At 39.4% G+C, this 48,673-nt stretch carries 43 protein-coding genes and 1 pseudogene (1 of these 44 running past the window's edge); 21 read left to right on the top strand and 23 right to left on the bottom strand.

The genetic code is table 11. The features are described 5' to 3' along the window. The first annotated feature begins 326 nt into the window (after positions 1 to 326). Positions 327 to 635, top strand: a complete 309-nt coding sequence (locus CWB60_RS11035) for a hypothetical protein (RefSeq protein WP_004587588.1) — start codon at positions 327 to 329, stop codon at positions 633 to 635. Positions 636 to 1,144: 509 nt separating this feature from the next. On the opposite strand, the gene CWB60_RS11030 is transcribed toward CWB60_RS11035, so the two are convergent. From CWB60_RS11030 to CWB60_RS10975, 11 genes are all read right to left on the bottom strand, one after another. Continuing rightward, positions 1,145 to 3,034, bottom strand: a complete 1,890-nt coding sequence (locus tag CWB60_RS11030; RefSeq protein ID WP_138577752.1) for an ATP-binding protein — start codon at positions 3,032 to 3,034, stop codon at positions 1,145 to 1,147. Further along, complete coding sequence (locus CWB60_RS11025; protein ID WP_138577754.1) at positions 3,031 to 3,546, bottom strand: ABC-three component system middle component 5; 516 nt, start codon at positions 3,544 to 3,546, stop codon at positions 3,031 to 3,033. The genes CWB60_RS11030 and CWB60_RS11025 overlap by 4 nt, the downstream gene beginning before the upstream one ends. After that, positions 3,540 to 4,079 carry an ABC-three component system protein gene (locus CWB60_RS11020; RefSeq protein ID WP_138577756.1) on the bottom strand — a complete coding sequence of 180 codons (540 nt, stop codon included), beginning with the start codon at positions 4,077 to 4,079 and terminating at the stop codon, positions 3,540 to 3,542. Before CWB60_RS11020 ends, CWB60_RS11025 begins: the two co-directional genes overlap by 7 nt. A 2-nt stretch (positions 4,080 to 4,081) precedes the next feature. Next, positions 4,082 to 4,366, bottom strand: a complete 285-nt coding sequence (locus tag CWB60_RS11015) for a hypothetical protein (RefSeq protein WP_138577758.1) — start codon at positions 4,364 to 4,366, stop codon at positions 4,082 to 4,084. A 674-nt stretch (positions 4,367 to 5,040) separates the two neighbouring features. Then, positions 5,041 to 5,775: a hypothetical protein gene (locus CWB60_RS11005; protein ID WP_138577762.1), complete on the bottom strand. Its 735-nt coding sequence runs from the start codon at positions 5,773 to 5,775 to the stop codon at positions 5,041 to 5,043. After that, positions 5,772 to 6,605 carry a hypothetical protein gene (locus CWB60_RS11000; RefSeq protein ID WP_138577764.1) on the bottom strand — a complete coding sequence of 278 codons (834 nt, stop codon included), beginning with the start codon at positions 6,603 to 6,605 and terminating at the stop codon, positions 5,772 to 5,774. The genes CWB60_RS11005 and CWB60_RS11000 overlap by 4 nt, the downstream gene beginning before the upstream one ends. 20 nt (positions 6,606 to 6,625) lie before the next feature. Further along, positions 6,626 to 7,987, bottom strand: a complete 1,362-nt coding sequence (locus tag CWB60_RS10995) for a TnsD family Tn7-like transposition protein (protein ID WP_138577766.1) — start codon at positions 7,985 to 7,987, stop codon at positions 6,626 to 6,628. Positions 7,988 to 7,992: 5 nt separating this feature from the next. Next, the gene (locus CWB60_RS10990; RefSeq protein ID WP_138577768.1) at positions 7,993 to 8,997 is read right to left on the bottom strand and encodes a hypothetical protein; all 1,005 of its coding nucleotides are present in this window, start codon (positions 8,995 to 8,997) and stop codon (positions 7,993 to 7,995) included. Beyond that, positions 8,994 to 10,286 (bottom strand): AAA family ATPase, encoded by a 1,293-nt coding sequence (locus CWB60_RS10985; RefSeq protein WP_138577770.1) that lies wholly within the window; start codon positions 10,284 to 10,286, stop codon positions 8,994 to 8,996. Before CWB60_RS10985 ends, CWB60_RS10990 begins: the two co-directional genes overlap by 4 nt. Then, complete coding sequence (locus tag CWB60_RS10980) at positions 10,287 to 12,467, bottom strand: TnsB C-terminal domain-containing protein (RefSeq protein WP_138577772.1); 2,181 nt, start codon at positions 12,465 to 12,467, stop codon at positions 10,287 to 10,289. After that, positions 12,458 to 13,372 (bottom strand): TnsA endonuclease N-terminal domain-containing protein, encoded by a 915-nt coding sequence (locus tag CWB60_RS10975; protein ID WP_138577774.1) that lies wholly within the window; start codon positions 13,370 to 13,372, stop codon positions 12,458 to 12,460. Before CWB60_RS10975 ends, CWB60_RS10980 begins: the two co-directional genes overlap by 10 nt. A 249-nt stretch (positions 13,373 to 13,621) precedes the next feature. Between CWB60_RS10975 and CWB60_RS10970 the strand changes: the two genes are divergently transcribed. The 8 genes and pseudogenes from CWB60_RS10970 to CWB60_RS10935 all read left to right on the top strand — a co-directional run bounded on the left by CWB60_RS10970 (position 13,622) and on the right by CWB60_RS10935 (position 22,198). Further along, a complete protein-coding gene (locus CWB60_RS10970) occupies positions 13,622 to 13,858 on the top strand; it encodes a hypothetical protein (RefSeq protein ID WP_138577776.1) in 237 nt (78 codons plus the stop codon). Further along, a complete protein-coding gene (locus tag CWB60_RS10965; protein WP_138577778.1) occupies positions 13,855 to 14,349 on the top strand; it encodes a hypothetical protein in 495 nt (164 codons plus the stop codon). Before CWB60_RS10970 ends, CWB60_RS10965 begins: the two co-directional genes overlap by 4 nt. A gap of 141 nt (positions 14,350 to 14,490) precedes the next feature. After that, positions 14,491 to 14,688, top strand: coding sequence for a winged helix-turn-helix domain-containing protein (locus CWB60_RS10960; RefSeq protein WP_249318398.1), 198 nt, complete (start codon positions 14,491 to 14,493; stop codon positions 14,686 to 14,688). A 94-nt stretch (positions 14,689 to 14,782) separates the two neighbouring features. Continuing rightward, positions 14,783 to 14,956: pseudogene (locus CWB60_RS10955) on the top strand (helix-turn-helix domain-containing protein). A gap of 8 nt (positions 14,957 to 14,964) precedes the next feature. After that, entirely contained in the window at positions 14,965 to 18,081 is a 3,117-nt protein-coding gene (locus tag CWB60_RS10950) for a type I restriction endonuclease subunit R (RefSeq protein WP_138577780.1), read from the top strand. Positions 18,082 to 18,114: 33 nt separating this feature from the next. After that, positions 18,115 to 19,749, top strand: coding sequence for an HsdM family class I SAM-dependent methyltransferase (locus CWB60_RS10945; protein ID WP_138577782.1), 1,635 nt, complete (start codon positions 18,115 to 18,117; stop codon positions 19,747 to 19,749). Beyond that, positions 19,742 to 21,004 (top strand): restriction endonuclease subunit S, encoded by a 1,263-nt coding sequence (locus tag CWB60_RS10940; RefSeq protein ID WP_138577784.1) that lies wholly within the window; start codon positions 19,742 to 19,744, stop codon positions 21,002 to 21,004. Before CWB60_RS10945 ends, CWB60_RS10940 begins: the two co-directional genes overlap by 8 nt. 261 nt (positions 21,005 to 21,265) lie before the next feature. After that, on the top strand, positions 21,266 to 22,198 hold the full coding sequence (locus CWB60_RS10935; RefSeq protein WP_138577786.1) for a hypothetical protein: 933 nt from the start codon (positions 21,266 to 21,268) through the stop codon (positions 22,196 to 22,198). A gap of 356 nt (positions 22,199 to 22,554) precedes the next feature. Here the strand turns inward: CWB60_RS10935 and gcvP are convergent, their stop codons facing one another. The 4 genes from gcvP to CWB60_RS10915 form a co-directional block, all read right to left on the bottom strand. Next, complete coding sequence (gene gcvP, locus CWB60_RS10930) at positions 22,555 to 25,446, bottom strand: aminomethyl-transferring glycine dehydrogenase (RefSeq protein WP_138577788.1); 2,892 nt, start codon at positions 25,444 to 25,446, stop codon at positions 22,555 to 22,557. 154 nt (positions 25,447 to 25,600) lie between these two features. Beyond that, positions 25,601 to 25,990 carry a glycine cleavage system protein GcvH gene (gene gcvH, locus CWB60_RS10925; protein ID WP_138577790.1) on the bottom strand — a complete coding sequence of 130 codons (390 nt, stop codon included), beginning with the start codon at positions 25,988 to 25,990 and terminating at the stop codon, positions 25,601 to 25,603. A 72-nt stretch (positions 25,991 to 26,062) separates the two neighbouring features. Then, on the bottom strand, positions 26,063 to 27,145 hold the full coding sequence (gene gcvT / locus CWB60_RS10920; protein WP_004587593.1) for a glycine cleavage system aminomethyltransferase GcvT: 1,083 nt from the start codon (positions 27,143 to 27,145) through the stop codon (positions 26,063 to 26,065). A 98-nt stretch (positions 27,146 to 27,243) separates the two neighbouring features. Further along, positions 27,244 to 27,843, bottom strand: coding sequence for a hypothetical protein (locus CWB60_RS10915; protein ID WP_138577792.1), 600 nt, complete (start codon positions 27,841 to 27,843; stop codon positions 27,244 to 27,246). A gap of 126 nt (positions 27,844 to 27,969) precedes the next feature. Between CWB60_RS10915 and CWB60_RS10910 the strand changes: the two genes are divergently transcribed. Together CWB60_RS10910 and CWB60_RS10905 are read left to right on the top strand one after the other, a co-directional pair. Continuing rightward, positions 27,970 to 28,815: a LysR family transcriptional regulator gene (locus CWB60_RS10910; protein WP_138577794.1), complete on the top strand. Its 846-nt coding sequence runs from the start codon at positions 27,970 to 27,972 to the stop codon at positions 28,813 to 28,815. Between the two features lie 203 nt (positions 28,816 to 29,018). Then, positions 29,019 to 31,175, top strand: a complete 2,157-nt coding sequence (locus CWB60_RS10905) for a TonB-dependent receptor family protein (protein WP_138577796.1) — start codon at positions 29,019 to 29,021, stop codon at positions 31,173 to 31,175. Positions 31,176 to 31,378: 203 nt separating this feature from the next. Here CWB60_RS10905 and rlmB read toward each other — a convergent pair whose 3' ends face one another. From rlmB to CWB60_RS20740, 5 genes are all read right to left on the bottom strand, one after another. Next, positions 31,379 to 32,122 (bottom strand): 23S rRNA (guanosine(2251)-2'-O)-methyltransferase RlmB, encoded by a 744-nt coding sequence (gene rlmB / locus CWB60_RS10900; protein ID WP_138577798.1) that lies wholly within the window; start codon positions 32,120 to 32,122, stop codon positions 31,379 to 31,381. After that, positions 32,119 to 34,620 carry a ribonuclease R gene (rnr, locus tag CWB60_RS10895; protein ID WP_138577800.1) on the bottom strand — a complete coding sequence of 834 codons (2,502 nt, stop codon included), beginning with the start codon at positions 34,618 to 34,620 and terminating at the stop codon, positions 32,119 to 32,121. Before rnr ends, rlmB begins: the two co-directional genes overlap by 4 nt. Positions 34,621 to 34,766: 146 nt before the next feature. Then, a complete protein-coding gene (locus CWB60_RS10890; RefSeq protein ID WP_004587598.1) occupies positions 34,767 to 35,381 on the bottom strand; it encodes a response regulator transcription factor in 615 nt (204 codons plus the stop codon). A gap of 2 nt (positions 35,382 to 35,383) precedes the next feature. Continuing rightward, on the bottom strand, positions 35,384 to 36,481 hold the full coding sequence (locus CWB60_RS10885) for a sensor histidine kinase (protein ID WP_138577802.1): 1,098 nt from the start codon (positions 36,479 to 36,481) through the stop codon (positions 35,384 to 35,386). After that, positions 36,478 to 36,648 carry a hypothetical protein gene (locus CWB60_RS20740; RefSeq protein ID WP_171036142.1) on the bottom strand — a complete coding sequence of 57 codons (171 nt, stop codon included), beginning with the start codon at positions 36,646 to 36,648 and terminating at the stop codon, positions 36,478 to 36,480. Before CWB60_RS20740 ends, CWB60_RS10885 begins: the two co-directional genes overlap by 4 nt. Positions 36,649 to 36,806: 158 nt before the next feature. On the opposite strand from CWB60_RS20740, the gene CWB60_RS10880 reads away from it, so the two are divergent. From CWB60_RS10880 to queG, 4 genes are all read left to right on the top strand, one after another. Continuing rightward, positions 36,807 to 37,673, top strand: coding sequence for a DMT family transporter (locus tag CWB60_RS10880; protein WP_024033283.1), 867 nt, complete (start codon positions 36,807 to 36,809; stop codon positions 37,671 to 37,673). Beyond that, positions 37,670 to 38,371, top strand: coding sequence for a glycerophosphodiester phosphodiesterase (locus CWB60_RS10875; RefSeq protein ID WP_138577804.1), 702 nt, complete (start codon positions 37,670 to 37,672; stop codon positions 38,369 to 38,371). The genes CWB60_RS10880 and CWB60_RS10875 overlap by 4 nt, the downstream gene beginning before the upstream one ends. A gap of 360 nt (positions 38,372 to 38,731) precedes the next feature. After that, a complete protein-coding gene (locus CWB60_RS10870) occupies positions 38,732 to 39,949 on the top strand; it encodes a methyl-accepting chemotaxis protein (RefSeq protein WP_138577806.1) in 1,218 nt (405 codons plus the stop codon). A gap of 117 nt (positions 39,950 to 40,066) precedes the next feature. Continuing rightward, positions 40,067 to 41,200: a tRNA epoxyqueuosine(34) reductase QueG gene (gene queG / locus CWB60_RS10865; RefSeq protein WP_138577808.1), complete on the top strand. Its 1,134-nt coding sequence runs from the start codon at positions 40,067 to 40,069 to the stop codon at positions 41,198 to 41,200. Between the two features lie 32 nt (positions 41,201 to 41,232). On the opposite strand, the gene CWB60_RS10860 is transcribed toward queG, so the two are convergent. The 3 genes from CWB60_RS10860 to CWB60_RS10850 form a co-directional block, all read right to left on the bottom strand. Next, on the bottom strand, positions 41,233 to 42,360 hold the full coding sequence (locus CWB60_RS10860; protein ID WP_138577810.1) for a response regulator: 1,128 nt from the start codon (positions 42,358 to 42,360) through the stop codon (positions 41,233 to 41,235). A gap of 49 nt (positions 42,361 to 42,409) precedes the next feature. Then, a complete protein-coding gene (locus tag CWB60_RS10855) occupies positions 42,410 to 44,401 on the bottom strand; it encodes a hybrid sensor histidine kinase/response regulator (RefSeq protein WP_138577812.1) in 1,992 nt (663 codons plus the stop codon). Between the two features lie 110 nt (positions 44,402 to 44,511). Further along, positions 44,512 to 45,003 (bottom strand): GNAT family N-acetyltransferase, encoded by a 492-nt coding sequence (locus CWB60_RS10850; protein WP_138577814.1) that lies wholly within the window; start codon positions 45,001 to 45,003, stop codon positions 44,512 to 44,514. Between the two features lie 82 nt (positions 45,004 to 45,085). On the opposite strand from CWB60_RS10850, the gene CWB60_RS10845 reads away from it, so the two are divergent. The 6 genes from CWB60_RS10845 to CWB60_RS10820 all read left to right on the top strand — a co-directional run. After that, complete coding sequence (locus CWB60_RS10845) at positions 45,086 to 45,658, top strand: glutathione peroxidase (protein WP_004589433.1); 573 nt, start codon at positions 45,086 to 45,088, stop codon at positions 45,656 to 45,658. Positions 45,659 to 45,737: 79 nt separating this feature from the next. Then, the gene (locus tag CWB60_RS10840; RefSeq protein WP_004589432.1) at positions 45,738 to 46,019 is read left to right on the top strand and encodes a peptidylprolyl isomerase; all 282 of its coding nucleotides are present in this window, start codon (positions 45,738 to 45,740) and stop codon (positions 46,017 to 46,019) included. A gap of 55 nt (positions 46,020 to 46,074) precedes the next feature. After that, positions 46,075 to 46,653 (top strand): glutathione S-transferase family protein, encoded by a 579-nt coding sequence (locus CWB60_RS10835; RefSeq protein WP_054982326.1) that lies wholly within the window; start codon positions 46,075 to 46,077, stop codon positions 46,651 to 46,653. Between the two features lie 17 nt (positions 46,654 to 46,670). Then, positions 46,671 to 47,021, top strand: a complete 351-nt coding sequence (locus CWB60_RS10830; protein WP_004589430.1) for a DUF2750 domain-containing protein — start codon at positions 46,671 to 46,673, stop codon at positions 47,019 to 47,021. 153 nt (positions 47,022 to 47,174) lie between these two features. After that, positions 47,175 to 47,855 (top strand): site-specific integrase, encoded by a 681-nt coding sequence (locus CWB60_RS10825; protein ID WP_138577816.1) that lies wholly within the window; start codon positions 47,175 to 47,177, stop codon positions 47,853 to 47,855. 148 nt (positions 47,856 to 48,003) lie between these two features. Beyond that, a protein-coding gene (locus tag CWB60_RS10820) for a M1 family metallopeptidase (protein WP_138577818.1) crosses the window boundary here: on the top strand, positions 48,004 to 48,673 show its 5' end (the start). Its footprint extends 1,904 nt past the window's final position; 670 of the gene's 2,574 nt are visible here — the first part of the coding sequence; it begins with the start codon at positions 48,004 to 48,006; the stop codon falls past the right edge of the window.

The raw sequence follows: 48,673 nt of genomic DNA, 5'->3' as shown, positions 1-48,673 counted from the left end.
CTTTTAGCTTTTAGCTTTTAGCTGAATAGTGTCGCTTTTATTTTAGGTGTGGGAATAGTAATTTAGGTACGTTTTCCTGCTTAAAAAACTAAAACAAACTCCCTCTACATGTAAAACCAAATAGTGCCCGCTTTCGGCCAACGCGCTAGCAAGCTAAGCGCCTACAATAAATAACATTGTATTTAACTTTAGCTGTGGCTATTACATTGGCTGGGTGTTGGGTTTCGCTTCGCTCAAACCAACCTACGGTTGTTGCATAGCTACAAGCTTGCGTATAATGCCCGCACTCTGGCTGTATCTATTAGCCGCTAATTTGGATTTTAATAATGAAAAAACTCTCTGCAGTGCAAGTAAAACAACAAGCACTTGTGCTTAACGTTGCCGATAAACTAGAAGCACAAGGGCGCGAAGAAATCCCTGGCATGTTGCAGTGCTGGTTTGATGTGGAATATCACTTATTTCCAAGTTCACTACTGCTTTGTTTTCAGTTTGAAAACGAACAAGCTTTAGCAGCCGCAGAGCCTGATTTATTAAAGTGGCAAAAGCGCTTAAGCGCCGCAATGCTTAAAAAAGGCGTGATTTTAAAAGATATGCGTAAACATTTAGTGTTTACTTTAAAAGGCCCTGATGATTAGGAAGGTTTTAAGTTAGCTAAGGGCTAGCGTTGCCGCAAGCTTGTTAAAACACAACAAAAAGCCAAAATTACAGCCTTTTATCATGCTATAGAAATAATAAACCCCTCGCAGGGCGCTGAGCTTACGGGTAGCGGGAGGGGTGTTGTTACGCGTAACTATAGAGCTTAAAAGTATAATTTCAAGATATTTATAGTTTGGGCTGGTATTAGCACTAAACGATGACTGAGGCGAAAGCCAAGAGGTGCATATTGATACCAATCAACGTGATTACTACTTGGTATTTTCGAATAAAGAGTTCAAGAAAACACAGCTGCCTGCTTGACCGGAACTTTCTAATGGGTGACCCCTTTGGTTTCAGAGTCTTATTTTGAATTGCTGCGTAACGGTTTCAGTCCACAGCAGTTATCTCAATTGAACTTCTCTCTAAAGAATTATTTGCATTAAACTAAAACAGATTTTGTTATCTATTAAGCCACAAGATACAATCGCAAACGAATACTTCAAAATGTTTAAAAGTCTAATGTGTGAGTCCCTTTTGGATAATACGGGCCAACACACATTGCAGTCCCTTCTAGCTCATCTGCAATCATAGAAGTTGTGTAAATCAATTGATATTCATCATGAATAGTGTCACACACGTTAACCATCTGACGTTGGAAATTTTGACTTCTTTCTTCTCGCATCCCTTTATCTTCAATATTATCCATAAGGATCAAATTGGGAATTCGAGCGTATTTATCATCAGCAGCATGAGCAAATATAGAAAATCGAATACTATTTTTCATAACAACCATTGAACTCGCTGAGAATTTACTGCGACCATTAACAAACATTTTATCTTTAGCAAAATCAAAAACGACTTCTTCAGGTGCAGAGAATGATGGCTCGTAACCCCCGTCTAGCTTGAGTAAATTCTTAGCTTTGCTTTCAATCGAGCTATATACTTCAACATATCTACGCTCTTGCAGTAAAGCCACTTCCTCCAACTTTGCTTTTATGTTGCTGATTCGAGTTATTGCATTAGCTTTTCGTTCTTTAAGCGTGTCTACTTTTTCTACCTGCTCTCGCTTATCTTCCAGTGATAATATTTGACTCCTACAGAAGCCAATTTCTGATGCTATCTCAATCAGCACGGCTTCTTTGTCATCTGTAGAAGTATTTATTTCTTTTAACTCATTTTTTGCGCTTGCTAACTGATAGCGAACCTTAGGAATGACAGCTGTAATTTTCAAAACATCACTTTCAAACGCCTCAATGATTTTTTTACTTTCTTTAATTTGAAAATTAATTTCATTAAGAAGCTGGGAGTATGCAAAATCTTTGTCTTCTGAAGGCTTTGATTTTTTGCACAAACAGCAACTATCTGTATCATTTTCTTCAATCGGCTCTAAACAAGACGGACAATAAGCAAAATTAACACCACCAATAACGGCAGAAGTTAATTGCGACTCAGATAATGCGGCTTTTCTTTCTTCGAGCGAAATTAAGAACAATTTTGTCTCTTTTATTTCCGTTTCTAGTTCATTTTTTTCAGCCTCAAATGAGGCTAACTGACGGGAGTTATTGTCGATTGCCGCTACTAATTCTTTTACTCTAATTTTTACCTCTTCAGAAGCATCTTCAGCTGTGACAGACTTAGCTTCCAGCCTTCTTTGCTCTAGGTTTTCTATTTCTTTACTAATTTCAGCAATATCATTATTAAGCGTTTGAACATTAATTAAAGATTCATCATGACCAAACATTCTATAAATAGCGTTTAGCTCAGCATTTACTTTTTCAAATTCTCTGTTGGCTTCAATAAGCTCTTGTCTTAGGTTATAGGCTTCCAAATCATCAATGCCCAATAAATATTCACCGATAGCTCTTCTAAAGGTAACATTGTCAAACTTTTGCTCTTCTTTAAGAAGTTTTGTGGTAGAGGACAATTGATCAACATATAACAACCTAAGAATTTGATGCATTGTTAAATTCTTATCTTCATCAGTCTTGTGGCGAGGCAAATTCAATAATTCGAAAATTTGCTGAGAAAAGCTATGTGTATCACTGTTGCGCCTCATTGGAAACTTTTTCCAACCCTCGATTGCTTCCAAGGCATTTTGCATTGCACTGTCAAAGCAAAACACTTTCTCTTGACCTGTTGGCGTTACATTTCGCTTAAAGGTAATAACATGACCATTCAATAAAACTTCAGTGGCAACCCAATCACAGAGTTGTTGCTCTTCAGTCCATTCCGTTATTTCTGCTCCTAGACCATAGTTAAGTAAATCCATAATAGTAGATTTACCTGTACCATTCTCTCCTCGAATGATGTTCACGCCTACATGAAACTTTTGATCATATAAAAACTTGCCTGCACCAAATACTGCAAACCGGGTTACAAATAATTTAGAACGGCTCATTTTGGCTCCACATCATATTTAAATTCCATTAACCCTGTACGGGCTTTAATCCCTGACTTACCTACAAATTTAGCTTTAGGAAATTCATTTATTATTACAGAAAACCACTCTTCATTAACTAAACGTGCAGCTTTAAATGACTTTTGCATTTGTATTGGTAATAGAGTTTCACTTCTCTTAAGCAGGCCTTTTTCAAACGACTCCTTACATAAAAAGCTTTTAGCTAATAAGTTTTGAAATGCGATAGTTTGTAGGATTTCTAACTCATGCATTATCCGCTTTGTATTTTTTAGAGACTCAAATGGCTCCTGAATGTCAGCAAATTTCTTACGATGTTTATTTATTGGCGTAGGTAATGGTTTGATAAGTTTTAATAAATATGGAAAAACCGTATAAAAATCCATCAGGCGATAAATATCAATACTCAAGGAGCTATGTTCTGTATTTTCTAGAATCAATAGTACACGATAAACACAGTGGTTGATGTCTTGTGCTGGGTGGTACATTAACATGGCTTATTCCATACCAAGTGACACTTACCTGTAAGATAATACATCATGCCACTGACAAGCTCCATTGTCGCCAGTGTATCGTAACGTACAACTGCTTTATGAACTGGTTCAATTAACTCTTCTTGGATCACCTTGTCAATTGTTGTTTTTGAAGTATCAATATCAATTAGAGGCTTTATTTTATGGTGCCAAACAGTGCTAATTGTTGAAAGAATTTGTACATAAACCTGCTGTTCAGCCAATGACATTTGCTGTTTAGCCACTCGCCTCTCAAAGCGATTTTTTAACAATGTCGCTCGATCTAATAAATCATCCCTTTGACCATTTCTAAGCTTATTTTCTAAACCAATAATTTCACGTGTAGGATGATTCGTAACATAATCAGTCAGCTCTTCAATAAGATCGACTAACTTCTCATCTTCACCAAGATCTTTTTTTATTTGCTCAATGGCTTGCTCTAAAGATGTAAGCGGAACAAATATGTTATCCCCTTTGTGTTCAGAGCCTTTGTAATTTACTTCTATTTGACTCATGGCTAAAAGTTATTATTTCCTTTATGAGTTGAGTCTTTATAACTAACAGAAATATTCTTTTCACCAGAGCTAGGATTCTTCTGCAGCTCTTTAGGTTTTAATATTGCTAGAATCAGCGCAATTGCTAAAACCGACATCAACAATACTATGACATAAAATACTTTTTCGGACCCCAGCAAAGAAAGGACAGAGTCACTAAAAAAGTTGAGCATAAAAAGACTAAACAAATAGCCTATTACACCTACAGCCCCTGTTACTGAAATGATTTTGATCCAAGCTTTATCCATGCTAAACATTTGCCTTTTTTATTGTATAAAAACAATAACACGGTTTTGACCATTTTTCCTGTTATTTAACATATAGTTCTGTCACTTAAATAATAGAGTGACCCTGTTTTGGTTTAGTCCAAAAAAATACTATAAATTTTCATAAAAAAGGTGAGCACTAGGCTCACCTTTTTTATTCTTTATGAGTCACAAACTATATTCGACTCACAAACTACTAAAATAAAGTCACAGACTTTATTAGAGAACGACAACTGTTGTTCATGATAAATAAGTTTGCGAATACCCCCTCCATTTTCATTGGGCTGGCGAGCAGCAAAAAAATTAATAAGTTTGCGAAAAAGTACCTTTATTTCCCATTTAAGGAACAATTATCTAGTGTGGCAATTAGGAATGCAAACCTTGCACCCATCCACATTAGGATAAATATTCTTTGCTTTTTGTACTGCCGAAGAGCATGTGCTGTGCATACCTAGCTCTGCTTTATTTGATGGCATAAAGTTACAGCCATTTTTATGCACTTCATGTTCACCAGTAGGCTGCGAGTTATTGTTTACATAATATAGATCCATCTTAAATATCCTTAATTTTAATATATAAAAAGTCACTTCAAATAAGCTTATTTGAAAGTGTAGAACTTAAATCAAAAATATCTAGTATGCTTTTTAGGTATGAATTTATTGAGGAGGTAAATACTTTTTTATAAAAGAGAGGTGTTTAATATCTAGATAAAACTCATAGCCGCTTAGATAAAGGCTACGTTTTATGTGTACAGCATTATTGGTTAACTCAATGTCTTGGTAAATTATTAATTCAAGAAGCTTCTTAGAGATGTAATCAAACCTGGAGCCTAAACCAAATAAGGCTGCTCCATAATGAATAGCAGCCGCAATGTCATCTGACGTCGCTATATCGGGTTTTACTGACCAGCCAGCAAAACTATATTCTTTAAGTCGAGATTGCATCACTTCGTTAATCTTACATGCTGCACTAGCTGGCGTAGCTGTGGATTCCCCTAAAGGGATATAGAGCCATTTGGTTCCCGTACGATAGGCTTTCAGCCCCAAATTTAAAGCTATCTGTCTAGTTGAAATCGTGTGTATTACATGGGTTTTATCTCGTACTCGCTGCGTGAATTCATAAGTATAGGGAACGGAGGATTGGTAATTTAAAGTCAATTCAAATGCAGTATCAGCCCCTTTGTAAATAACAAAAATCTCTCCCCACCATGTTATCGTAATGGTGTACTTCATTGATTTAAGCTCTTTAAACAGTCCATACAAAAAAGGGGCTATCCATATCCAGTCTTCGGTACTTATATCAACCCCATTTTTTGGTGAGCGATGGTAATCAAATATAACTCGGCGCTTTTTGGCTTGTTTTAGCTTTGAAATCAAGGACTGAATATTCATCCCTCTTTCCTAATATCAATGCTAATTGATTGATCGCGTTTACCCACTTTACCTGCCTTAGTAATACCCACACCACTAAATGTAATTACTTTATTATGATAACTACAATGCTCGAAACGTAAGCTGACTTTATTCCCTGTCTCAGCACTAATATGTGTTAACCAATCACCGTAATCGATACCAAACAAACGCTTTACTAACCGCCTTAGAAGTTGCTCTATATAAAGCTCCAGCTTTTCCAGCCTTGCTTCTAAATGGTTAATCTCCTCGTTGATACTTAACAAAGTGGAATCACAACCGGCGGATAAACTATTTATACAACTATTATCCAGTGCGTGTATTGAGTTCCCTACTTCGTCTAAACGCCAAATTAAATTAGATAATTCTTCTAGTTCAACTTCTTTTACTTCAAGCTCTTTGACCATAGATAAAGCCAACGTATAGCGCCCTTTATCTAGCTCGACCTTTTTAAGAGTACAACCGTCTATTAAAATATCAGTTGTAGCTATATAAGGAGTGGTAAAGTAAGGCTCTTTATTAGGTGGCACTAACCCCGAAAAAGCAATCGTGTAGGGGGTCACATGTAAGTACGATACTGTATTGTGCCCATACCTTTTTGTAAGTTCAAATAACCAATTAATACCCGTTACTTTTAATACCACTTCTTCTAGCTCATTGCTTGAAAGTACCTGCCGCGCGCGTTCGATTTGAGCCATTAAATCATCGCTATATTCAATTAAACATAAACTAGGCGTTGTTAGTCGATGATGCATATAGAGGCTACTTTTATTAAGCTCGCTAACTTGAATACAAATGATTTGATGGCTCATCAATCTCACACCTCTATTAATTATTTTGAACGATAGGATGCTGGCGGTAGGTGCAGATATAGCCATTGGGTATCGTATTTATAAAGCCACATATAACAAGCTGGGTACATAGCTTTAATTTCGGCACGTGTAGAAAAGGAGTGCTTTGTAAGGGCTGAACGCATCTCAATACGATACTTGTCTCTTTTACCCAGTGCCCTTAAGTATTGTCGCCACTCTGAAAGCTGATAATGCTCACCACATATTTTCTCAACAGAGCTAACAGATACTTGCTCTTCGCGTGCTATTGCATCTCTAGCATCACCTTTTACTAAACGCGTCAAAATACGCTTTTCTATATCAGCTGAAATAAATTGCGTCCGTTTTAAATAAGCTATATTTTCTTGTTTAGCTAGCTTAATCACATAACCTATGGAGCAGCTGACACGCCTAGCTATTTCAGTAAAATTTAATTCACCTTCTTGTAGTAATAATAGACACTGTTTCTCACGTTTTTTATCTTTATCTATTGGTTTCAATAACTGTAAATGCTCTTGCGCCGCTATGTCAGGCAGTTGTTCCAAGGCAAAGCGAAATAATATAAGTTTAAGCGGATGACATGCATAGTAAGGCTTGCGAATAAGATTTCTTACTACGTGTTCAGTAAAAACATCGTTATTAAACAGGCACACAGTTATGTTTGATATAACTGCTATTAAACGTTGCATACTGATACTGTCATTACCCATAAACCCTTTTTGTCTAATCAGGGCATTCAAATTACTTTTGTCCAATAACAAATCATTACGCTTCTGACTTTTAGCCGACTCATTAACTTCCAACACATAAGTAGTGAAAAACCGCTGTAAATCACTCGCTGGCGCATCAGAAGATGATATTGCTTGCGGAGGCAAGCTGTATACTCTTGATGAAGGCGAAGTGTCGACAAGTAACGTATTGTGTATATGGCAACTTTGTATGCCTGTGAACTGGTGCGACAGGTGCCAATAAGCAACGCCATACTTATCTTTATCAGCTTCAATGCACGATAAACAGTATTTATCCTTGCTCAATGCTTTCAGACCCGATTGGGAGATTTTAGCGTAATTGCCTAATCGATAAGATGGACCAGTGAGCATAACGTCTTTAAGCTTTTTAGGCTCATTACCCCCTAAAGAAAATAAGGGGTAGTAAGTATGATCATTAAGTAATAGTTCTACTGGGAATTTCGTTTGCGCAGAAAAATACGCTAAGTGGGTGGCTAGCTTTTGGTCTAAACTTAGCCCATATTGTTCAAACCAAAGCAAGCTCGCTGAACGATGATTATAGCTACCCGAGTAAACTCTGAGCCGTGCTAAAAATGAATATATTGTCTCATCAGGTAGCAACGGCAGTATATTCATTAGCTTTAACTCAGTAGCCCATCACAGTTAAGTGAATATTTTTTAAAATGCTCAGTGCGATAGCTAGCTATATTTTCACCCGTATATTCTTCAGCAAATTTAATTAAAAGCAAAAATATCATGGGGTGCGTCTGCTTCACTTTTGGAAATAAAACATGTTGAATTTTAAAGTTGGCAGATTTCTCAATTTCAGCACTATAACGCTTAGTAGGCTCCAATTTGTTAAATGATTCTCTTAGAAATAAACCCCATTGGTTAATTAACCTAGATGAAAACACAACGCCCCTTGACGTATATTTTGCCTCAAATAGTTCATATAAAGTTTCGCGAACTGAGGCAACCCATGCCCTAGTGTTTGGTAAGGGCTGAGTTAATAAATATTTAGATTGCTTATCCAACCAAACATGTAAGGGAGTTATAATTACCCTAGGTAATTTACACGCATTATTAGAAGATATAATGGGATTATCGATTAAGGTTTTTTTATGCTCCCATACGGCATGTTCTAAAACTGACGAATGCTTTGAGCAAGTGTAAATTGTTGGTATTTGATGCTCACTATACCAGTAAGCCAAGCCTATTGATTTTCTATCATCTTCAGCGCACATTCTACAAAACTTAAGAGGTTTAAATACTTTTAAAAACTGCTCACCTTCAAATAGATTATTACTTGCCTTATGACCATTTATAATCGCTGCATTGTAAAGGTTTAGCTCACCGGGTTTGATAAAGCCTTGCCAATAATTAGCACTAAAATGATCAATTAATACCGCACGGTTTATAGGCCCGTTGTTATTTTCAATACTTGTTGGCACCAATATCTTTATGCAAGGGATAATGGAGCGTGGATAGATATTATCGGGTATTGTTGAAGCCCTTATATCGGATATAAGCATTTCTTTAGGTAAGCTAAAATGCTTTCCTAAATAGCGTAATCTCATTATATACGCGGGAAAATATTCATTAGCTTGAATTGGAAAGAAGTTGATGAAATGTTCGAGGTCGCTCACTTTGAAACCCCACTATCAAACGAATTAATGTCAATCATCCCATCTACTTTTGATAATTTTTCAAGCAATAGATTTTGTTTATTGACAGCTTTTTTTTCTAGTGGTTTAGAGCTCTGTTTATTTTTTTCATTTTTGCTGTCATCTGCATAATAATTTCTTTCTCCATGAAAAAATGTTTCAACATCCATTTTTATAGTATCCATTGCGTAATCTAATAACTCACTGCTTATGTTTTTGTCATTATTTTCAGAAGACAAAACCAATGCTTTTTCAGCAAGCTTGAGTAATATCGACATGTTTCCACGACAAAAAACCAATACTTTATTTATTTGTGCTTTCGTTATTTTTTCTTCTGACTCTGGGAAAATATAGTTGCTGAAAAGAACTGTAATTACTTCAACGATAGTACCTTTATCTATTGTCATGCAGCTGTAATTTTTACTCATAAACTGCTCATAACGACGTTGAGTAGCCTTACTATCAACAATAGCATCTCTCAAAATCGGCGTTCCAATTAATAGAACAGGAACATTGAATTCATTGTATATTTCTTGTAGAAAGCTGGCATTAATACCATCTTTATCAGTTCTTCTTCCTGAACTAAACCATTGGCTCTCATCAATAACCAATATTCCTACTGAGTACTGTAGAAAAACAGAAGTAACCTCTTTTAAATAGTGATCAACTGATTTATATTTTGTTGATTCACTATAGATCGAGCCTGATAAACGATGAACTTCTTTTAGTATACTTCTTAAAGTCGCTTTTTTAGATGATGTACTACATGTTACTTTTACCCATACAATTTGTTTTAACGGCGTTTTTGTTGCTGTCTCTTGATGATTATGCTCAATTACTTGTGGGATAGTATTTAGAACTCTCTCAACCGTCATCGTTTTACCATATCCTGCTGGGCCACATAAATAACCACCAGATGAAGATGATTTGCTTAATTGATTGGAAGAAAATAACTTCTCATTTATTTGTTTAAAATACGCTTCATCGTTAATATTTTTTGCCAAATAGCCTGTTGATATTGCATTTTTTAATGAACAATAGACTTCCCAAGTTTCATCGTCCGGTAAGAAAAAAAACTTATCCATAAATCTTTTTTTAAGAGCTATAACTTCATATGCATCTTTACCTTTTATAGCTTTAAGAACATCTGCTTTTTTAAGTAAAACTTTACTCTGAAGCATAAAATCTTCTTTATTAGCAATAAGGTTGAGTGCTTTTAATAATGGATTTGGAGCCGCAAGTTTTTCTATTTGCTCAGAATAATTACTCATTTACTCGTCCCCTTCTATCTGGTCAATCAAACTACACACTTTTTTAGCGTTACTGTTAACTTCGTTCTTTTTATCTTCCTCGACATTAGACTTAGTATCTTTGACACATGATTTAGCCATAGACTTGGGGGAATAGCTTTTCTTGTTGCCATCTTCAGCACCTTTAATGCTCTTTGCGAACTTAGTATTTGCCAGACTTTTATCGTAATTCTGTTTACTTTTGTTTACTCTCTCCTTATTAGCGATTAAAGATAGATCTAACTGATCAGCACCTTCAAATTTGCAATACCTCTCATCTAAAACAAATTCAATTAACTTACCCTTACTATGAGGTCCTCTGTACCATATTTTATCAGCACAACTAGGATTGTATTTCACTTCAATCTCAACGACTTTTTCATGGTCATTTTGAGCGGTTTCCATTCTAAACTTCTCAAAGTCGCTACAGTCTGTTTGATAGACTAATGATACGACTTTACGCACCCCACACTTTCTTTTTATTTCAACCCCACCTTTCCCTACTTTTGCCGTAATTAGTGGAAGAATGCCCTCCATTATTTTCTGGGGACTCCACTGCGGTAATTCATTAACTACTGAATCTAAACTATAGTTCCAGATTGCTACGGGGGTCGGGTCAACATCAGCAATCATCATTGCTTTGTCCAACTTTTTAGAAACATCCGCAGTGCTATTACGTTTGATAATCCACTCTATAATTAACCTATTTAGATCTTTAAGCGTTAGGGAGGCTTTTCTTGAAGCATGCTGAAACGCTTTAGGACCATTTTTATCTACAAAACTTTCGAGTCTTTTAGCAAAGTCATCCTTAAAACACCTAAAAGCGCCCTCAACAGTTCCTTTGCCTTTGCCAAAGTATGATGTTGGAAGAGAGACCGTTTTGATGCCGATATCTCCATCAATCATACTTTCTATATTTCTTTTTTTAAGCTCAGTACCACGATCAAAAACAAGCTCCCGACACACATGATGACAAGGCCAATCTCCATCTTTATATTCGACGTTATGCTTCTTGCATAAAGCTGACTTCTCAACAAACGAATTAAATAAAGCCATCCTAAATGACTCTTCTGATTGGCCTAGATGAGTCAGATAAAAGCCCACAATACAACTACTAAAAACGTCTATAACAAAATAGAGAGTAAGCCTAGGTACTGCTTTAAAGTTAAACTCTGACACGACATAAGCATCTATGGTAGTTGAGTCAATCTCATAGCGCTCAGATACACAAGATAAACCCGATCTAGACGTAGAGGTTCTAGTCGCATAGCTATTATTAAATTCCTTAGCGCCGAATATACGCTTACGATGATCTGCTTTTGTTACAAGCTTATAATAAAGCCGCCTAAATTGACTTAGTGTGAGTAACTTTGAATAATCTATTTCTCTATTAGCCTGCTCGCTAACCGCAAATCTCTGGTTAAACTCATCACACAAAATAGACAGTGAACTTTGTCGTTTAATTCTTTTTATGAAATGAGACACATTGATTTCATCTTGTTGATTAACAACTCGACGTTTCTCTTTATAGGACATAGGAGGCCTTCCGAGGCCTTTTGAAAACTTTTTCTTAGCTTCAATGGCATTTTTAGCTATGCTGCGAAATTTTCCTATATTTTTGTATAGAGGTATAAATGAGTCACGACATTTACCAAATGCTAAGTAAATATTCAGGATTCGGTAAGCTGAAGATAAGTGAAACCCAAACTCAGCACTTAAAGTTTTAATTTCACTGTGTAATAGGCCATTAAGGTATAGTCGAATTCCATCTGGTCTTTGGAAAAGTAGTTTAGAGAACTTGTACTTATGATTCGCTTTAGAAAGTATCTTTTCATAACTCGATTTATTTTTAAGCTGTATTGATTTGCATTGCCCCTGAGATAATTGATGTTCTTTAAACCACCGTACACGTTCAGAATTAGCAAAATCGCAGTTACGTACCTCATAATCTTGAAAATAAAAACCACCGAGTACATCACCAATCGAATATATAAATGGCTTTTTAGGTTTTGCATAATTTTGCTCAATTAAAATTAGGCACTTAACACCACTCTCATATAAAAGATCGAGTACTGTATAAGTATCACAAACATATTTACCATTTTTCTTGTACTTCGGTGAATATAATTCCTGGCCAATAGTAATAGCTTCTGTTATTCCCATAACCACGGCTCCTCTGACTTATAGAGTAAACCAAATGGTTTGATCTTTCGGTGCATATTAAATGGGAGCTGGTGTTCCCTCATTAAAACCCAAAAGCACCCTCTAATCTTACACTCAGCGATTTTTAAAGATGCAGCAACTAATTCTATTAAGGCGTGAAATTCGATAAATGCAGCGTGTTTAGAGTAAATTAAGAGGATTTTTCCTCTAACTTTTTTTAGAAGAGTTTTGGGGTAATTAACATCATCATACACACTCATTTGCGAAAGGTTATCTTGAAAGTCTTTATTGATAAGCGGATGTCTTTGTGTGATCTCAGACCATTTCACCTCTTTTATTTCCCAGTAGATTGCCTCTATTTGTAACTTATTTTTAGTATTAAGTTCTTTATTTTGAGTGCTGCGGTAGCAACCATCCTCTGAAATATACTTAAGCGAAAAAGCTTCTTTACAAGTATTCCCTCTAGAATCGGTATATGTAATGAGCACGTCAGTTGTCATAACTGAAACTTGCTCGTACCTAGACCGTTTATTAGAAACTATATTTGAGGGATGCCTTAAACCTAGATTTTCTGCTATGGATAAAGTTTCAGTAATTTTTAATAAAGGATATTGAGTGCTAATAGCGACTATATTTTTATAATAAGCTAGCCCTTTAACAAACTTAGTTTCTAGCTTGGAGAGTGTGTCTAGCTGAACATCATAACCCTTAAGTAAAGTAACTGATGCAAATCCACTGGTTGGCACAGTTTTAATCGATAAAAAAGGAACATGCCCACCTTTAACTTTACACTTATGATTCCAAGCATCAATACTGTTTATTACACTTACGCTAATTGGCGGCTGCGTCTCGTATAATTTGAGCAACCCTTCATTGCCTTCATTAATATTTTCATAATTTTTCATACCCGTAACCTTCTCTTGATATGTATTTAAATCTATATACACAAAAAAATAGTGTCAAGTACAAAAAACAGTCTAAAATAAAAATTAACACATATAAATCAGTGACTTAATAACACGCATTTTAAGTTTGTCAACCAAGCTCATTCTTACAAAGCATCGTTTTTTTGACTCAAAAAAAGCTTAAAAAAACGACAAATAACAACAATATAAGCAGTAGTTAATCAATAATAAATCGGAAGGGGAAACAAAATGGTAATAACTGAATCGAAGCTAAAGCTATTCGAAAAACTGATTAAAAGCAGACTTTTTTCTCAAAAAAAATTTTTTTATTTTTTTATAAAAAAGCAAAAAGTTAACAAAATGACAACGCTAATTGACCTTCTTGAATCACCTGAGGGGCGGGATAAGCTCGAAAAAGAGCTCGATTTTTTTATTCGTACTAATAAAAAACAACATATAAAGCGCTTTTTGGGAGCATTAAAATGAACGATTTCTCGCGAACTCAGCAGTACATTCAATTTTTTACTGAAGTGCTCAAACTTAATAAACTTACAAATGCGCCTACTGAGCAACACCGTATTTATTACAATCAAATCAACTTATTCTTATCGCATCACGCTCTTTTATCGGCGGCTCAAGTCATTGATTTACTCTCGACCCCTAGCAAGCCATTTACTGAACAAGATTTAAAAAACTTAGTCGATGAAAATAAGGCCTTTTTTGTAACAGCACCAAATTTCGCAGGCTATGAGGGCTACCCTGCTTTTCAGTTTGATATCTATAATCGACGTGTTAAACCTATTTTAGAACCTATTATTGAACAGGTAAGTAAATACTATTTCGACTGGGATATTGTACTTTGGTTAGGGTCATACTTTGGCGACCTGAATAGCTCAGCGATTGAAGCAATAGATGACCCTAAACAACATAGCTTGTTGATTCAATTAGCTAAGAACATTGAAAATGAGTGCTTGTAGCTATAATTCAGTTCTATTTATACGCTATATAACACATAAATATTGAGCTTTTAGCTAAATTACAATACTGTACCTAGATAGTATAAAAGTTACAGTACGCAGTATTGTCGTCCATTGTACTAACAACACAAAGGACTGCTAGTGATACCTAATTACCAGCAATTTATGCGCCCATTTTTAGAGGTTGCACATAGAACCCATGGAAGAGAAGTTAAGCTAAGGGATGTAATTAACGAACTAGCTGAACAATTTAGCCTCACTGAAGAAGAGAAAGCTGAAACACTTCCAAGTGGTAGGCAGCCTATTCTCGATAACCGAGTTAGCTGTGCACGAATATAGCTAAAAAGCTTGGTTTTTAGAGTGTAGCCCGTAATCAATTGCTAACCCCTCAATTTTCTCATACTATCCATTTGTTCACAGACAGAGATTAAACATGCTCGATGATATTTTGACCATTCAATAGTTCGCTAAGTACTTAAAGCTCAATGAAAAGACAGCATATCGTCTTGCAAATGAAGGCAAATTGCCCGGCTTTAAGGTGGATGGAAGTTGGCGCTTTAAACGCGTAGATTTAGAGCAATGGATTGAAGAACAAAAACAAAGATAAGGAATGTTATGAAGTTTAATGAAGATTCTCGCGTAAAAATTCCAGCAATTTTACATTTAATGCGTCTTGGCTATCAGTACCTATCGCTTAAGGGGCAAAGCTGGGATATCGACACAAATATCTTCCCTGACTTATTCAGAGCTTCTATTTGTAAAATTAATCCTTGCATTGAAGAAGCCGAAGCAGGCAGGTTATTTGACGATGTAAAGCTACTGCTTGACAACGAAGACCTAGGCAAAGCCTTTTTTAAACGCCTATCTGAGCGTTCAAATACAAAGTTAATCGATTTTGAAAACTTCGACAACAATACTTTTCATGTTGTAACTGAACTGACTTGCAAGAACGGTGATGAAGAATTCCGACCAGACATAACTTTACTAATAAATGGCATGCCACTTGTGTTTATTGAGGTGAAAAAGCCCAATAACCGCGAAGGCGTTCTGGCCGAGCGTGACCGCATCAACAAACGCTTTCAAAACCCTAAATTCAAGCGCTTTGCCAACATCACCCAATTTATGATTTTCTCCAACAACATGGAGTACGACGACGGCAACCCAGAACCAGTACAAGGTGCCTTCTACGCCAGTAGTTCTTACCATAAACCGATATTTAATTATTTTCGCGAAGAAGAAATACTTAACCTTACCGCATTACTCAAGCCATTATCTGATGACGACGAACTAAAAGTCTTGAAAGACAACAATCTTGAAGTTATTCGTAGCAATCCAGAGTTTCAGACAAACAAACAGCCAGAACGACCAACAAATCGCATTTGTACTTCGTTACTAAGCCGTGAGCGCTTAGCCTTCATATTACGTTACGCCTTAGCCTATGTAGATGAAACCGATGGACTACAAAAGCATATTATGCGTTACCCGCAGTTATTTGCGACCAAAGCCATTGAGCATAAGCTCAGCGAAGGTGTTAAAAAAGGCATTATATGGCACACCCAAGGTAGTGGGAAGACCGCACTGGCATTTTACAATGTGCGCTTTTTAACTGACTACTTCCAACAGCAACAAGTTATCCCCAAATTTTACTTTATTGTTGACCGTTTGGACTTGCTACAACAAGCGCAGCGTGAATTCACAGCCAGAGGCTTAACTGTTCATACTATTAACTCACGTGATGCCTTCAGCCGAGATATAAAAGCGACTCAAGTGATTCATAATCACTCGGGCACGCCAGAAATCACGTTAGTAAACATTCAAAAATTTAAAGATGACCCAAATGTAGTAAGTACTAAAGACTACAACGTGGCAATACAGCGCGTGTACTTTTTAGATGAAGTACATCGCAGCTATAATCCTAAAGGCAGTTTCTTAGCTAATTTAAGCCAATCAGACACCAATGCTATTAAAATCGGCTTAACGGGTACGCCCTTATTGGGCGATGACTATAACTCACGAGTCTTGTTTGGCGATTACATTCATAAATACTACTACAACGCGTCAATTGCTGACGGTTACACTTTGCGCTTAATTCGGGAGGAAATTAGCACTCAATATAAAATTGAACTGCAAAAAGCACTCGAAGAAGCCGAAGTGAAAATGGGTGATGTCGAGCGTAAAAAAATCTATGCACATGAAAGCTTTGTTGAGCCCATGCTGGCATACATTGTGAACGACTTTGAAAAAAGTCGTGGTGCCTTAAACGACAAAAGTATTGGTGGCATGGTCATTTGCGACAGCTCAGAGCAAGCCAAGCAAATGTTTGAAATTTTTAATGCAGTGTATGCAGAAACCCCCGTTCTTCCACAGAAGAACACCACCGAAAAAAACCAAACATTAGAGGTTACAGAACCTACGTCAACAAGCTATGCAGAGTCAGCTAAACAAGCACAAAAAGTAAAAAACGCCGCCCTGATCCTTCACGACATTGGCACTAAAGAAGAACGCAAAAACTGGGTAAAAGACTTCAAAGCAGGTAAAATCGACCTTTTGTTTGTATACAACATGCTACTTACAGGCTTTGATGCAAAGCGCCTGAAAAAGCTCTACCTTGGTCGAGTGATCCGCAAGCATAATTTGCTACAAGCCCTCACGCGAGTAAATCGTACTTACAAAGATTTTCGCTATGGTTATGTAGTGGACTTTGCCGATATTCGTAAAGAGTTTGATGCAACCAACAAAGCCTACTTTGACGAGTTACAGGCAGAGCTTGGCGATGAAATGGAGCACTACTCGCACTTATTTAAATCTCAGGAGGAGATCAAACAAGAAATCGAACACATAAAAGACGTGCTGTTCCGTTTTGAAGCCGACAACATGGAAGAGTTTTGCAACCAAATCAGCCAAATACAAGACCGCGATACAGTTTTAGCACTAAAGAAAGCCTTAGCCGATGCTCGCAGCTTGTATAACTTGATCCGATTGCAAGGTGAGTATGACTTTCTCGGTGAACTGGATTTTGCCAAGCTAAATGTTCTTTATCGCGAAACCAGTAACCATCTGGACTTACTAAATCTTAAAAACGATTTAGAAAACGGCGAAGACACAACTAACCTGCTCAACCGCGCTTTAGAAGACGTGATCTTCAAATTTGTGAAAATCGGCGAAGAAGAACTAGTATTAGCCGACAAGCTAAAAAACACTCTGCGCCAAGCTCGAGAAGCACTAGCTAATAACTTTGACCAGCAAGACCCACACTTTATCAGTTTAAAAGAAGAGCTAGAGCGCCTGTTTAAGAAGAAAAACTTAAGCGAAGTCACTCAAGATGAAATGGTTGCAAATATTGATGCCTTGAATAAAATTCACGACCGCGTGAAAGAACTAAACCGTCAAAACAACCAACTTAGGCAAAAGTACTTAGGTGATGTAAAATACACCCGTATCCATAAACGCTTGCAAGAGCGCCAGCAGAGCCAAAGCGACATCTGTGATTCGGAACGAAAAATCCTTGAAGCTCTAGCTAGTGTAAAGCAAGATGCCGACGAGCAAGTGCTTAATAACAGTCAAGTGCTGGATAACGAAAGTTACTTTGAACGGCAAATGATGCCCTTGGTAATCGCGCGCTTCATGAAAGAACAGAAAATTAAACTCAACGCCGACGCCTCGCGTTACATTAACCATCTTGTCGTCGCAGAATATTTAAAAGAATTTAATACCGGTAGCCAAACATGGTAATGCCAGTGGAACTAATTAGGAAGTAAAAACCAAATGGTTGAATTAGAGTTTCAGCAAAAAACAAAAACCTTGATCGATAGCTTAAAAGGCATCTGTGCAAACTATGGTTTAGGTAACGACGGTAACGAATTTAAAATTATTACCCAAACCTTTTTGTACAAGTTTTTAAACGATAAATTTGCCTTTGAAGCTAAAAAAATCGACGACAACATCGCCAAAGCTGATAAGTGGGAAGAAGTTTTAGTTGGAATGAGCGAGAATGACCTCGATATGTTACAACTGCAAATGGGTGGCGACACAGCACGGCTAAAGCCTCAGCACTTTATTAGCTACCTATTTAGCCAACAAAACGCGCCGGACTTTGCTAAGCTATTTGATGATACCCTCATCGACATCGCCATTACAAATAACGATGTATTCGCAGTAAAAACCGATGGTGGTACCAAGGTAGTGTTGTTCGACCGCATTAGCCAATACATTGCTGACGACTCAAAACGCGATGCCTTCTGCCGCGCGATTATCAACAAACTGGTAGAGTTTAGCTTTGAGCGAATCTTCACGCAAAAATTCGACTTTTATGCCACCATCTTTGAATACCTTATCAAAGACTACAACAGTAACTCGGGCGGCAAATACGCCGAGTACTTTACCCCTCATGCAGTAGCGCGCATTATGGCGGAAATTTTAGTACCACAAGAACAGCGTGGCACAGTACGCAATGTCAGTTGTTACGACCCATCAGCAGGTTCGGGGACTTTGCTAATGAACGTGGCTCACGCCATTGGTGAAAACCGCTGTAGCATTTACACTCAAGATATTTCACAAAAGTCATCAAACTTACTGCGTTTAAACCTGATCTTAAATAATTTGGTTCACTCTATCCCAAATGTGATCCAAGGTAATACTGTCCAGCATCCTTACCATCAGGATGGCGACACACTAAAGCGCTTTGACTATATTGTCTCTAACCCGCCGTTTAAGCTCGATTTTAGCGACTTTAGGGATGACCTCGATAGCAAAGAAAATAGAGAGCGTTTCTTTGCCGGTATTCCAAAGATTAAAGCAAAAGCCAAGGACAAGATGGAAATCTACCAATTGTTCTTGCAGCACATCATCGCGTCGCTTAAACCAAACGCCAAAGCAGCCGTAGTGCTACCAACTGGTTTTATTACCGCACAATCAGGCATCGATAAAAAAATCCGTGAGCATTTGGTCAAAAACAAAATGCTGGCTGGTGTGGTCTCAATGCCTTCCAATATTTTCGCCACCACAGGCACTAACGTATCGATTTTGTTTATCGACGCCAGCAACGATGGCGATGTGGTACTGGTGGATGCTTCAAACTTGGGTGAAAAAGTCAAAGACGGAAAAAACCAAAAAACTGTATTAACTCCGAAAGAAGAACAACAAATTATTGATGTCTTTAACGCCAAAGAAGTGGTGGAAGACTTTTCCGTCGTGGTGAGTTATGACGATATCGAGGCTAAAAACTACTCACTAAGTGCTGGCCAGTATTTAGATGTCAAAATCGAATATGTCGATATTACTCCTGAGCAATTTGCCGAGAAGATGAAGGGTTTTACCAACAATTTAGATAGCCTCTTTAGTCAATCTCGTGAGTTGGAAACTGAGATTAAAAAGCAGTTGGCGGGGTTGAAGTATGAATAATCTCAAGAAGCATCGATTTTGTGACCTATACACAATGTCTTCCGGGATATCGTCTAAAAAAGATCAAGCTGGCCATGGCAGCCCATTTCTATCGTTCTCTGCGGTATTCAACAACTATTTCGTACCAGATGCATTACTCGACTTGATGGACACATCTGATAAGGAAAAGGAGACCTACTCGATAAAGGCCGGTGATATTTTTCTTACTCGGACCAGCGAAGTGGTTGATGAACTCGCGATGAGCTGTGTAGCCATCAAGGATTACCCAAATGCTTCTTATAGCGGCTTTTTGAAACGACTTCGTCCAACACAAACTAAGATCACATACTCGAAATTCATGGCTTTCTACTTAAGAAGCCCAATGTTCAGAAAAACCATGACGAACAACGCTGTCATGACGCTTAGAGCAAGCTTGAACGAGGCTATATTTTCATATTTGGATCTTTTGTTACCCGAATATAATGAGCAAGTAAAAGCGGGTGATCTTCTTTATCTCTTAAATGAAAAAATCGAACTCAATAATCGTATAAACGCCGAGTTGGAAGCCATGGCTAAAACTCTGTACGACTACTGGTTTGTACAGTTCGACTTCCCCGATGCCAATGGCAACCCCTACAAGACATCCGGCGGAAAAATGGTCTACAACTCAACCCTAAAGCGCGAAATACCGGAGGGGTGGGAAGTGAAAAAGCTATCACAACACTTAACTCTCGGTTCAGGGTTCCCTTTTGATTCATCTACATATCAAGAGAATGGAAAATATAAAGTAATAACTATAAAAAATGTGCAGTCAGAGGGGCTGGCAACTGAAAAAACAGACTTTGTTGATTTTGTACCAAAAGGGATGCAAAAATTTTGTGTATTAAATATAGGCGATATTTTGATGTCCCTTACTGGTAATGTAGGTCGAGTTTGCATTGTAAACGAAGAAGATTTGCTACTGAACCAGCGTGTGGGTAAGTTTGTTTGTGATAAGAAATGGAAGAACTATTTTTATTTATATTTTTTAAGGCCTGAATCAAGAGCAAGATTGGAAAAAATCGCTACAGGCAGCTCGCAAAAAAACTTAAGCCCTATTGATGCAGTTAACCTCTTGCATGTTTATCCAAGTGATGAGTTGTTAAATAAATTTAATGAAGCGACAAAGTATTTCATTGAACAAATTGTACGAAACTCTCTGGAAAACAGAAAGCTCGCTTCACTACGCGACTGGCTTCTCCCCATGCTAATGAACGGCCAAGTTACAGTAAAATGATCAACACTGCATTTCGGATTTTACTTACGTCCGATGTCACATCGTTGCTGGTGATTATCTTTTTGGTACAAAAAGGACTCACCTTGGGCGACTTTCTCGGTGGTATATATTGCCTAAATGGGACAGTCCCACTCCCGAACGCGGTGTCTTTTTGTAGTAAAGGGCAGTAATGAATTGATTGATATAGAGTTATACTCCGTTAAAGGTTCGAATAGCGCAAATTTATACTGTATTTTGGAAAATAATTTTTAGGTAAAAATAATGACAAATGAAGAGCAAATCGTTTCACAATTGACACTAGCAAAATATGCGAATGATGTTGATGCCACGATTAACTTGCTTGAAAACGCGCTTAATAAATTGGAACAATTAGGTGTTGAAGTACAACATGAAAAATTGCTAGAAGGCGTATCAAACAGAATTACATTTTTGTTAGAGCACAATATGAACGAGCTAGCAAAAAAGGATGTATATGATACTTATATCACCAGACTTTCGCCGTTTAAACACTCACGATCAACTGATGATTTATTTACTAATGGGCTGCTATATGCAGATACCTGTGATTATTTGCTTGCAGACGATGCATTAGCGGAGGTGTTTTTAGTAAAGTTAACACAGGGTGAGTTAGTACTTAACAGTAACGATGTTTCGCTTAATTGCTTTGTATTACTTTATCAAAAATATATGGCAAATGATGATTCATCCCCACTTTTACCTTTATTTGACGAAGCAGTAACTTATATTGAAAATAATTTAGATAAGATAGTTGGTTTTGATGAGTTTAAAGATTTTAAAATAGACGATTTTAGTGTCCATCATGAAGATTTAAACTTTTATAACAGCGTTGGTCCTTATCCATTTTTAGTAACTGTTTCTCATATTACAAGGCAGTACGCTATGCACGGGTATTATCAAGCGCTTTGTATCTTAGTAAGAAATAGAACGCCGATAGCATTAAGCTTGACGGATCACAGCACCACCCTAGAACAGTTAAAAAATAGAACTTTGTTACCGTGGTTAGGTGAAATGAAAGAAAATCCTAGTGTTGAGTGCATCGCGCTTTTTTCACACCTCCCAAATGGGAAAATTGAATTTAGGTTTAATAAGCTCGGCCCTGCGGTTTCAGAGCTCAGAGCAGCTGGATATAAAGCCGCTATGCCTTTTTTATCTTATGCATTAGAAACCACTTGAAGCTAAGGTTTAGAGTAATATAGATCGAATAATGATTTTACAGGTCAGTTGGGATTTACCAATTACGCCTTTTACAACATTAAATACTGGCAAAAAATTTAGCTTAAATTATTTAGATATGTAGATGAAGGTTTCCGATCATTTAGCAATAACACAGAACACTGTGATTTATGAAAGCTGATCGTTGTACCCTTTCATCTTAACAACTTCAAGATTCAACTATCAGTTTCATTCTTTATACGAGAACTACATTTAACTAACAATAAAAAAGGTGAGCCACTAGGACTCACCTTTTATCCATTCGCAAACTTATTTATACGCGTTCGCGAACTTATTTATCATGAACAACTGTGCTCTTAGTCGCGATATGTCTCTACCGCTGGGCATGAACATACTAAGTTACGGTCGCCGTACACGTCATCGATACGTGTAACCGTTGGCCAGAACTTGTCTTTAGCTACCGAAGGCACTGGGAATGCAGCGTAAAAACGGTCGTACGCGCGGTCCCATTCGTTCCCTAACACGTCTGCTTGTGTGTGCGGTGCAAACACAAGTGGGTTGTTTTCAATTGACCATTCGCCAGAGATTACTTTGTCGATTTCGCCTTTGATTGACACCATCGCTTCGATAAAGCGGTCTATCTCGCCTTTTGACTCAGATTCAGTTGGCTCAATCATTAACGTGCCCGCTACTGGAAACGACATAGTGGGTGAATGGAAGCCGTAATCTTGCAAGCGCTTAGCTACGTCCATTTCAGTAATGCCTGATTGCTCTTTAAGTGGGCGTAGGTCAACAATACATTCGTGCGCAACGCGGTTGTTACGGCCACGGTATAAAATTGGGAAGTGCTGGCTTAACTCGTGTGTTAAGTAGTTAGCATTAACGATCGCCATTTCAGTGGCTTGTTTTAAGCCCTCTGAGCCCATCATGGTAATGTAAGCCCATGAAATAGGTAAAATAGCGGCTGAACCGTAAGGCGCTGCTGATACTGCACCGTTGTTAATGTTTGTGCCCGGTACGTTAATTACGCTGTGGTTTGGCATAAATGGCGCTAGGTGCGATTTAACACCAATTGGGCCTACACCTGGGCCGCCGCCGCCGTGCGGAATACAAAACGTTTTGTGCAAGTTTAAGTGCGATACGTCTGAGCCAATAAAGCCTGGGCTTGTTACGCCTACTTGCGCGTTCATGTTTGCGCCATCCATGTAAACTTGGCCGCCGTGCTCGTGCACAATGTCACAAATTTCGCGAATGGTTTCTTCGTAAACGCCGTGTGTAGATGGGTATGTGATCATAATACACGATAAGTTTTCAGACACTTCTTCAGCTTTCGCTTTAAGATCTGCCATGTCTACGTTACCGTTTTTATCGCAATCAACCACTACAATTTTCATGCTGGCCATTTGCGCAGATGCAGGGTTAGTACCGTGTGCTGAGCTTGGAATTAAACATACGTTACGGTGCGCATCGCCACGTGACTCGTGGTATTTACGAATAGCAATTAAGCCTGCGTATTCACCTTGTGCGCCAGAGTTTGGCTGTAGTGAAACTGCATCGTACCCCGTAATATTAACTAGCCAGTCGTGCAGCTCGTTAATCATTATTTGGTAACCTTCGGCCTGATCGAGCGGGCAGAATGGGTGCAAGTTTGCAAATTCAGGCCATGTAATTGGGATCATCTCAGCGGTCGCGTTTAGTTTCATGGTACATGAACCTAACGAGATCATTGAGTGGTTAAGCGCTAAATCTTTGTTTTCTAGGCGCTTAATGTAGCGAAGCATGTCTGTTTCGCTGTGGTAGCTGTTAAAGTTTGGATGCGTTAATACTTCGTCATCACGTACTAAACTAGCTGGAATAGAGTCGCTACCGTTTGCTTCAATATCGGCTGCAATACCATCTACGCTTAGGCCATGGCCTTCACCTAGTACAATATCAAATAGCTCAGCTACATCGGCGCGGGTGGTGGTTTCTGAAACCGAAATTGAGTATTCGCCGTCGTGGTTTGTGGCAAAGTTAACGCCTTTGGCAAGTGCACGTGCTATTACGTCTTCTTTGCTGTCGCTAACTACTGTTAGCGTATCAAACCAGGTGCTGTGTTTAAGTGCGATACCTTTAGCTTTTAGGCCAGCAGCTAAAATATCAGCAAAGCGATGTATACGCTGCGCGATAGTTTTTAAGCCTTGTGGGCCATGGTACACCGCGTAAAACGCGGCCATGTTGGCAAGTAATACCTGCGCTGTACAAATGTTTGAGTTGGCTTTGTCGCGGCGAATGTGTTGTTCGCGCGTTTGCATTGCCATACGCAGTGCATCGTTACCTAAGCGGTCTTTAGATACACCAATAATGCGCCCTGGTAATGAACGTTTGTATGCGTCACGTGTTGCAAAAAATGCAGCGTGTGGTCCGCCGTAACCCATAGGTACACCAAAACGCTGAGCCGAACCAAGTACTACGTCGGCACCCAATTTACCCGGTGCTTTTAGTAGTAATAAGCTCATAATGTCGGCAGCAACACAGGCAATGGCCTTTTTGCTTTGTACGCCGGCAATTAGGTCGGTTATATCGACTACTTCACCTGATGTAGTTGGGTATTGGAAAAGTGCGCCAAAAATGTCGTGGTTAACGGCATCTTCTGCTTTACCTACAATTATTTCAAAACCAAACTGCTCAGCACGGGTGCTTACTACGTCGATAGTTTGTGTGTGTACGTCGTCGGCAATAAAAAAGGCATTGGCTTTTTTAGCTTTAGATACGCGTTTTGCAAGGCCCATAGCCTCAGCAGCAGCGGTTGATTCGTCAAGTAACGAGGCACTTGCTAAATCTAGGCCTGTTAAATCTAGGGTCATAGTTTGAAAATTTAATAACGACTCTAAACGCCCTTGCGCAATTTCTGGCTGGTACGGCGTGTACGCAGTATACCAACCTGGGTTTTCTAGTACGTTACGTAAAATTACGTGCGGTACGTGCGTTGGGTGGTAGCCTTGGCCAATGTACGATTTGAAAACTTTATTTTTGCTTGCTACCGATTTTAAGTAGCTTAGTGTTTCAACTTCAGTACGGCTTTCGCCAACTGTTAATGGCTGCGCTAAGCGAATGCTTGCAGGTACAGTTTGGTCGATCAGCTCTTGCACACTTGATACTTCTAAAGCACTTAGCATATCGCTTACTTGTGCTGGGCTTGGCCCAATGTGGCGGCGAATAAAATCTTGCTTTTGCTCTAACTGTTCAAGAGATTTGGCGTTTGACATGCGTCTAGATTCCTATGATCCTAAATACTAACGGGTAATTAGTATTGATTAAAATATGTGATGATTTAATAACGTACTGTGTATGGGAAGTAGGCCGTTAAATCATAAAAGCCCCAAAAACAGTGAATGGGGCTTTTGTCATCTACTTAGAGTATTACTCTTCGTCGATTGTGTTAGCGTAGTCTTCTGCGCTAAGTAAGTTTTCAAGCTCTGACTCGTCAGCTGCTTTAATGCGGAATAACCAGCCGTCACCGTATGGGTCGTTGTTAACCGTTTCTGGTGCGTCTTCTAGCTCTTCGTTAATCGCTACAATTTCGCCGCCAACTGGTGCGTAAATGTCTGATGCAGCTTTAACCGACTCTGCTACTGCACAATCTTCGCCCGCATCTACTGCATCGCCTACTTCTGGTAGTTCTACAAATACCATGTCGCCAAGCAGCTCTTGCGCATGCTCAGAAATACCCACAGTAAAAGTACCGTCACCTTCGTTGCGAACCCACTCGTGAGAAGAGGCGTATTTTAAATCGCTAGGGATATTGCTCATTATTTTGTTCCTTTGGTTTATATTGGGAGGATACCAATCACAATAATTATTGTGATTGGTATAACCAAATTTTTAAATGATTGATTTGCCGTTACGTACAAAGCTAGGCTTTACTACTTTAACGTTAACTAATTTTTTGCGCATTTCTACTTGGGCTGTATCCCCTGTTGAACGTGGTACACGTGCAAGGGCTACACTAAAACCAAGTGTTGGTGAGAAAGTACCTGAGGTAATTACCCCTTCTCCACCTTCAACAATTACTTTTGAGCCGCTACGCAATACGCCTTTTTCTTCAAGCACTAAACCAACTAGTTTATGGGTGCTTTTTTCGGCGCGTTGCTTAACAAGTACGTCACGACCAATAAAGTCACGATCTTCTGGTTCCCATGCAATAGTCCATGCCATGTTAGCTGCAAGTGGCGATACGCTTTCGTCCATATCTAGGCCGTAAAGGTTCATACCTGCTTCTAAACGTAGCGTGTCGCGTGCACCTAAACCGGCTGGCGCTACACCTGCATCTAGCAGTTGTTGCCATAAATCGGCTGCTTGCTCGTTCGGTACTACAATTTCGTAACCGTCTTCGCCAGTATAACCCGTTGTGGCAATAAATAAATCACCCACTTGTACGCCAAAAAATGGCTTCATGCCTTCAACGGCTGCTTGTTGCTCAGCATTTAAAAGTGTGGCTGTTTTTGCTTTTGCGTTAGGGCCTTGTACTGCAATCATTGCAAACTCTGGGCGCTCAGTTACGGTTACTGTAAAGTCGGCAGATACTTTAGCTAAGTGAGCTAAATCTTTTTCGCGGGTGGCAGAATTTACCACTAAGCGATAAAACGTTTCGCTAAAGTAGTAAATAATTAAATCGTCTATTACGCCGCCTTGCTCGTTAAGCATGCCCGTATAAAGCGCTTTACCTGGTACGGTTAATTTTGCTACGTCGTTTGCTACTAACTTACGTAAAAATGCTTTTGCTTGTTCGCCTTCAATATCAACAATAGTCATGTGTGATACGTCAAACATACCTGCATCGGTACGCACTGCATTGTGTTCTTCTATTTGTGAGCCGTAGTTGATTGGCATTTCCCAGCCATGAAAATCAACCATTTTTGCGCCTGCTTCAAGGTGCTTAGCATGTAGTACAGTTTTAGAAGTCATAACATTCCTTCACTTTTAAATTAACCCTGTGCGGGCGTGGCTTAAATAGATTTAACTAAACAGGCAAACACGGTTATGTTTACCGGTTATTTTATGTATTAGGCAGCTTCGTTTTGCATTAGGGCAAAACCTTGTGCTTGTAAGTGCTGTTGCCATTTTTGTAGTTCTTGTTGCTTGGCTACTAACACAAAGTGCTGTTCGTCGTTTTTATCTATGGCGGTAATAAATACTTCGCCGCTTTGCGCGCCATAGCATAGTTGTGGGTTAGATAAACGCAGCCCTGGCGTTAATTTAAACGCGCTAATTAAGGTATCAAATGCGTTTGCTCCACACAGCGCAAGAGTTGCAAGGTCGCTACGTAGTACATAATCAATATCAAAACGAAGTTGCTGCTCGTTTATAAGTGCTTGTAATTGCAAGCTTGCGCTGTGCGTTAATACAAATCTAAATGCGGTTTCGCTAAAGTAATAAACGGCAAAGCTGTAATCAGAATTTAAATCACCATCAAGCGTGCCTTTTAGGCCTAAGCCGCTGGCTGTAAGCTTTGTGAGATCTAACCCTAAAATAGTGCTTAAAAATACACTGGTTTCACTGCCACTAAAATCCATTACAACGAGGTTGTTATTTGCTTGCACGGCATTGGTAACTGCACTTGCAGCATTGCTGTGGCGGGCAAACATTATTGGGTTAAAAGTCATAACAAACACCTGTGTATTTTTGATACCAAAAGTATATTGCGCCACTGTGACAACAACAAATTGTAATTATTTATCAATTGATAAATAATACTTATATATGTAGCTATATAAATTGTAATTTTAAATATGAAAAACATATCAACCGACAGTTTGCGTACCTTTGTAATGGTTGTTGAGGTAGGTGGATTTGCAAAAGCCGGCGACCTACTGGGGTTATCGCAACCTGCGGTAAGCTTGCAAATTAAACGCCTTGAAGATTTACTCGGTTATAAATTATTTAAAAAGCAGGGCCAGCGCCAGGTGCTTAATCAGTACGGTGAGCTACTTTTGCCTATGGCAAAACAAATGATGCAGTATAACGATGCTATTTTGCAGCAGTTCACCTCAGAGAGCATAACCGGTAAAGTGCGCTTGGGTATTCCTAGCGAATTTGCAGCACGTATTTTGCCCTCTATTATTGGTGATTTTGTCTCGCTTTATCCTGAGGTATCGCTGGAGGTTAAATCGCGCTTAAGTAAACATTTACTGTCAGCCTCAAGGCAAGATCAATTTGATCTTGTTTTAGCACTTAACGAGCGCCTTAATTCAGACAAGTTCCCTATTTTTATGCAAGACGAACTAGTATGGGTGGGCGATTTAGCACAAGCAAAAAATGAGGTAGTAACCTTAGTCACCGCGCCCGAGGGCTGTATTTATAGGCGCCGCGCTACAGATGCACTTAAAAGTGCCAATATCAAATACCGTATTGTTTACAGTAATGCCGATTTAACCGGATTAATAGCCGCCATAAAAGAAGGCTTAGGTATTACTGTACTGGCTAAAAGCACTGTGCCTAGCGATCTCAACTTTCAAATTCAAACAAAACATTTACCAAGCTTAGGCAGTATCGGCATTAGCCTAATTAAAAGCGGCGGCGAGTCGGAGCATGCTGTAGATAAACTTGCTGAATTTATAGCGCTAAGGCTTGGCTAAATAAATACACAAAACCGATACTTAAGAATAAACGCTAAATTGAAAGCACCATACAAAAGAAATAATTTAGTTAACAAAGTAGCATAAGTTGGTGTTTTTAATTCTAAAAAACTAAACTATTAAACAGTTAATAACATTGATTCGTATTCGTTAACGTGTTCAAATTACGCCAATTAAGATAATTGACATGATCAGGACACACAATGACCCCTAAGTTTTTAGTATCTACCCTTGCAACTGCGGTTGCTTTGTCTTTTAGTGCTACTGCAATGGCACAAGGCAGTTCAAACCAAGATCAACGCTTTGAACAAATTACCGTTATTGGCTCACAACAGGCTATTAACGATATTCCTGGTTCTGCGACGTTTATTTCTGACGAAGAGCTACAAAAATTTGAATTTACCGATATTTCACGTGTTTTAGCGTCTGTTCCGGGTGTATACGTTCAAGAAGAAGACGGCTACGGCCTTCGCCCTAACATTGGTATGCGCGGTACAGGCACTGGCCGTAACGATAAAATATCCGTAATGGAAGACGGTGTATTAGTTGCACCCGCTCCTTACTCGGCACCTTCTGCTTACTACTTCCCTACTATGGGTCGTATGGAATCTATTGAAGTATTAAAAGGCGCTGCCTCTGTTAAGTATGGTCCGCGTACTACGGGTGGTGTTTTAAACTTACTTTCTCGCAGCTTACCAACTGAGCCAAATACCTCAAAAGGCATGGTTGATGCAGCCCTTGGTGGTGATGGTTATTACAAAGGCCACGCTTACTTTGGTAAAGAAAAAAACAACACAGCAGGTTTAATTGAAGTATTTACTTATGGCGCCGACGGATTTAAAGAGTTGCCAGTAGGTAGCGATAACACAGGCTTTGAAAAAACAGATTTATTACTAAAGTTTGGCCATACATTTGGTAAAAACGACGCCCACAGCCTAGAGCTAAAAATTAAGTACTCTGATGAAAAATCAGACGAAACTTACATGGGTTTAACTGAAGAAGATTACAAATCAAATCCTAATCGTCGTTATGCAGCATCGCAAAACGATGAAATGAACACTCGCCATAATGCTTACCAACTTAACTATGCTTACCAATTTGGCGAAGGTTACGAGTTATTAGCAACCGCTTACTTAAACGATTTTCATCGTAACTGGTATAAAGCAAGCAGTGTAGGTACAAGCACGCTTGAGCAGTACAGCGAATTTGAAGCAAACCCAACGAGTGAAGGCATTGAGGGTATTGGCGTAAAAGCGAATAACCGTGATTACCAAGCAAAAGGTATTCAGTCTGAGTTACACATACCTGTAGGCGATCACTACGTGACTGTTGGCGTACGTTACCACGAAGACGAAATGGATCGTTTTCAGTGGCAAGATACGTACACGTTAAATCAAGATTTAAGTATGACGCTAACATCGCAAGGTATCCCAGGTTCAGATAGCAACCGTTTAGATAGTGCCGATGCGCGTACTTTTTTTGTTCAAGACGAGTGGACAATAGACGCATTAGTAGTAAGTGCTGGCCTTCGTTATGAAGACATTACGATTACGCGTGAAGAGTGGTCTAAGTCAGATCCAACGCGCAGCAATGGTTTAACTAAAAATATATCTAACAATACTGAAATTTTAGTACCGTCACTTGGTGCTACTTACACGCTTAACGAACACGTAACGCTACTTGCGGGCATTCAAAAAGGTTACGCACCTGCGGCGCCGGGTAACGCTGACCAAGACGAAGAAGAAAGTGTAAATATTGAGTTTGGTTCGCGCTTTAACGCCGCTGGATTTACAGGTGAAGTGATTGCGTTTTTCTCTGACTACGACAACATGCATGGTAACTGTACTGCTGCGGTTGGTTGTAGCGACGATAACATTGGTGACCAATACAACTACGGTGAAGTAGAAGTATCGGGCTTTGAATTTAGTGCAGCACGTACGTTTAATACCAAGCAGGTTGCTTTTCCGGTTAAGTTAACTTACACCTACACAGATTCTGAGTTTCAAAACGATTTTGATTCAGAAATTTGGGGCTCGGTAGAAAAAGGCGATGCAATGCCATACGTACCAGAAAACCAGGTTGCTTTATCGCTAGGCGCTGAATTTGCATCGTTTGTGGTAAATAGCCAAATGCGTTACGTATCAAGTGCACATGCCGATTTAACTGACTCAGGCTTAGATGCTATTGATAGCCGTGTAGTATGGGATTTAGCGGCTAAATACTTAATTGATGCTAACCAAAAAGTATATTTAAGCGTAGATAACTTACTTGATAAAACCTACATTGCTAACCGCGCTAATGGCGGTATTCAGCCAGGTAAACCACGTACAGTACAGGTAGGCTACACATACTCATTCTAACGAGTTAAATAACTCTCTAGCTGCGTTAAAAATAACTCATATATGAACACTATATTTCGTTATTTTTGCCTTGCTATAGAGCTATTTTCCTATCGCTATAATAGAGAGAGTATCAATTGATATAAAATTAAAAGCGTAAATTACAAACACAAAAAAACCGAGATTGAATTTCAATCTCGGCTTTTTTAATACATTAAACTGTATTAGTTATTTGCGTTACGTTGGCGTAGCACTTCAAATAAACAAATACCGGTTGCTACCGATACATTTAAGCTTGAAACTGTACCCGCCATCGGAATTTTAACTAACACGTCGCAATGCTCACGCGTTAAACGGCGCATGCCCTCGCCCTCTGCTCCCATTACTATTGCCATTGGCCCAGTAAGGTTTGCATCAAACACGTGGGTGTCTGTTTCGCCAGCTGTGCCCACAACCCATACACCTGCGTCTTTAATTTCGCGAAGCGTACGCGCCAGGTTTGTTACCTGAATAAGCGGTACGGTTTCGGCTGCTCCACAGGCTACTTTACGTGCTGTGCCGTTAAGCTTGGCCGACTTATCTTTAGGTACAATTATAGCGTGTACACCTGCTGCATCTGCGCTACGTAGGCAGGCACCTAAATTGTGCGGATCGGTTATGCCATCTAGTACTAATAAAAACGGCGTGTCTTCGCGAGTAATGATCTCATCTAAATCTTTTTCGTTGTAAACACGCGCAGCTTTTACATTGGCAATAATGCCTTGGTGCTGCTCATCGTTTGCTTTGTTATCTAGCGCTTTTCGCTGCATAAATTGTACAGAAATACCAAATTTACGTGCTTCATTAATAATCGGGGATAAGCGCTTATCATCACGACCTTTTAGGGCATAAATTTCTAAAAAACGCTCTGGCTCTTTTGCTAAAATTGCTTCAACAGAGTGAAAGCCAAAAATTAATTCATTACTCACGTATTGTTTGCTCCTGGGCTATTACGTTTACGGGCATTTTTGCCTGGTCTTTTAGGCTTTTTAACTGCCTTTTTTTTCGGTTTTTTCTTAGCGGTGGTTTCAGCGGCTTTTTTACCGGCTGGCTTTGCGCCAGACTTACCCGCTGGTTTGCCTTTGCTTTTACTGGCTGGTTTTTTACCAGCTTTGGGTTTTTCATCGCCTGATGTGTTTTTTCCAGGGATTTTACCCGCTTTAAGCTGCGATCTTACACCTGCTGGTGCATGGCTTGATTTACCGCGCCCTGCTCCTTTAGCTGAGCCACGGCGACGCGCGTATCTATCTTGAGCTACATCACCACTGAGCGTTAAATTTATACGGCGCTCATCTAAACTTACCGAAGCAACTTGTACCGTTACTTTATCGCCAAGGCGGTAAACGGTATGTGTATGCTCGCCAATTAGGGTGTGTTTTGCACCATCATGATGGAAGTATTCATCACCTAAATTAGTAACATGGATCAGGCCATCAATTTGTAAGTCGTCTAGGCGTATAAATAAACCAAAGTTAGTAACGGATGAAATAACCCCGTTAAACTCATCACCCACGTGATCTTGCATAAACTCACATTTAAGCCAGTCGGCAACTTCACGCGTTGCGTCGTCTGCGCGGCGCTCGGTGGTTGAACACTGCTCGCCTAGTTGATCTACTTCATCATCGGTGTACGCGTATGCGCCCGATGTTTGCTGACCTTGTGCTTTTATTACCGCTTTAATTGCACGGTGTACCACTAAATCAGGGTAACGGCGAATCGGTGAGGTAAAGTGTGCGTACGCAGGCAGCGCTAAGCCAAAGTGGCCTATGTTGTCTGGCTGATAAACCGCTTGCTTCATTGAACGAAGTAGCATGGTTTGAATAAGCTCGGCCTCTGGGCGGTCGCCTAAACGGGCTAACACTTGGGTAATTTCTTTCGGTGTTGGCTCATCACTTAATGTGCTTTGAATGCCAAGCTCACTTAAAAACTGAGTAAAGTTACCTAGTTTTTCTTGATCTGGCTCATCGTGCACACGGTAAAGCGCGCTGGCTTCGTGTTTTTCTAATAATTTAGCCGCCGATACGTTGGCTAAAATCATACATTCTTCAATCAGTTTGTGCGCGTCGTTACGAACAACTGGCACAATTGATTCTATTTTACGGTGTGCGTTAAATACAAAACGCGTTTCTAGCGTTTCAAACTCAATAGCACCACGGGTTTGGCGCGCCGACTTAAGCGCCATATACATTTGCTGTAAGTCAGTTAAATGTGGCACAACAGGTGCGTATTCTTCGCGTAGTTTTTCATCGCCTTGTAAAATGGCATTTACTTTGGTGTAGGTTAAACGCGCATGCGAGTTCATCACCGCTTCGTAAAACTTATAACCCGAAAGCTTACCTGCGTCTGATACCGTCATTTCGGCCACCATACAAAGGCGGTCTACTTTAGGGTTAAGCGAACATAAACCGTTCGACAACACTTTTGGCAGCATTGGAATTACTTGCTCAGGAAAGTACACTGAGTTACCGCGAGCAATCGCTTCTTTATTTAGCGGCGTGTTCATACCTACATAATGTGATACATCGGCAATGGCTACCCATAAGCGCCAGCCGCCAGATTTTTTACGCTCACAATATACGGCATCATCAAAGTCGCGGGCGTCTTCACCATCTATTGTGACCAGTGGCAGGTCGCGTAAATCTACACGGCCTTGTTTGTCGGCTTCATCAACAAACTCACCTAAATGAGCTACTTGTTCTTCTACTTCTTCTGGCCAAACATGAGGAATATCGTGATTGCGCAGTGCCACTTCTATTTCCATACCTGGCGCTAAATGCTCGCCCAGTACGTCAATAATTTTACCTACCGCGTTCATGTTACGGCTAGGGTTTTGAGTGATTTGCACTTGCACCATTTGGTTATGACGCGCGCCGTTTTCACTGCCTGGCAGAATAATAATATCTTGGGTAATACGTGGGTCTTCTGCTACAACAACTGCAATACCATGCTCAACAAAATAACGCCCTACAATAGGTGCGCGCTCGTTGGTAAGTACTTTAATTATGCGGGCATCACATTTTGAGCCTGAGCCACGTTTTGTGCCTTTAGCAAGTACGATGTCGCCGTGCAGCACCATGTTCATTTGATGCTTGGCTATAAACCAATCTTTGCTCTCGCCTTCAACTTCTAAAAAGCCAAAACCGTCTCTGTGGCCAATTACTTTGCCTTTGGTTAAACCGGCTTCGTCAATTAGGGCGTAACATTTAAACTTATTAAAATACAATTGGCCATCGCGCTCCATGGCACGAAGGCGGCGCTTAAATGCAATTTGGCGTTCGGTATCGTTTACAGCTAATTCATCACAAAGTTGCGTGAAGTTAGCAGGTTTTGAACGCTCTTGAAGGTGAGTAAGTATAAACTCACGACTAGGGACTGGGTTTTCGTACTTTTCTTGTTCTCGGCTGAGATTTGGATCTTGGTTTGACATTCACTATCTTGTTAGTTGGTTATGTAGGTATTTTAACCCATATACGTAAAATGAGACAGGTAAAAGCGTATGAAACTTTTAATAAACCGCTTTAATAAGTAAAACATACGCTTAATGGCCTTAATCATCACTTAATATAAGCGCAATTATAACCAACCTTTTTGCTTTGCAATACGCGCTGCATCTACGCGGTTAGTGGCATTGAGTTTTGCGATAGCATCGGATAAATAATTACGAGTTGTGCCTTCGCTTATAAACAGCTGTTTGGCTATGTCGCTTGTTTTTAAGCCATCGCTTGCAAGCTTAAGTGCTTTGCGCTCTTTATCGGTGAGCGGGTCGGCGTCATCAAGCGCGTTAATGGCAAGCTCTGGGTCTATAACCTTTTGCCCTTGCATTACCTTTTTAAGTGCATTGATAAGCTCATCACTTGGCGCTTCTTTTAAAATGAAACCTTTAACGCCTAGGGCGAGCGAGCGCCTAATATAACCAGCTCGCGAAAACGTGGTCATAATAACCATTTTAATGGTTGGGAACGTGGCCGCTATTTGCTCACTTAGCTCTATACCGCTCATGTGTGGCATTTCAATATCGGTTAAAATTATGTCTGGCAATGCCTCATCGGCCAGTGCTTTTATTGCATTAAGTGCATCTTGGCCGTTACTGGCTTGGCCTATCACTTCTATATTAAAATCAAGGCTTAACAATGCCCCTACTGCGTCGCGCACGAGTGCTTGATCTTCCACTAAATATACTTTGATCATTGTTAATCCTTAGCTGAAATTGGCAGCATTACGTTTAAAGTAAACTTCTCGCCACAGGTAAACGCGGCATGGCCATTAAGTTGCTCTGCACGCTCTTTAATACCATTTAAACCGTTACCTGCGTTTAACGTGCTGCAAGGTGTGTTATCAACCACACTTATATGCAGCTGATGCTGTGTTTGCTCTATATTTATTTCGCCGTTTTTATTACTGCTATGGCGTAATAAATTAGTTACCGCTTCTTTAATTATAAGCCCTGCGATCCCTTCTACTTTAGGAGGCAAGGTATTTAATACAACATTAAAGTTAACGTTAAAGTCTTGCTCTATTAGCCTTTGTTTAAGCTGGGCTATTTGGCTTATTAAATTAAGTTGTTTTAAATCGCTTACGGCGTTTCTTACATCGCTAAGTAACTGCCTTGCTAGATCTGCTACTTGTGCTATTTCGTTATTGGCTTGTTCGTAGCGCTCTCCTTGATTTAGCTTATTAGCAAGCTCAGCTTTTAAAGCAATAGATGATAGTGAGTGGCCTAAAATATCGTGTAGGTCGCGCGCTATTCGTTCGCGCTCAGCAATAGCAGCTAATTGCTCTAATTGGTTAGCGCTTTCTTGTTCGCGCTTTTTATGCAGGCGCTCTTTTTGGGTTGCAATGCCAAAGGCCAACAGCGCTCCTGAAATTAATAAAGTGCCGGCTAAAAAGTATTTTATGTTTGCTATATCTGCTAAATAGGCGCTTAACGCCACCGTAAATATAAGGCTAAAAACGGCATATAATCTGCTTTTTTTAGCGTATGACTCACCAGCTATAAACGCGATAAAACCAAATAATGTAGAGGTCCCTGTGGTATAAAATGTGGCGCTAAAACACACCACTAACATAATAACAAACAGCGTTGTTATACGCTTTGTTTCACAGTGCATGGCTTTTATGTAAAGCAAAATAAATACAATATAAAACGCCACACTCATTACAATGGTATTGACTGGCAAGTTAGATAGATTAAAAAGAGTCGGAAGCAAATAAAATCCAGTAAAAATTAAAGGTGCGTATTCCCAAAACTTTTTATTACTGGGCTTTGAAAGCGTATTTGTTGTACTCATGCCAGTACCCCTAGTTCATTGTTATTGCTTATAACATTATTTTTATTAATAAATATAAATAACACAAAAATACTAATGAGTATAAAGTAATCATTTATTGAAACACTAAAGCTAAGTGATTCTAAAAACTCGCTAATAGCGAGACTTATTAAATTTAACGTATTCATAGCCACCTCCCATTAAGATAAGTTAACTATGCCAAAGCCAAAAAATAATAAGAGTGTGAAATGTCATTAACTTTGCTGACATTTGTCATGTTTTAAAAATTTCATCCTGTGAGTTCGTACCCAGTGATAAGATAATAAAAAAAGGAGTTCTCATTTAAATGCAGCCACAACAGCAAAGCCTGATTTACTTACATATTGCCGTGTTACTTTTTGGGGGCACCGCCCTTTTTGCAAAGTTAATAGGGTTAAATGCAATTGATATTACGGTGTATCGTACCGCTATTGCTGGCATGGCAATTTTGGCTATGCTGTATTTTCAAAAAAAACAAATTAAGTTAAACAAACCAAAAGATTACCTCATTGCGTTATTTTTAGGTGTAGCGGTAGGCATGCATTGGGTTACTTACTTTGCAGGCATGCAAATGGCGGGCGTAACTGTGGGTATGCTGGCTTTTTTTAGCTACCCAGTAATGACGGTGTTTTTAGAGCCCTTGTTTAATAAAAGCAGGCCCCAAGCAAAAGATATTATAAGCGCAGCTGTGGTTGTATTAGGTATATATTTACTCGTACCCAGCGCAAATTTAGGCGACGATGTAACCTTAGGGGTTATTATGGGTGTGGTTTCGGCTTTGTTTTTTTCGATTAGAAATATTACCCATAAGCGCTTTTTTAGCCAGTATGGCGGCCCACAAACCATGTTTTATCAAACCTTAGTGGCAAGTGTTATGCTTTGCGCATTTATTAAGGTCCCTGTGTATGAGGTGAGTAACCACGACCTTATTTTAATTGCTGTTGCGGGTATTATTTTTACCGCTACACCTCACTCGCTATTTGCAGCGAGTTTAAAGCACTTATCGGCAGCTACTGCGGGGTTAATTTCGTGCTTGCAGCCGCTTTACGGCACTTTGTTGGCTATTGTTATTATTCATGAGCGCCCAACGCTACTAACACTTATTGGCGGTGCACTTATAGTCAGTGCAGCCTGTTTTGAAACGTGGTCTATTACTCAAAAGGCTAGAAAATGAAAATATTTGCGCACCGCGGGGCAAGCGGCAATTACCCAGAAAACACTAAAAGCGCTATTTTAGAAGCGTTAAATGTAGGGGTAGATGGTATTGAAGTTGATATTCAAAGTGCGCTTGATGACTATATGCTCATACACGACTCGTGGCTAGATAGAACCACCAGCGGGCACGGTAAAGTAAGCGACTTTACGGCGCAGCAACTTAGTCTGTTGGATGCCGGTAACGGCGAGCAAATCCCCACTCTACAGCAATTACTTGATTGGAATAGCAATAAAACATTACTCAATATAGAGCTTAAACATACCTTTGAGCTTGAAAAGTTTGCCACTATTTTAAACAACAATATTGCTAAAGGCGTTATTACTAAAGGTAATATTTTAGTGTCGTCGTTTGATCACCATCAAATTCATTGGCTTAAAAATAGGTTACCGTGGTTACACATTGGCGCGTTAACCTCATCAATTCCGTTAAATTATGCACAGTTTGCTCAACAGTTAAATGCGTATAGTGTTCATGTAGACAAAAGCTTTGTAAATAAAGCTTTTGTAGATGATGCCATAGCACGAGGCCTGCAAGTTTACGCCTACACCGTAGATAGGACAGAAGACATGGATTTTATGCTTAAAATTGGGGTGCATGGTATTTTTACTAATTACCCCGCTCGTTCTAAAAAATATTTAGCAAACATTATTACTTGAGTTAACGGTAACTTAGTCGATAATCTAGCTAGGGCGTGATGATCTTTGCGGATTGAAATTTGTTCAATCTAGGGGCGATTAAATCGCGGCGCGAGGCTTGTAACCTAATGGGCTAAGTAAAAACCGAGTAAAGCTTCCGCGTCCTGCTCACGCCCCTTACCTACATCCATGTAGGCAACAAAGAGTTTATCGCCCTTAGGCAGAACCCAAAGGGCAGCGCATGTTTGGCATTTATGCAGCGTTATCGCCTATTTATGGGGAATAACCACAATTCATAGGCTCTGCCTTGCCTAAAAGCCAAACATACTGCTGCAAATTCAACCATCAAAGGTCAACACGCCCTAGATGGGTAAGCAATAAATGAGTGGTGTAATGCAATTTTATAATTATATTGAGCAAACATTTTTTTATACGCTTACGCGTAAAATAGTGGGCAACTTAAGCTTTGTTTTTTTGTTTCAGGCCATTACGTTATTTTGGTTATATCAAAGCTTAAGCGAGCAACACAGTACTAGCGCATTTTGGTTGTTAACCTTGGTTATTGTAGCGGGCTTTGCCTTTACTATTTTTTATATGCGCTATTTAATAGTGCGCCCTGTAAAAGCTATGTGCGACACTTTAGTAAACATAAACCAGCAAGAGGCTAATTTAGCCGCCAACTTACCGCAATTTTCTTTTGACGAATTTAAAGAACTAAGTACGCAATATAACTTATTTACTAACCACTTAAGTGATTTGCTAAGCACAACTCACGCCAGCGCTAAAGCCAGCGAGCAAAGTAATGTTGATGTAAATACCGCTATGCAAAATACGCAGCAGTTAAGTGAGCAGCAAACTCAGCTAAGCCACAATATTATTAATGCGAGTAACCAAATAGTGCAAAGCTTAGAGGGCATAGTGAGCAATACCGACAGCGTGCATAGCGTAAACAGCGAGCACTTAGACTTTGTTAAGCTTTCGTCGCAAGAGCTTGCAAGCTTAGTCGATAAGGTGTCGCTTATTGGTACTTTGCTGCAAAGATTTTCTAAAACGGTGTCTGGCCTTAAAGAAAACAGCGAAAACATTCGCAGCATTTTAAAAATGGTTGAGGAGTTTTCGGATCAAACTAATTTACTGGCACTAAACGCTGCCATTGAAGCGGCACGCGCTGGTGAAGCTGGCAGAGGGTTTGCGGTTGTTGCTGATGAAGTACGTACATTATCGGTAAAAGTAAGTGGCGCAACCCGACAAATAAGCGACTTTATTAACCAAATGAATGAGCTGGTTAACGAAACCAACCAAGAAAGTGAGCAGTTAATTAGCCATTCAAGTACCGCACAAAGCGCCATTAGTAATACCTCTGAAGGGTTTAAAACAATGCTAAGCGAGTTTGAACAAAACCAACAGCAGTTACAGCAAATAGCAGATGCGGTGCATACGCTAGAGCAAGCGCAGCAGCACACTCACCAATCGGTAGAGCAAATTGTTACCTTAGGCGAGCAAGCTAAAAGCGCTATTGATCATGCACTAAGTAATAGCCAGCAATCACATGCACTTAGCCAGCAAACACAACAGCAATTAAAGCGCTTTGTGCAATAAGCAATTTCAAAACAAAAGCCGAGCGGTATATTGCCTTAATATTTTAACTGGCAACATTCAACAGCGCTTTATAAATATGGTAAATTACGCAGCTAATTATTTAAGTGTGTAATGTTTGTGAGTAACTCAACCCCCAACTACCAACAGCTTGCCAAAAATATTAAAGCCTGGGGCCAAGAACTCGGCTTTAGTGAGGTGGGTATTACCGATATTGACCTATCTAAACACGAAGCACAATTACAGCGCTGGTTAGATGCGGGCTACCATGGCTCTATGGATTATATGGCAGCCCACGGCATGAAACGCGCACGCCCTGCTGAACTAATCCCTGGCACCCAGCGGGTTATTTCGGTAAAAATGAACTACCTGCCCCCTGATGCTAGTTTTGCCAAAACACTAAAAAACACTGAAAAAGCCTACATTAGCCGCTACGCATTAGGGCGTGACTATCACAAATTAATGCGCAACCGACTAAAAAAACTGGGCCAAAAAATAGAGCAAGAAATTGGCGATTACGGTTTTAGGCCATTTGTAGACTCTGCGCCTGTGCTTGAGCGCCAGCTTGCTGAAAAAGCGGGATTGGGCTGGCGAGGAAAACACTCTTTATTAATAAACCAAGAAGCTGGGTCGTGGTTTTTTTTAGGTGAGCTTTTTGTTGATTTACCCCTGCCAATAGATAATGAAAACACGTTTGAAGGCTGCGGAAAATGTGTAGCTTGCATTACGCTTTGCCCAACAGGCGCAATTGTAGAGCCGTATGTGGTAGATGCACGCAAATGTATTTCGTACTTAACCATTGAGCACCAAGGGCCTATACCTGAGCAATACCGTACACTATTGGGGAACCGAGTTTATGGCTGCGACGATTGCCAATTGGTTTGCCCATGGAACCGTTATGGTCAAATTACCGATGAGCAAGACTTCCATCCCCGTACGCAATTAAAAAACAAAGACTTACTTGAGCTATTTGCCTGGGACGAACCTACATTTTTAAAAAATACCGAAGGCAGCCCTATTCGCCGTATTGGACACGAACGTTGGTTGCGTAATTTAGCGGTGGGTTTAGGCAATGCCGATTTTAGCCCTAGCATTATTAACGCTTTAGAAATCAAACATGAGTCTAGCTCGCAGCTAGTAAAAGAGCATATAGAGTGGGCGCTTGAGCAACAAAATAACAAACAAAGAGAACAACTTCGTAAAACACAGCGCCTAATTAGAATTGTCGAAAAAGGCTTACCTCGTGATGCGTAAATCACTCAGGTGAGCCTTATTGTGTGAGAGGTTTATTTTTTAAGTAACAAAGATAAATCTTGTTCAATTTCAGCAAAGGCGGCTTTAACTTGTTTAACCGACTCTTCTCTGGCAATTGAGTTTTGAATAGTTTCGTCCACTTTTTTATAAATAAACACCTCTTGGTCTTCATCTAACCCCATTGTGGGTATGCGCACTTCAAGGTCTTCTTGTAATTGCTTGAATACTTTTTCGTTATTTTCGCGGTTTTCGTTTAGTAACCCAATCAAGCCATGAAACTTACTATGCACTGTGCTGGCTACATCATTTAGCTTTTGCTGCTGCGACTCAAGCATTTGCTTGGTCATAATTGCACGTAACTGCTGCTCAGTCACACTGACAATAAAGCAAACGTGGTCACGAATACGTCCGTGTTTATCTGGGTCGTGATCTGGCATATTCAGAATTAACAAGCTTATCATCTCGTAGTTAACTAATAGTCGGTGAGAAAACTCATGTAAGCGACCTTTGTTTTTAAGCATATCAAACAGCTCAATTACAATAGGCGAACACACTCCCCTAAGGGCAAAGTGCTCTATTGTATCGCCATGTCTAAATTCAACATTACTTTGTAGGTCAAACGTTTGTAAGCAGTCTATTAAGGCTTTACCTAAATCTTGCGGATTATTAATAAAACCAATGTTTTCAATGTAGTTAACTATTTGCCCCATTTCGCTACTGTTTGCCATAGCGTTAAATGCTGTAGATGTTGCATCTTCTACTTGTTTTTCAAGGCTTTGTTTTTCTATTAATACTTGGTTTAAGTTTTTAAGTTTTGATTTAAGCTCATCATGCCCAAACGGTTTTACAATGTAATCCTCAGCACCGACTGAGTAACCTTCCATACGCTCTTCAACCGTTCCTCTAGCGGAAACAAACATAACAATTATATGCGCGGTATTCGGATTCGCCTTTAATGCTTTACACACTTCGTAGCCATTCATTTGCGGCATACTTACATCAAGTAAAATAACTTGGGGCATGTAGCCTTCAACCATGGCTAAACACTCAGGGCCGCTTGTGGCAACTTGTAATTCGAAATCAAGATCTTCTAAAATTTCTTCAATAATTTCAAGGTTGAAAGGTTCATCATCTACAGCAAGAATTTTAGTTAAGGCCATATTTTCATCATCCAATTAAATATTATTTAAACATTAATTACACATATAATTAGCTATCTTGCACTGCTAGCTTATCATCGGCTAAATGCTCATCTAAATCTATTTCTAGGGGTACCTGAATCCTAATTGTTGCACCACCATCGCTATTATTACTTGCCGTAATTTCGCCTTGATGAAGCGCTACAAACTCTCTACAAAGCGCAAGCCCTAAACCAGTACCACCAGCGCCACTGTTCGTTTTGCTGCTTTGTACAAATTTAGTAAACACGTGCTCTAATTCATCCTCAGGTATACCTATTCCATTGTCTACTACATCAATAATGGCGCTGCTTTGATCAGCCATTAAGTTCACTTCAATACGACTTTTAGGTTCGCTAAATTTAAGTGCGTTACCTAACACATTGCGCAATAGCTGATTAATTTGCTCTTCATCACACTGCACAACCACTGGCCCGGATTTTGAAAAAACAATTTCAATTTCTTTTTCCATAGCCGTACCAGAGACATCATCAATACTGGTTTTTATAATGCTTTCTATATTGTATGGACGTGGGTTAAATGGAAATTTCCCTACATCCAATTTAGATAAATCAAGTAAGTTGTTTAATAACGACAGTAAACGCTCGCCGCTGCTTTCAATACGCGACAAGTACTTTAAGAGTTTATCTTTAGCAAAATCGCCCGCTTCTAACTTACTCAAGCCAAATCGAGAAAAGCTTAATATAGAGTGCATAGGGGTGCGTAACTCGTGCGACATGTTAGCCAAAAATTCCGATTTGCTTAAATTGGCAGCTTCGGCCACATTTTTAGCGTGCTCTAGCTGCGAAGTACGAGCTCGCACTTGCTCCTCAAGTAAGTCTTTGGCTTCAAGGAGTAATTCTTCTTTTTGTTTTAAGTGAGTTACATTTTTAAATATAACCGCCAACGCAATTTCGCCATGGTGGTCTATTTCGTTAAACGAGCCAACCAGCGGAATATACCCGCCGTCTGTTTTTTGCAAACGTAGGTCGCTACTAAATTGGCGGTTACGATTGAGTGTGCTGATTTTATTTTTTATTTCAGCACTTGATTCCTCATCTAAAAATTCAAATACCGAAAAGCCCGCGAGTTTGTCAAAGGGTAGCTTAAACAGCCTTAAGCAGGCATCGTTTGCTTCTATTACTTTGCCGCTGCGTTCAAATAGCATAATGGCGTCAGGCGTATTTTTATAAATAACTTGTAGTAGGCTGTCTTTTTCGATTAATGCATCAACGGTATCTTGCAAACGCTCAACTAGCTCAGCGTTACGGCGTTTTAAAAGCTCTGTTTGCCACAATTTATGTACCGATTGCAGCAGTACGCTATCGGTTAGAGGCTTTATTAAAACATCTTCAACCCCTTTACGAATTGCCTCAATCATTGAAACTTGCTCAGGGCGTGCGGTAAACAATAAGCATCGGCAATCTGGCTGAGACATTTTAATAGCAGAAAAAATATTTAAACCGGTGCCATCTTCAAAGCTAAAATCGCTAATTAAAATATCTATACTGTTTTCATTAGCCACTGCCACCGCTTCGGTTGCGCTGGTTGCGGTTAGCGTTTTGATATGCGCCCCGACTAAATTACTTTTCGTTTTTTCAAGGCGCTCAGGCATATGATCAACAAGTAAAATAGTGGGGAGTTTTAAAACGTGGCTAGAGCCAAGCTCTAAGAGGTTTTCGAGTAATGAGGTAATTTCTTTATTTGAAAAAAACGGATAAATAACCGTTGCATCTGGGACTAACTTATTAAGCTCGCTAAAGGCGCTAAGTTGCTCACCGCTTTCGGCTTTAGGGGCAAGTAATACACAGCGGTCTTGTGAGATTTTTTGAGCTAACGACTTTACTACTTCACACGGCACTCCGTAAGCACCAATTACCAAGTCATACTGGCTGGTGTTAGAGTATAAATCAATCATAGAGTAATGAACGAGCTCAGCCTCACAACCTATTAATTCTAGTAAAACTTTCACTCTCATTGCGATAACACTGCTGCTATCTACAATTAAAATTTTTCGACTCATTAAGTCACACTATCTTAAACACTTTATATGTTAATAGCGTAGCCTATAATTTCTTAGTTGGTATAGGTTGTTAGACTTAATTTTGATTTTTTTACCGATAAGCTCCACAACTATTTTGGTAGATGCTTACCGAATATTGTTAAACTGTAGCGTGTGTTATCCATTACCGCGATATTAGGCAACTCACCCCATACGCTAAAACCAAAGTGCTTGAATAACTTAATACTTGGTAAGTTGTGGCTAAATATAAAACCAAGCAATACATCAATTCCTAGCTGTTTAGCCTCTATTTGGGCAAACTCCATCAGCTTTTTGCCAAGCCCTTTACCTTGCGCCGCTTTGGTAATATAAATGCTCATTTCGACGGTGCCATCGTATGCGGGGCGCCCATAAAACGATTTATAACTTAGCCAAGCAAGTACTTGGTCATTTTCGCAATAAACATAAATAGGCCGTTTATCGGTGTGGCTATTAAACCACTCATGTTTGCTCTGTACCGATACTTCTTCGGTATCGGCGGTCACCATACGCGAGGCGATCGTTTCGTTGTATATTGCGACAATGGCAGGTAAATCTTCTATAGTGGCTAAACGTGTAGTCATAACAGCTTAATATTGTTGATCACTTTTGTGCATATTAGCGTAAGATAGACTAGTCAAACAATTATAAATTTAGGCGTTGAGTATGTTAAAAAAAACGATACTAGGGCTCAGTATTTTTATTACGAGCTTAGCTGCCCAAGCAAATGACACGTTACCCAGCAAACAACAGCAGCAACAATGTGAAGACTTTACAAATGTAGAGATACGTAAGCTGCGCTCAAAAGAATCCTTAAACTTATGCCAATTTAAAAACCGCCCGTTGCTCATTGTAAATACGGCTAGCAATTGTGGTTTTACATCTCAATTTGAGGGCCTTGAAAAAGTACACCAACAATACAAAGACAAAGGTTTAGTGGTATTAGGTTTTCCATCTGATGATTTTTTTCAAGAGGAAAACGATGAAAAAGACATAGCAAAAGTGTGTTTTATTAATTACGGCGTTACTTTTACTATGTTTACTACCAGCGAAGTTCGCGGCAGTGATGCAAATCCAATATTTAAACACTTAAACGCGCAAACCAGCTCACCTAACTGGAACTTTTATAAATATTTAGTTTCAGCTGATCGCAAAACAATTAAACGCTTTAACAGTAAAGTAGCTCCTAATTCAAAAGAATTAATTGATGCAATTGAAAATACGCTACTCATCAATTAAGTTTATACTGGTACTGCGAGTTAAAACTAACTAGACTGGCTTTAATGGTTAAATACACCAACTTTAAACAGGAGATTTTATGGCAGTGGCAAGTGCAAGGCACATTTTAGTAGACAGCGAAGCAGAGTGCTTAGATTTAAAAGCTAAGATTGAACAAGGCGAAGACTTTGCAGAGCTTGCAAAAACATATTCAAACTGTCCTTCTGGTCAAGACGGCGGAGCACTTGGCGAGTTTGGCCCAGGTATGATGGTACCTGAGTTTGATAAAGTTGTATTTTCAGCGCCAATTAATCAAGTACAAGGCCCTGTACAAACACAGTTTGGCTATCACTTACTAGAAGTGACAAGCCGCTCAGAATAACGTTGACTTATCGCAACACAAAAAGCCGCTTATGCGGCTTTTTTTAGGAGCAATTATGAAACTTATAGGATCTAACCCTTCTCCATTTGCGCGCAGAGTAAGAATGTGGGCAGCACAAAACAATGTTGACTTAGCGCTAGTAAACCTAGATATTTTTTCTGAGCAAGACCGCCCTACCTTAGCCAGTAACAACCCAGGAAGAAAAATACCGGTTTTAATTGATGGTGATTTAACGCTAAGCGATTCAACCATTATTTTACGTTACCTTATCGCCAAGGCTGGTAAAACACCACTAAGCTGGTCGCAAGAGCACCTACTTAATATTATTAACGCCTGTAACGACTCGTTAGTAGAGTTAGCACTTAGCAGACGCTCAGGGTTTGATACTAACGACGATAAATTATTTTTTAATCTGCAAAACGAACGAATTGCTGAAACATTAAGCTATTTAAATAGTCATTTAAACGATGATGAATTTAAAGGCTGTGAATGCCTTAACATCAGTTTATACTGCCTACTTGATTGGATTTGCTTTCGTGAATTAACAGACTTTAGCCAACACGCTGCTTTAGTCAGTTTTTATAACGACTATGGCACGCGTCAAGCTGCAGTAAGCACCGATCCCAGACTCTAAACAAATAAGGTAAACACATGAGCGATATTGAAATTGAATCACAACTAGTTAGCTTTGTAGAAAAAGTACGTTTAAGCGAGCAAGTGTGGGCGTTAGGTGGAGACGACGGCGGCTTTGTAGTGTGCGAATCTAACCAGTTTGCCGAAACGGATGTACTGCTTTTATGGGAAAGCGAAGACGCAGCAAAAGCCCAGTGTAAAGAAGAGTGGCAAGAATTTACGCCTGTAGAAATTAATTTAGATGAGTTTTTAGATGAGTGGGTAGAAGATTTAAACGAAGACAGCGCATTAGTTGGTTTAAATTGGAATGACGACCAAGTGTGTGTAGAAATAGAGCCTGTTGGCTTAGCACGCGCACTTAGCGAATAACTGCCACTATAAATTAAATAGTGAATACAACACCTGCTTTTTAAGTGGGTGTTTTTGTTTTGTAGCTAAAAACATAAATACTAAAATCGATACTCGCATGTTTATCTGTTTTAAGTATAAAATATAACATGTCATTAATTTCAAGGGATTACGTTGAAAACCCATCTTGGCCGCCGCCCTTTTTCAACAATGGAACTGCATACGCTTTATAACGGCTATATTTATGGCGACTTTAAAGTAGCAAGAGAGCAAGCAAAGCATTGGCATTTTTGGTTGCCTTTAATTGCCTATTACAGTGGCGCATATAGCGATGAAATTGGCTGCTTAACGCTTGACGATCTTGAGCTTAAAAATGGCATTTTATGTTTTAATTTTCATACTAATGGAAAAATAAAAGCGCGCTTGGTTCCGGTGCATCAAGCCTTAGTTGATGCAGGGCTTAACGACTTTATTGCCTTTGTTAAAGCACATAATCACACACGTTTGTTGTTTGATTTACCGGCTAAGTCTGGCCGTTACAGTGAAAAAGTACGCATTTGGTTTACTGGTGAAGGTGAGCGTGCGGGTTATTTGCAAAAATGTGCCATTCCCACTGTTGATCAACTTGGTATGAAAACCGCCATAAGTAGCCTGCGACTAAATTTTGAACAACAAGTACGTATTTACGCATTACAGGCTAATTCAAAAGATGCCTTTAATTATTTAATGGGGTTTAACGAATACCCCAATGATAAATTTGACGATACCGCCTTACTAAACAACGTAATACAGCAAATTCGCACCATTAACCCACAGCTGCATTGGCAGCGCTTTATGCAGCGCCAGAGCCACTGACACTATTTGTTACTATTTTAAATCCAAGCAGCCACTTTATTAAATTACTCTCATAAAAAAAACTGCTAGGATATCTAAATCTCAATTTTTAAGGGCATAGAAATGCCTGTTTGAGTCAGTTTCTAACAACAACAATCTAGGGATCACTATGTTTTTAAAAAGCCTATTAACAGTAAGTGTTGCTTTGGCAATGACTACTGCCAACGCTAACGAATTCGTTATCGAAAAGCTTGCTAAACCAAGTTCACAAAAGGTGTCGTTAACACTCGACCCAAGCCAAGACACCTTTACAGGGATGACAGAAATAGCCCTAGAAGTGTTAAAACCCACTCATTACATTGAACTTAACGGCGTGGCTTACGCTGTTAAAATGGCGCAGTTACTAGGCGATGAAAACTGCGACTTAAATAACGAAATGCTAAAAACAGAAAAAGTAAAATTTAGCTGTGATGAGCAAATTCAACCGGGTAAGTACACCCTAAAAATAGATTTTTCGGCGCCGTATAATCGCCAAAGTGTAGGCTTATACAAAACAATTGATCAAGGTACACCTTATTTATTTACTCAGTTTGAAATGAATGATGCACGCCGTGCATTTCCGGTATTTGATGAACCAAGTTATAAAATACCGTTTCAGTTAACAATTACAGCGCCAACATCTCAAAAGGTTTATGCCAATACGCCAGAGCTTAAAACCACAGTTAACGGCGAGATGACAACGCATTACTTTGATAAAACGCCACCTATTCCTTCTTATTTAGTGGCTATGGCCGTGGGCCCTTTTGAAGAGCTTGAAATAAAAGACATGCCAATTCCAG

Origin of the sequence: Pseudoalteromonas sp. S327 (genome assembly GCF_005886415.1) — a bacterium.
Lineage (GTDB): Bacteria > Pseudomonadota > Gammaproteobacteria > Enterobacterales > Alteromonadaceae > Pseudoalteromonas > Pseudoalteromonas atlantica.
Note: the sequence above shows the minus strand (reverse complement) of the source record. Positions and strands in the feature narration are given on the sequence as shown.

What these genes read in the sequence shown, in the direction of transcription:
- CWB60_RS11035 (WP_004587588.1), top strand. Translation starts at nt 327, where the DNA reads ATGAAAAAACTCTCTGCAGTGCAAGTAAAACAACAAGCACTTGTGCTT.
- CWB60_RS11030 (WP_138577752.1), bottom strand. Translation starts at nt 3,034, where the DNA reads ATGAGCCGTTCTAAATTATTTGTAACCCGGTTTGCAGTATTTGGTGCA.
- CWB60_RS11025 (WP_138577754.1), bottom strand. Translation starts at nt 3,546, where the DNA reads ATGTTAATGTACCACCCAGCACAAGACATCAACCACTGTGTTTATCGT.
- CWB60_RS11020 (WP_138577756.1), bottom strand. Translation starts at nt 4,079, where the DNA reads ATGAGTCAAATAGAAGTAAATTACAAAGGCTCTGAACACAAAGGGGAT.
- CWB60_RS11015 (WP_138577758.1), bottom strand. Translation starts at nt 4,366, where the DNA reads ATGGATAAAGCTTGGATCAAAATCATTTCAGTAACAGGGGCTGTAGGT.
- CWB60_RS11005 (WP_138577762.1), bottom strand. Translation starts at nt 5,775, where the DNA reads ATGAATATTCAGTCCTTGATTTCAAAGCTAAAACAAGCCAAAAAGCGC.
- CWB60_RS11000 (WP_138577764.1), bottom strand. Translation starts at nt 6,605, where the DNA reads ATGAGCCATCAAATCATTTGTATTCAAGTTAGCGAGCTTAATAAAAGT.
- CWB60_RS10995 (WP_138577766.1), bottom strand. Translation starts at nt 7,987, where the DNA reads ATGAATATACTGCCGTTGCTACCTGATGAGACAATATATTCATTTTTA.
- CWB60_RS10985 (WP_138577770.1), bottom strand. Translation starts at nt 10,286, where the DNA reads ATGAGTAATTATTCTGAGCAAATAGAAAAACTTGCGGCTCCAAATCCA.
- CWB60_RS10980 (WP_138577772.1), bottom strand. Translation starts at nt 12,467, where the DNA reads ATGGGAATAACAGAAGCTATTACTATTGGCCAGGAATTATATTCACCG.
- CWB60_RS10975 (WP_138577774.1), bottom strand. Translation starts at nt 13,372, where the DNA reads ATGAAAAATTATGAAAATATTAATGAAGGCAATGAAGGGTTGCTCAAA.
- CWB60_RS10970 (WP_138577776.1), top strand. Translation starts at nt 13,622, where the DNA reads ATGGTAATAACTGAATCGAAGCTAAAGCTATTCGAAAAACTGATTAAA.
- CWB60_RS10965 (WP_138577778.1), top strand. Translation starts at nt 13,855, where the DNA reads ATGAACGATTTCTCGCGAACTCAGCAGTACATTCAATTTTTTACTGAA.
- CWB60_RS10950 (WP_138577780.1), top strand. Translation starts at nt 14,965, where the DNA reads ATGAAGTTTAATGAAGATTCTCGCGTAAAAATTCCAGCAATTTTACAT.
- CWB60_RS10945 (WP_138577782.1), top strand. Translation starts at nt 18,115, where the DNA reads ATGGTTGAATTAGAGTTTCAGCAAAAAACAAAAACCTTGATCGATAGC.
- CWB60_RS10940 (WP_138577784.1), top strand. Translation starts at nt 19,742, where the DNA reads ATGAATAATCTCAAGAAGCATCGATTTTGTGACCTATACACAATGTCT.
- CWB60_RS10935 (WP_138577786.1), top strand. Translation starts at nt 21,266, where the DNA reads ATGACAAATGAAGAGCAAATCGTTTCACAATTGACACTAGCAAAATAT.
- gcvP (WP_138577788.1), bottom strand. Translation starts at nt 25,446, where the DNA reads ATGTCAAACGCCAAATCTCTTGAACAGTTAGAGCAAAAGCAAGATTTT.
- gcvH (WP_138577790.1), bottom strand. Translation starts at nt 25,990, where the DNA reads ATGAGCAATATCCCTAGCGATTTAAAATACGCCTCTTCTCACGAGTGG.
- gcvT (WP_004587593.1), bottom strand. Translation starts at nt 27,145, where the DNA reads ATGACTTCTAAAACTGTACTACATGCTAAGCACCTTGAAGCAGGCGCA.
- CWB60_RS10915 (WP_138577792.1), bottom strand. Translation starts at nt 27,843, where the DNA reads ATGACTTTTAACCCAATAATGTTTGCCCGCCACAGCAATGCTGCAAGT.
- CWB60_RS10910 (WP_138577794.1), top strand. Translation starts at nt 27,970, where the DNA reads ATGAAAAACATATCAACCGACAGTTTGCGTACCTTTGTAATGGTTGTT.
- CWB60_RS10905 (WP_138577796.1), top strand. Translation starts at nt 29,019, where the DNA reads ATGACCCCTAAGTTTTTAGTATCTACCCTTGCAACTGCGGTTGCTTTG.
- rnr (WP_138577800.1), bottom strand. Translation starts at nt 34,620, where the DNA reads ATGTCAAACCAAGATCCAAATCTCAGCCGAGAACAAGAAAAGTACGAA.
- CWB60_RS10890 (WP_004587598.1), bottom strand. Translation starts at nt 35,381, where the DNA reads ATGATCAAAGTATATTTAGTGGAAGATCAAGCACTCGTGCGCGACGCA.
- CWB60_RS10885 (WP_138577802.1), bottom strand. Translation starts at nt 36,481, where the DNA reads ATGAGTACAACAAATACGCTTTCAAAGCCCAGTAATAAAAAGTTTTGG.
- CWB60_RS20740 (WP_171036142.1), bottom strand. Translation starts at nt 36,648, where the DNA reads ATGAATACGTTAAATTTAATAAGTCTCGCTATTAGCGAGTTTTTAGAA.
- CWB60_RS10880 (WP_024033283.1), top strand. Translation starts at nt 36,807, where the DNA reads ATGCAGCCACAACAGCAAAGCCTGATTTACTTACATATTGCCGTGTTA.
- CWB60_RS10875 (WP_138577804.1), top strand. Translation starts at nt 37,670, where the DNA reads ATGAAAATATTTGCGCACCGCGGGGCAAGCGGCAATTACCCAGAAAAC.
- CWB60_RS10870 (WP_138577806.1), top strand. Translation starts at nt 38,732, where the DNA reads ATGAGTGGTGTAATGCAATTTTATAATTATATTGAGCAAACATTTTTT.
- CWB60_RS10860 (WP_138577810.1), bottom strand. Translation starts at nt 42,360, where the DNA reads ATGGCCTTAACTAAAATTCTTGCTGTAGATGATGAACCTTTCAACCTT.
- CWB60_RS10855 (WP_138577812.1), bottom strand. Translation starts at nt 44,401, where the DNA reads ATGAGTCGAAAAATTTTAATTGTAGATAGCAGCAGTGTTATCGCAATG.
- CWB60_RS10850 (WP_138577814.1), bottom strand. Translation starts at nt 45,003, where the DNA reads ATGACTACACGTTTAGCCACTATAGAAGATTTACCTGCCATTGTCGCA.
- CWB60_RS10845 (WP_004589433.1), top strand. Translation starts at nt 45,086, where the DNA reads ATGTTAAAAAAAACGATACTAGGGCTCAGTATTTTTATTACGAGCTTA.
- CWB60_RS10840 (WP_004589432.1), top strand. Translation starts at nt 45,738, where the DNA reads ATGGCAGTGGCAAGTGCAAGGCACATTTTAGTAGACAGCGAAGCAGAG.
- CWB60_RS10835 (WP_054982326.1), top strand. Translation starts at nt 46,075, where the DNA reads ATGAAACTTATAGGATCTAACCCTTCTCCATTTGCGCGCAGAGTAAGA.
- CWB60_RS10830 (WP_004589430.1), top strand. Translation starts at nt 46,671, where the DNA reads ATGAGCGATATTGAAATTGAATCACAACTAGTTAGCTTTGTAGAAAAA.